Here is a 57671-nt window from a genome sequence, read left to right as displayed (position 1 = left end):
ATCGGCATTGACGTTGTTGCCCAACACCCATATCAACATCTGACTCATGACTATCCGGACAAGTCACTGGTATTTGATTTTATTTCGGTAACGGATTTTATCGGCACACCTTATGGCAAAGAAGGTCAGGAAGGACAATGGGTATCTATTGCGGCGTTGACTGACTATGAGTTTCCTGAAGCGAATCAGCCTATCGTTGAACAACTCATTGATGAATTTACCCGTTGAGTCGAGTTGACGTCAATGTTGTGATATTCGGTCATGAAGCGAGAACAAGCCTAGCCACATGGATTGAATGTTGTTAGTTTAGATAAATAACCAATATATGAAATACGGATGGAATGATTCGATTCGTATCTGAGCAGAATGGAGAAGTTAGCAATGGTTAAAATTGCAATAGCAGGTGCTGCTGGCCGCATGGGGCGTAACCTCGTCAAAGCTACACATCATCATGATTTGGCAACTGTCGGAGTGGGTTCTGAGCGTCCGGAATCATCACTGGTGGGCGTTGATATCGGAGAGCTATGTGGTGAGGGACACTTTGGTGTCACATTGGTTGATAATCTGGAAAGTGCAATTGATCAATTTGAAGTCATTGTTGACTTCACATCACCTGTGAGCACTTTGGCAAATATCGCGTTATGTAAAAAGCACGGTAAAAGTATTGTCATTGGTACAACTGGATTTTCTGATTCTGAAATTGCACAAATTCATCAGGCTGCACAAGAGATTCCGGTTGTCATGGCACCTAACTATAGTGTTGGCGTGAATTTGGTATTCAAACTCCTGGAAAAAGCCGCCAAGGTAATGGGGAGTTACTGTGATATCGAAATCGTTGAAGCTCACCATCGTCACAAAGTCGATGCACCGTCCGGGACTGCTTTAGGGATGGGAGAAGCGATTGCTCATGCCATGGGGAATGAACTGAAAGATGTCGCTGTCTATGCCAGAGAAGGGATTACGGGTGAAAGACGCCGGGAAGAAATTGGCTTCGCGACGATTCGGGCCGGAGATATTGTTGGGGAGCACACGGCGATGTTTGCTGATCTGGGGGAGCGTGTTGAAATTTCACATAAAGCTTCTGACCGGATGACTTTTGCTAATGGTGCGGTGAAAGCTGCGATCTGGTTATCAGATAAACCTGCTGGCTTTTATACGATGACTGATGTCCTTTCACTGAATCAACTTTAAATACATAATTATGCGCTGGATGTCTCCGGCGCATTCGATTTTTCTCAAATTATAAATTTTACTTTGGCCTCTCTATCAGCTGAATGTGTGACTTTTTTATTTTATATAATAAAAGATATGAGGTTTTATTTGTATTAAAGGTAAGAAAAGTTATCTTTTGCTCCTTCCGTTATCGATTGCGTTGGTTTGTTTATTTTTTTGTGAGTTATTTTTCTACATTTCTCCTTTTTTTGACTTATGTCTCCCTTTTGTCGTTTGATTATGCATATTTAATGTGTCTTTTTACTCTGTTCATTTTGTTTTTTTATATAACACGGTAAAAAAACATATTTGATAAATTTTGAATATTGACACAAATCACACATATCTATAAAATGCGTCTAATTTGTCCGAAATACACTATGGTTCTAACCTATAGTGACTAAGGAAGGCAAATTTGCAGTTTAATCTAAATTTTTTGCATTTTTATTCTGGAGGTTGTCTTGAGCAAGTCAGCACTGTTAGTCCTAGAAGATGGGACAGTGTTCCACGGACTGTCCATTGGCGCAGATGGCGTCTCCGTTGGTGAAGTCGTTTTTAATACCTCGATGACGGGGTACCAAGAAATCCTCACTGATCCTTCCTACTCCCAACAAATTGTCACACTGACTTATCCCCACATTGGTAATACTGGTACCAACTCAGAAGATGAAGAATCCTCCGACATTCATGCCCAAGGACTCATCATTCGTGATTTGCCATTGATTGCGTCGAACTTCAGAAGTGAGCAAAGTCTATCTGAGTATTTGAAGAGCCGAAATATCGTCGGTATTGCGGACATCGATACACGAAAATTGACTCGGATCCTACGTGAAAAAGGTGCTCAAAGCGGTTGTATTATGGCCGGTGATAATTTAGATGAGTCACTTGCTTTAGCAAAAGCGAAAGAGTTTCCCGGCCTGAAAGGTATGGATTTGGCGAAAGTCGTGACGACCAAAGAAGCTTATGAGTGGACTCAAGGATCTTGGTCTTTGGCAAGTGGGCTCCCGCAAGCTAAAAATCAAAGTGAGCTTCCTTATCATGTTGTTGCATACGATTTTGGTGCCAAGAGAAATATTCTGCGGATGTTGGTTGACCGCGGATGCCGTCTGACCGTCGTTCCGGCAGAAACACCAGCGGAAAAGGTTTTAGCGATGAATCCTGATGGGATTTTCTTGTCGAATGGGCCGGGGGATCCGGAACCTTGTACATACGCCATTGAAGCGACGCAAACCTTTTTGGAAAAAGAGATTCCTCTCTTTGGTATCTGTTTGGGACATCAAATTCTCGCACTGGCATCCGGTGCAAAAACGATCAAAATGAAGTTTGGTCATCATGGTGCGAACCATCCGGTCAAAGATATTGAGCGGGATGTCGTAATGATTACCTCGCAAAACCACGGCTTTGCTGCGGATGAAACCAGTTTGCCGGCAACGCTGAAAGCGACCCACAAATCATTATTTGACGGTTCTCTTCAGGGCATTCATCGTACTGATAAACCAGCGTTTAGTTTCCAAGGGCATCCTGAAGCGAGCCCCGGGCCACATGATGCAGCGCCTCTATTTGATCACTTTATTGAACTTATCCAACAAAACCGTGCTTAATTCGGAGCGAGTAGACGATGCCAAAACGTAGTGACATACAAAGTATTCTAATCTTAGGTGCGGGCCCGATTGTAATCGGCCAAGCCTGTGAGTTTGACTACTCCGGAGCACAAGCATGTAAGGCTCTGAGAGAAGAAGGTTATCGGGTTATTCTGGTCAACTCGAATCCGGCAACAATTATGACCGATCCTGAGATGGCTGATGCAACCTATATCGAGCCGATTCAGTGGGAAGTTGTCCGTAAAATTATTGAAAAAGAACGTCCTGATGCAGTGCTGCCGACAATGGGTGGTCAGACGGCATTGAACTGTGCGCTTGAGCTGGATCGTCAAGGGGTTCTGGCTGAGTTCGGTGTTGAAATGATCGGCGCTACTGCCGATGCGATTGACAAAGCAGAAGACCGTTCTCGTTTCGATGCTGCGATGAAATCGATTGGTCTGGAATGCCCCCGGGCCGATACGGCAAAGAGCATGGACGAAGCGTATCAAGTTCTCGAGAAAGTCGGCTTTCCATGTATTATCCGTCCTTCGTTTACGATGGGTGGCACCGGTGGCGGTATCGCTTATAACAAAGAAGAGTTCGAAGAAATCTGTCACCGTGGACTCGATCTTTCTCCAACCAATGAGCTCCTGATTGATGAGTCGCTGATTGGCTGGAAAGAGTATGAAATGGAAGTGGTTCGGGATAAGAGCGACAACTGTATCATCGTCTGTTCAATTGAAAACTTTGATCCGATGGGGATTCATACCGGAGATTCAATTACGGTTGCTCCGGCGCAGACACTCACAGATAAAGAATACCAGCTGATGAGAAATGCCTCTTTAGCGGTATTACGTGAAATTGGTGTTGAAACCGGTGGGTCGAATGTGCAATTCGGTATCAATCCTGAAGATGGCCGGATGGTCATCATTGAAATGAACCCACGGGTTTCTCGTTCTTCAGCACTGGCATCGAAAGCGACGGGTTTCCCGATAGCGAAGATTGCTGCGAAGCTTGCGGTTGGTTTCACGCTTGATGAGTTGATGAATGATATTACCGGAGGGGCGACACCTGCATCGTTCGAACCGACGATCGACTATGTTGTCACCAAGATTCCACGCTTTAACTTTGAAAAATTTGCTGGCGCCAATGCGAAGCTTACCACTCAGATGAAATCTGTTGGTGAAGTGATGGCAATCGGGCGTAACCAACAAGAGTCTTTGCAAAAAGCACTGAGAGGGCTTGAAGTCGGTGCCGATGGCTTGGATGAAATGGTTGATCTGGCATCTCCGGAAGCACTGACGAAGATTCGTCATGAACTGAAAGAAGCCGGTGCAGAGCGGATCTGGTATATCGGTGATGCTTTCCGTGCCGGTATGTCTGTTGACGCAATCTTTAACCTGACCGGTATTGACCGCTGGTTCCTGGTGCAGATTGAAGAGTTAATTTTGCTGGAAGCCGAGATTAAAACCAATGGCTTTGCCGGATTGACCCAAGATGTACTCCGCCGTATGAAGCGTAAAGGCTTTGCCGATGCGCGTTTATCGACACTGGTTGGGGTTTCTGAACATGAAATCCGTCGTCTGCGCGATCAGTTCGACATCCATCCGGTTTATAAGCGTGTCGATACGTGTGCCGCGGAATTTGCGTCTTCAACCGCTTATATGTACTCCTCATATGATGAAGAGTGTGAAGCTTATCCAACGGATAACAAGAAAATCATGGTCTTGGGCGGTGGTCCGAACCGTATTGGTCAAGGGATTGAATTCGACTACTGCTGTGTTCATGCCTCCTTGGCATTACGGGAAGACGGATATGAAACCATCATGGTTAACTGTAACCCTGAAACGGTTTCAACCGACTACGACACCTCGGATCGTCTCTACTTTGAGCCGGTGACACTGGAAGATGTCTTAGCGATTGCCCGTGTTGAGAAACCTACGGGTGTCATCGTTCAGTATGGTGGTCAAACACCGCTGAAACTGGCTCGTGCTTTAGAAGCGGCCGGTGTACCGATTATCGGTACCAGTCCTGATGCGATTGACCGTGCTGAAGACCGAGAGCGTTTCCAACATGCTGTTGAGCGTTTAGGTCTCAAGCAACCGGAAAATGCGACGGTTACAGCCCTTGAACAGGCCGTCGATAAAGCGAGAGAAATTGGTTACCCATTGGTTGTTCGTCCATCTTATGTTCTCGGTGGCCGTGCGATGGAAATTGTTTATGATGAAGCAGATTTGCGTCGTTATTTCAATGAAGCGGTCAGTGTGTCCAATGAGTCTCCTGTCTTGCTGGATCATTTCCTTGATGATGCTGTTGAGGTCGATATTGACGCGATCTGCGATGGTGAACGTGTCGTTATCGGTGGCATCATGGAACATATTGAACAGGCTGGGGTTCACTCCGGTGATTCAGCATGTTCACTGCCAGCCTATACACTGAGTCAGGACATCCAGAATGTGATGCGTGAGCAGGTTGAAAAGCTGGCTTTTGAACTGGGTGTACGTGGACTGATGAATACGCAGTTTGCGGTCAAAAACAACGAAGTTTATCTCATCGAGGTAAACCCACGTGCTGCGCGGACAGTACCGTTTGTGTCTAAAGCGACCGGTGCGCCATTGGCAAAAATTGCTGCGCGGGTGATGGCTGGACAGAGTCTGGAACAACAAGGCTTTACCCAAGAAATCATTCCCCCGTATTACTCGGTGAAAGAAGTGGTATTGCCATTTAACAAGTTCCCGGGTGTTGATCCATTACTTGGCCCTGAGATGCGCTCAACCGGAGAAGTGATGGGTGTCGGACGCACATTTGCCGAAGCTTTTGCAAAAGCAGAGTTAGCATGTGGCTGTGTTTACCCTGAAGGTGGACGAGCACTGATTTCTGTGCGCGAAAGTGATAAGCAGCGTGCGGTTGCTTTGGCCGAGAAGTTGATTCAATTAGGTTATCAGTTGGATGCGACACATGGTACTGCAGTGGTTCTTGGTGAAGCCGGGATTAATCCTCGTTTGGTGAACAAGGTTCATGAAGGTCGACCTCATATTCTTGACCGCATCAAGAACAATGAATATACCTACATTATCAATACCGCTTCTGGGCGTCAGGCCATTGAAGATTCAAAAGTTCTCCGCCGCGGTGCGTTGGCTGAGAAAGTGAATTATGCAACAACCCTGAACGCTGCATTTGCGACTGCGATGGGGCATACGGCTGACCCGAAAGCTTCGGTCATTTCTGTACAAGAAATGCATGAGCAGGTCAGACATGCTTAATCCATCACACATCCGTTATTCAGTGTGATTAAAACCCGGGGTTTTGCCCCGGGTTTTTTGATCGCGACATATTTATCTGTGCATCAGACGCAATGATGAATATATGGAATAGGATGCTGTCCGTGTTTTCACTATATCTGTTTATTTTTAAATGGTAATTTTGAACCTTATCTAATCGCTTAAGGAATTATATGGAAATTTCACTCGATATTCTGGCGTTGCTTTTTGTGGCTGCGTCACTGGCTGGATGCATTGATGCGATTGCCGGTGGTGGTGGTTTGATTACACTTCCGGTGTTAATGGCTACGGGGATATCTCCTGCACAAGCGATTGCAACCAATAAACTACAAAGTTCGTTCGGTAGCTTTTCTTCTACATTTTACTTCGTTCGTCATGGTTTGGTTTCGCTCCGACAAATGTGGTTGGCCATCGTTTGTACCTTTACCGGTGCCGCCATTGGTGCTGAATTAGTACAGATTCTTGATGCTGATTTATTGACTAGCCTGATTCCCGGTTTATTGATTGCGATTTCACTGTATTTTTTACTGGCTCCCCAGGCCAAAGCTGAGACGAATAAACAAGCGGTTTTATCCGATGGATTATTTGCTTTGTTGGTCGGAACAAGTATCGGGTTCTATGACGGCTTCTTTGGCCCGGGCACCGGCGCGATCTTTGCCGTTTGTTTTGTTGTGATTGGCCGATTATCGATTATTGAAGCGACAGCACGTGCGAAAGTGCTGAATTTTACATCGAATATTGCAGCGTTGATTTTCTTTCTGGCAGCAGGACTACCGATATGGGAAATTGGATTGGTCATGGCTGTCGGGCAGTTTCTCGGTGCGAGAGTCGGTGCTCGTATCGTCATGAATAAAGGTCAAAAATGGATTCGTCCCTTGGTGATTCTCATGTCTCTATCGATGGCTCTGAAGTTACTTTGGGAACAGCATCAACAATGGCTGCTATCAATGTTCTGATCCGTGGGGCGCGGTAGGTCATCGTTCTCAAGCAGAGATGGATCGGTCGGAATAACGGCTGAAGCTCGTCAAAGCTGAAACAGCAATGGGGAGCTATCGACAGGGCGTGTACGATAGAAAGTGGGATTAAAGCGGGTGCAACCCCCTTTAATGCCAGTTGTGCTGCGGCTGTGTATGAATCCATTTCCATGATGGGGGTAATCGCGAGATGATCCAGCGCAGATGCCTGATAAGTGTTGGCACTATTAGACAGGTCATTGGTGATAATTTGTTGGGGGAGTTGTTGTAACGGTGTCTGATTGACAATAAAAAATGGTTCATTGTAGAGATGAAATGTTTGCAGGCCATGATTACCGGGCAGATAACCGGCACAAAGTCCAAGTGTTGCTTTGCCAGACTGGACATGTTCGACGATTCTGGGGGTGTGGTTCGTGGTGATGGTTATGTTGTGGTCATGACGGAAATATTCTCCCATCACATGACTGAGTAAGCCCGCGACCAGGGTTTCTGAGCAATCAAACCGGATCAGAGTATGGTCTTCCAGCGCCTGTTGTTCAAAGATTAATCCGCTTAATTCGTGAAAACTCGGACCAACGCGTTCAATTAATGCTTGAGCGTCCGCTGTCAGTTTGATATGCCGGCCGTCAGGAACCACCAGTTTTTTCCCCAGCCGATTTTCTAAATTGGCGATGCGCTTGCTGACAGCAGATTGACTGATATACAGCACGCTGCCAGTCCGGCTCATGGTTTTTTCTTTGCTGAGAATTAAGAGCGTTTCAATACCTTCAAGCAACATGGTTTTCAAAAATTTGTCAAAGAGAGCATTCGTTTACTTTAGCGAATGCTCTCTTTGATTGCGATAAGGAATGCCTGATTGGGAAAGATTATGTGTAACAAACAGAAACATAACTGGTGGATTCTAACACTTTCAATTCATTACAAAAATATTATCAATTTATAACAAAAACATTATCGATTAATCGCAAAAACAGGCAGTGATAAATGCCAGCGGATTGCGCCAAGACGAATAATCAGGGTAGAGAGGAATCCGGATAAGAATGCTGTCTTGTGGTCGTAGCCCATTTGCAGTGCTGTGGTATGGAAAATACCGCCGACGATACAGGCGGTCGCATACACTTCGCTGCGCAGCACCATTGGTATTTCCCGAGCAAGAATATCCCGAACGATACCGCCACCACACCCAGTCAATACACCCATAATAATTGCGACCAGCGCCGAGTCATGATAAAGCATGGATTTATCGACACCTATACCCACAAATACCGATAGTCCTATCGCATCACAAACTGGTAGCACCCACCAAGAGAGGCGCTTGGGGCGACGGACGATGAGCATCGTCAGGAAGCTGGTGGCGAGAATGACCCAAAGGTAAGTGGTATCGGTAATCCAGAATACAGGGGTGGCTCCCAAAGCGATATCGCGCATCGTTCCACCGCCAATCGCGGTAACACTGGCAAGGACGACAACACCGAATGGATCCATTTTTAACCGGCCAGCTAACAGCACACCGGAAATGGCAAATACGATTGTTCCGAATAAATCAATCAGATAAAGAAACATACGTTGAGGGGTTCCACAATATTATTTGAGCACAGAGAGAAAATAGGGCGCATTGTACGGGAAAATAGTGTTAACCGATAGTTTTATAACCCGACTGTTTCATCACCTGACTTGTCAATGGCTCAAGTCGGAGGGATTTCTTCTGGCCTCATCGAAGTAATTACAAATCTCTTCAATTGCCCGAATGGTTCTGGGGGTAGGGCGATTGAGCCAGTCTGAATTGAGTGTCCAGACATGATGCAAGCGAACGGCTGGAATACGGGGCCAGTCTGCCCACATATTGAGGTTTTCGACCGCATGACGGGAATTGAAAATAACGTCAGGCTGTGCCAGTAAGACTTGCTCTCGGCTGACTTGCGGGTAGGGCGCCGGACTCTTTTCAAATACATTTTCTCCGCCACAAAACGCAAATACTTCACTGGGCCAGTGATCTTGCGCGATGGTGATTATCGGTTTTTCACTGAGCTGGTAGAAGAAGCGAACTTTATTGACATGTTGATACCGTTGTTTGAGGGCCGCTAGCTTCTGGCGAAATTGCTGCGCATTTTTTCGTCCAATTTGAGGATTATCTGCATATTGGCTGAGCAATTCGATGTTATCTGCAATATCGGCCAGTCGATGAATTTGAGAGGGAAAGGTTCGGATTCCCATCTGTTTTAATTTCTGTATCTCCCGGGGTGGATTGCCATCCGGCCAGATGATCACCAAATCTGGTTTGAGGCTGAGAATTTTCTCAATTTTGATGCCCTTGTAGTTCGCAACTTTTGGTAAGTTTTTCACTTGAGGTGGGTAGTCGCTGTAATCACTCACGGCAATGATTTTGTTACCCAGACCAGCAGCATAGGCGAGTTCGGTGGCATGAGGTGCAAGGGTAATAATGCGCTGAACCGGTGTCGCTGCCGCGGTGACCCCTGAGATTAAAAGCAGCAACGCGAACAAATAAAGTCGGTGAATCAACATGAGGCAACCTTGTGATTGAGAGGATTTACGGATACGTTTTTATGAACAGAGCTATTTATTATTCAGAGCAGTTGTGTCGCAATCAATATCAGCAGACTTTCGACACCGATCCAGATATAAGTGCGTTGATTGAGGAGGCGCTGGACCTGGGACAGATGTAAGACCGAAGGAACAACCCGCCCCCCGAGTTTTGCCCGGACACTCTTTTTTCCCTCATAAATGGCTGGTCCGCCGAGTGAAAGGTTGAGTTTATGCCCGACCGAACATAAGAGCCAGCCAGTCGTTCGGGACGGCCAGATACAACTTTGCTGGCGAGTCTGAGCCCAAGTGGACGACAAACTTTGCCCCATCATGAGTAACAGTGCAAAGATACGGGCCGGGAGCCATTCACACCAAATGTTGAGACGGCTTGCTGCCAGACCAAAAGGATAGTTGGCCGGCACAGATGGTGACCAGACACGGCTCAGTTCAACAATCAGACGATACATGAATGCCCCGATGCCTCCCAGTAAACCATACCAGAACAGAACCGTGATGACCTGACGGGCTTGACCGACAATCAGTAACTCAGCACTTGCTTTGCCTAATCCAACCACTGACAAGGTATCTGTCTGACGATTCAGCCGTTCTGCGAGTAACTGGCGGGCTTGGGGTTTATCCTGTACCGCCAGCGCCTGAAACAGCGGCTTACTCAAGGTCGTTAACCCTCGCCAGTCGAGGGCCAGAATCAATAACAACAGATGATAGAGCTCCGGTTGCCAGACCAATGGTTCCAGTGCGACCAGCACCATCAGAGCCGGAATGAGCATCAAAAATGTGGCTAATGTGCCGGACAGTGTCCGCTGTGCATAGCTGCCCTGTGTATTCACCTTGTCTGCCAGAATTTCTGCAAACTTGTGCCACAGCAGAGCCGGATGAGCGGCTCTTGGTAAAGGCAGGATCAGATGAATCAGCAGCGCTCCCCACATGATGAAGAGCGCGCTTTGTGTTTGCAGTAATTCTTGAATATGGCTCATGAGCGGCGAATACGACTCGATTATGCCTGACGCAGACGTTCTAGCATCTTCAGTACCATTTCTGAAGAACTTGCAGCGGCGAGCGGTAAGAACTCATCAAATGACATTGGTGATTCTTTGTCAGCGACATCAGAGATTGCCCTGACAACCACAAACGGTGTTTTGAACTGATGGCATGTCTGAGCTATCGCAGAAGCTTCCATCTCGACCGCAACTGCTTGTGGGAAGTTTTGGCGGATAAATGCCTGTCTTTCTGGTTGGCAGACAAAGGTATCACCGGTACAAATCAGACCATGGACCGCATGTTTGTCTCCCAATTGTGCGAGTGCATCTTCTGCCAGTTGAATTAATTTTTCATCGGCTTGGAATGCTGCCGGTTGACCAGCCATCTGACCGATTTCATAACCGAAAGCCGTCACATCAGCATCATGGTGTCTGACTTCAGTTGAAATGACGACATCCCCCATGGTCAGTGATGGATCAAAACCACCGGCTGAACCTGTATTGATAACGACATCGGGTTTGTAGAGTTCTAACAACAAAGCGGTGCCGACTGCTGCTGCAACTTTACCGATACCTGACTGGAGCAATACCACATCCAAGTTATTGATTTGACCAGAATAATAGGTACAGCCACCTTTTTTTTCTTCTTGCAGATTCTGGATTGACGATTTGAGAATCGCAACTTCTTGCTCCATTGCGCCAATGATGCCAATTTTCATATCAAGTCTCTTTTCTTTATTCAGATTAGCGCTGAGTTTAGCATGATTTTTTGGGATTCAACTAGTTATCCGAGCCGGAATCCGGCGCAAAAAAATCCCGGTACTGAAGTCAGTGCCGGGATGATTTGAGTGACTCGCTTGTCTGTCGGTGAAATCAGACGTCCAAGTAGTCGAGGATACCATTGGCAGCTTTACGGCCTTCGTCAATGGCCGTTACAACCAGATCGGAACCGCGAACCGCATCGCCACCGGCGAAGATTTTTTCATTGGTGGTCTGATAAGGGTACTGACCATCATCCGGTGCTTTGAGACGACCCCATTGATCAACTTCGACGCCAAAAGGCTCAAGCCAAGGCATGGCATGAGGCTGGAAGCCAAATGCCATAATGACTGCATCGGCAGCGAGTACATGTTCACTGTCAGGAACAGGTTCAGGACGACGACGTCCGGCTTCATCCGGCTCACCCAGCGCTGTTTTGACAACTTTGACACCCGTAACCTGACCACGACTATCGACTTCGATACCGAGCGGTTGCAGGTTAAACATGAATTCGACGCCTTCTTCTCTGGCATTTTTAACTTCCCGGCGTGAGCCCGGCATGTTCTCTTCATCGCGTCGGTAGGCACAGATAACATGGGTTGCCTGTTGACGAATAGAGGTTCGGACACAGTCCATGGCGGTATCGCCGCCACCGAGGACGACCACTTTTTTTCCGGCCATATCAATGAAGGGTTGTGAATCTTCCAACTGCATGACCCGATAGGTATTGGACACCAAGAATGGCAAAGCATCGTACACGCCGCTGGCATCTTCATTGTCCAGTCCGGCCCGCATATTTTTATAGGTGCCGACACCGAGGAACACCGCATCGTATTCATCGATCAACGATTGAAGCTCGACATCTTTACCAACCTCGGTATTCAAACGGAATTCAACACCCATTTCGGTAAAGATACGACGTCGGTTTTGCATCACTTCTTTTTCCAGCTTGAATGAAGGAATTCCGAAAGTGAGCAGCCCGCCGATTTCCGGGTAGCGATCAAAGACAACCGCTTTGACACCGTTTCTGACCAACACATCCGCTGCTGCTAAACCTGCGGGACCGGCACCGATAATCGCTACCTTTTTGTCTGTCCATTCGACTTGGGAAAGGTCAGGTTTCCAGCCCATTTCGAAGGCTTTATCGGTAATGTATTTTTCAACATTACCGATGGTGACAGCACCGAAATCTTCGTTCAGAGTACAAGAACCTTCACACAGACGGTCTTGGGGACAAACGCGGCCACACACTTCCGGCAGGCTATTGGTTTGATGTGAAAGTTCCGCAGCTTCGATAATCCGCCCCTCATTGGCCAGTTTTAGCCACTGAGGGATGTAATTATGGACCGGACATTTCCATTCACAATAGGGGTTACCGCAGTCAAGACAGCGATCTGCCTGAGCGGTTGCCTGTTGGCGGGTAAATGGTTCATAGATTTCAACGAATTCTATTTTGCGGATATTGAGCGGCTTTTTGGCCGGATCGACTCGATTGACATCAATGAACTGATAAACGTTCTGGCTCATTATAATCTGGCTCCTTCCAATTATTGTGCTTGAACGCGAAGTTCTGCAGCACTGCGGCTTTGATGCCCCAGTAGTGTTTGCAGATCAGCCGCTTGTGGTTTAACGAGATAGAACTTCGGAATCCACGCATCGAAATTGGCTAAGATCGATTCAGCGTGAACGGAGCCGGTTTGCTCCAGATGTTCTGCAATTAAACCACGTAAATGTTCCTGATGAATGTAGAGTTCTTGTAGCGAAATCGTTTCAACAGATTCATTATTCACACGGCCTTGGAAGTCTTCGTTCTCATCGAGGACATAGGCAAATCCACCGGTCATCCCTGCACCGAAGTTCACGCCGGTTGCACCCAGTATGGCCACTACGCCGCCAGTCATATATTCACAGGCATTGTCGCCAGCGCCTTCAATCACAGCAATGGTCCCGGAGTTACGAACACCGAAACGTTCGCCAGCTTTACCGGCAGCGAACAGTTTACCGCCAGTCGCACCGTATAAGCAGGTGTTACCGATGATAGTGGCTTCATTACATTTGAAAGCAGTGCCCAAATGCGGCTTGATAGCAATTTTACCGCCAGCCATACCTTTACCGACATAGTCATTCGCATCACCTGTCAGGTAAAGCTCCACGCCGCCGGCATTCCAGACACCGAATGATTGTCCGGCAGTCCCTTGTAAGTAAATCCGGATTGGCGATGCCGCCACACCTTGGTTGCCATAACGTTTGGCGATTTCTCCGGATAACCGGGCACCGACAGAGCGATCGGTGTTGATGATGTCATAGTACAGGTTCAGCGATTGCTGGCTTTCAACTGCACTGAGCGCATCTTCAACGATTTTTTGGTTGAGCGCTGCTTTGTCAAATGGTGTGTTGGGTTCTGTGCAGAAGAGTGGGTGACCCGCAGGAGACACAGGTGCCTCTAAAATGCCGGACAGGTCCAGCTTGGTCTGTTTGGCCGTCAAGCCTTCAATCACTTCTAACAGGTCGGTACGCCCAATCAGGTCGGTTAATTTCTCAACACCTAATTCAGCCAGATAGCCACGAACTTCATTGGCTAGTCCGGTAAAGTAGTTGATTACCATCTCCGGTAATCCTTTGAAATAATCCCGACGCAGTGTTTCATCCTGAGTGGCTACACCCGTCGCACAGTTATTCAGGTGGCAAATTCTCAAGAATTTACATCCCATGGCAATCATGGGTGATGTACCAAATCCAAAGCTTTCTGCCCCCAGAATCGCCCCTTTAATCACATCTAATCCGGTTTTCAGGCCACCATCGACCTGAAGGCGGATTTTATGGCGCAGACCATTAGCCACGAGTGCTTGCTGTGTTTCTGCAAGCCCCAGCTCCCACGGACTACCGGCATATTTAACCGACGTGAGCGGGCTGGCTGCTGTTCCACCGTCATAACCAGAGATCGTAATCAAGTCTGCATAGGCTTTGGCAACACCGGTTGCGATAGTACCGACACCTGGTTCGGAAACCAGTTTGACCGAGACCAGAGCATTCGGATTGACTTGCTTCAGATCGAAGATCAATTGAGCTAAATCTTCAATTGAGTAAATGTCGTGATGCGGTGGTGGTGAAATCAAAGTCACGCCTTGGACTGAGTGGCGCAGACGGGCAATTTCAGCTGTCACTTTATGACCGGGCAACTGACCGCCTTCACCCGGTTTCGCGCCTTGAGCTACTTTGATCTGCAAGACATCGGCATTCGTCAGATAATGCGGGGTTACCCCAAAGCGTCCGGATGCGACTTGCTTGATGCGAGAGTTACGCTCGGTACCGAAACGGCGTGGATCTTCTCCCCCTTCTCCGGAGTTTGAATGACCGCCCAAACGGTTCATGGCCGTTGCCAGCGCTTCATGCGCTTCCGGACTGAGTGCGCCAATTGACATTGCGGCAGAATCGAAGCGCTTAAACAGGTCTGTCGCGGGTTCGATTTTTTCCAGTGCAAGTGGTGTGTCTGATTTTTTCAGTTTCATCAAGTCACGTAACATCGCCACAGGGCGTTGGTTGACTTGTGCGGCAAATTGTTCGTAATCCTGCGTGTCACCGGAGCGAACCGCGGTTTGTAACTGATTCACAACACCGGGGTTATATGCGTGGTATTCACCACCGTGAACAAATTTCAGCAGTCCACCATGTTCAATCGATTTGCGTTTTGCCCAGGCTTTCCGTGACAGGTTAAACAGATCTTGTTGGAAGTCCTCAAAGTTTGCGCCCTGAATCCGACTCGCGACACCGTGGAAGCAGAGATCAACCAGTTCTCTGTGTAGCCCGACCGCTTCGAAAAGCTGGGAACAACGGTAAGAAGCAACCGTTGAGATACCCATTTTCGACATGATTTTATACAGGCCTTTATCGATGCCATAACGATAGTTTTGCATCACTTCCCGATAACTTTTGTCGAGCACCCCTTCATCCAGCATTTTGCTGAGCGCTTCGTAAGCGAGGTAGGGGTAAACTGCTGTTGCACCAAAGCCCAGTAGCACCGCAAATTGGTGTGGATCACGGGCGGTTGCAGTTTCGACGATAATATTGGCATCACAACGTAGTTGTGTATTGACCAGACGGGTCTGAACAGCACCGACAACCATAGCGGCAGGGATCGGCAGTTTATGTTTGGTGAGGGCTCGATCCGATACAATGATCAGGACTGTTCCGTCACGTACTGCTTGTTCGGCAGTGTCACACAGGTCAAGGATCGCTTGTTTGAGATCTTTTTCCTGTGGGTCGTAGTTGATATCTAGAATCGTGTTTTTATAGTGCTTGTCATCCAAACCTAACAACTGCTGCATGTCGGAATAGAGCAGTACCGGTGAGTCAAATGTGACCCGGTGAGCATGACCATCCGTTTCGCAGAAAACATTCATTTCCTGACCGATACTGGTTGCCAGCGACATCACATGTTTTTCACGTAATGGATCGATCGGTGGGTTGGTCACCTGCGCAAATTTTTGCCGGAAATAATCACTGATCAGACGCTCTTTAGAGGAGAGCACAGCCATTGGGGTATCGTCACCCATTGAGCCCACGGCTTCCTGCCCCATATCGCCTAATACCCGCAGTACCTGATCCATCTCTTCATTGGTCATGGCAAACTGTTTCTGATAAACCTTCAGTTGCGCATTATCAAAATCACGTTGACCAATTTGATCGTCACCCAATTCTGCAAATGGTTTAAGGCGGTAGACGTTGTGTGCCATCCACTCTTGATAAGGGTGGCGGCTTTTCAATTCGTTATCGATTTCTGACGATTGCCACAGTTTGCCTGTTTTGGTGTCAATCACCAGTAATTCGCCGGGGCCAACCCGACCTTTGGTCGCGACTTCGTCCGGTGCGTAATCCCAGATACCGACTTCAGATGCCAGCGTAATGAGTTTATCTTTGGTGATCACATAACGGGCTGGTCGCAGTCCATTGCGATCAAGGTTACAGGCTGCATGACGTCCGTCAGACAGAACTATTCCGGCCGGGCCATCCCATGGTTCCATGTGCTTGGAGTTAAAATCGTAGAATGCACGTAACTCCGGATCCATATCTGGATGATTTTGCCATGCTGGCGGCACGAGCATCCGCATGGCCCGGAACAGATCCATGCCACCGGCAAGGAACAGATCTAACATATTATCCAGACTTGATGAGTCAGAGCCGGTTTCGTTGACGAACGGCGCTGCTGACTGTAGGTCTGGCAATAAAGGTGACGCGAATTTATACGCTCTTGCTCTCGCCCACTGACGGTTCCCTTCAATGGTGTTGATTTCACCATTGTGGGCTAAGTAGCGGAAAGGCTGAGCCAGCGGCCAGCGAGGCTGCGTGTTGGTTGAGAAGCGCTGGTGGAACAGACAGATAGCAGATTCCATCCGCAAATCAGCGAGATCCAGATAGAAACGAGGCAAATCTGCGGGCATACACAGCCCTTTATAGACGATAACCTGAGTCGATAGTGAACAGATGTAGAAATCAGTGTCATCGGTTATTTTTTTTTCGATACGGCGTCGGGCGATATACAGGCGTCGTTCAATATCCTGCTGCCGCCAGCCGGCTGGCGCAGAAATGAAGACTTGCTGAATATCCGGTAATGATTGGACTGCGATAGGCCCGAGTACGTCTGGGTTGGTTGGCACTTGACGCCACCCGCTCACCGAGAGTGTTTCTTGCGCGAGTTCTTGGTTGATAATGTCACGGGCTGATTGTGCCTTGACCGGATCCCGGCTCAGGAAAATCATCCCCACAGCATATTGTTTGCTCAGCTTCCAGTTTTGTTCTTGTGCAATGTGTCTGAGATAAGAATCTGGCTTTTGCAGGAGTAAGCCACAGCCATCCCCCGTTTTACCATCGGCAGCGATACCGCCACGGTGTGTCATACGGTCCAGTGCTGAAATTGCCGTACGAACCAGTTTGTGACTCGCCTGACCTTCCATGTGCGCGATCAGGCCAAACCCACAGTTATCTCTCTCAAGACTTGGATCATATAGAGCCATTGCAAGTCTCCCTTTGCGTGCTGTCTTCGACAGTGAATGACTAACTATTCTATGTTGTTGTTATGTTTTTGAATCTTTATGCATTAAATCGGGTTAAAAATACATTCAATTAGGCGCCCGAAACAATGCGAGCCTAAACGCTATCCTTTATAGAACCAAAGATCAAGTGATTCATAGAAAATAGCGGCAATAAATGAAGTCGGTGAATAAGTAACGATTATGAGTGATTGATATATCGAATATTTAAGTGGAAAAAGTGTCTGATAGGGGGGAGATTGAGGTGTCGCTGGTTGAGGCGACCCCTCCGTCAGATTAGAGGAGACAGAGAGGTCGATATAAGATGATTTAGGCCGAACGCATCAGAGAATCCGCTCTGGCTTCGAGATTACTCTCACCCATCAGATAGGCATCAATGGCACGGGCACATTCGCGTCCTTCATTGATACACCGAACAACCAGCGATTGTCCGGTACGCATATCCCCGGCAGCGAACACACCAGTCTGGTTGGTTTGGTAATTCGTTGTCGCCACATTACCACGCTCGTCGAGTTTAATATCCAACTGAGCCAACACGCCATGTGGTTCAGGGTGAAGAAAGCCCATTGCCAGAAATGCCATATCACACGGCATGACCCGTTCACTACCAGCCACTTCTTCATAAGTCGGACGTTCACCGGCCTTGGCGGGTTGCCAGACGATGTCGGCAACTTTCAGGCCCGTCACTTGACCTTGTTCATTACCGATAAATGCTTTGGTCAGGATATTCCAGTGACGCTCACATCCTTCTTCATGAGAGGTTGAAGTCCTCAGGATCATCGGATATTGCGGCCACGGCATATTCGCCGGACGCTTCTCCGGTGGCATCGGCATGATCTCAACCTGAGTTATGCTTGCTGCCCCGTGACGGTTTGAGGTCCCGACACAGTCGGAACCTGTATCGCCCCCACCGATCACGACCACATGTTTCCCTTTGGCGTGGATTGCTTCGCTTTTGAGATCCATGTTGTTGGCGCGGCGATTATTTTGAGCAAGAAACTGCATCGCAAAATAAACACCGTTCAAGTCTCGGCCTGGAATCGGCAGATCGCGAGGGACGGTGGAGCCACCGGTCAGCAGAACGACGTCATATTCCTGACGCAGTTGCTGAGCATTGATGTTGACCCCAATATGAGCATCGACGACGAATTTAATACCAGCCTGACGCATCAACTCGATTTTGCGATCAATAACGTCCATACCCAGCTTAAAGTCAGGGATGCCAAAGCGCAGTAACCCACCGACTTTCTCATCCCGCTCATATACAGTGACTGTGTGACCGGCACTATTGAGCTGTTCGGCAGCTGATAGCCCTGACGGGCCGGAGCCGATAATGGCAATCGTTTTTCCAGTGCGGTTGCGTGGGATTTTCGGTTGAGCATATCCTTCACGATAAGCCGTTTCGACAATCGTTTTCTCGATATTACAAATGGTAATCGGGTCCTGATTGATCCCCAGCACACATGCACTTTCACAGGGGGCCGGACACACGCGACCGGTAAATTCCGGGAAATTGTTGGTTGAACTGAGAATTTGCCATGCTTCTTGCCAGCTGTTGCGGTAAACCGCATCATTAAATTCAGGAATGATATTGCCGATCGGGCAGCCACTGTGACAGAAGGGCACACCACAATCCATACAGCGGGAAGCCTGCGTATTAATTTTGTCACCGAACTCATCATTGAGCACAAACTCTCGGTTGTGTTCGATTCTGACTTCCGGTGCCACTTTTGCGGGCAGTTCCCGGCCATGTTCTAAAAATCCAGTTGGTTTTCCCATTACACGGCCTCCGCTTCTGTTGCTTGTACTTGTTGTGCCGCCTGCTGTTTTTGCAGGACTGCTTTGTAATCTCTTGGCATGACTTTCACCAGAGATTGCAGGTTCTGCTCAACGTTATCCATAAAGCGCTGAGCCACTTCACTCCCGGTGAAACGGATATGGTTGTTGATCATGGTCTTGAGCAGGTTGATATCCTCATTATCCAGTGGATCCAGATCAACCAGTTCAGGGTTGAGTTTGTTATGGAAATCACCATCAGTATCCCAGACATAGGCGACACCACCACTCATGCCGGCTGCGAAATTACGGCCGGTTGACCCCAAAATAACTGCCACACCACCTGTCATATATTCACAACCGTGATCACCAATGCCTTCAACCACGACACGGGCACCGGAGTTTCTGACACAGAAACGCTCACCGGCTTTGCCCCGAATGTAAGACTCACCGGACGTTGCGCCATAGAAACACACATTACCGACCACAATATTTTCTTCGGGAACAAGCGATGTATTGTGGTTTGGATAAAGAATCAGGGTGCCACCGGATAAACCTTTGCCCCAGTAGTCATTTGCATCCCCTTCGACTTCGAATTGCACGCCTTGACTCAGGAATGCACCGAAAGACTGACCGGCAGAGCCGGTAAACTTGACTTGCATGAGCTGAGGTAAGCCTTGATCGCGATATACTTTCGAAATTTCATTCGAGAGCATGGTGCCAGTGCTCCGGTCTGTGTTGCGGATTGGAAATTCAGCCTGAACGGCTTTTCCCTGCGTTAAGGCCGGTTGGGCGACCTGAATCAACTGACGATCTAAGATATTTTCCAGTGCATGATTCTGAGTGGTCTGGCAGAAAATGCCATCACCGCTTCTTGGTGACTCCATATGCAGGAGCGGACTCAGATCAAGATTGTGATACTTCCAATGTTCAATATCACTTCTGACCTTCAGTTTGTTGGCCTGACCGACCATTTCATCAATGGTTCTGAACCCTAGTTCTGCCATGATTTCGCGGAGTCCTTGCGCCATATAGCGGAAGAACGTCACCACATCTTCGACGCGGCCGTCAAATCGTTCACGCAGAGTTTTGTTCTGCGTGGCAATGCCAACCGGACAGGTATTCTTGTGACACTTACGCATCATGATACAGCCTTCGACCACCAGTGCTGCGGTGGCAACACCCCATTCTTCAGCACCGAGTAGGGTCGCAATCGCCAGATCCCGCGGCGTTTTCATCTGTCCGTCCGCCTGAACGACGATTCGGTTGCGTAGCCCGTTTTTCAGCAGAGTCTGGTGTGTTTCTGCCAGTCCCAGCTCCCATGGCAAGCCGGTATGACGAATCGATGAAATCGGGGATGCCCCTGTACCACCGTCATAGCCTGCGATTAATACGACATCGGCTTTGGCTTTGGCTACCCCAGAAGCAATGGTGCCGACACCGGCTTCAGAAACCAGTTTAACGTTGACACGACCGGCACGGTTTGCGTTTTTCAGGTCAAATATGAGCTGAGCCAAATCCTCGATAGAATAAATATCGTGATGCGGTGGTGGGGAAATCAGACCGACTCCCGGAGTCGAGTGACGGGTTGCCCCGATCCAGTCATCGACTTTATCCCCGGGAAGTTGTCCGCCTTCTCCGGGTTTGGCGCCCTGAGCCATTTTGACCTGTAATTCATCCGCATTAGTCAGATAATAGGCGGTTACACCGAAACGGCCTGAAGCAACCTGTTTGATCGCGGAGCGTTCCCAGTCGCCGTTTTCTTTCTTCTCAAAGCGGATCGGATCTTCACCGCCTTCACCGGAGTTGGATTTCGCGCCGAGGCGGTTCATCGCAACGGCTAAGGTGGCGTGCGCTTCGTAGGAGATGGAACCGAATGACATGGCACCGGTGGCAAAGCGTTTGACGATACTTTCAATCGGTTCCACATCATCCAGTGCAATCTGTCCGGCCGGATTTTTCACCATTTCAAGCTGGCTGCGGAGTGTGACGGCCTTGTCACCCTGACGATCAACGGCTTCGGCATATGCTTTGAACTGCGCATAGTCTTGATGACGCGTTGATTGTTGTAACAAGTGAATGGTTTCCGGATTGAACAAATGTTGTTCACCGCGTTGTTTCCACTGATACACCCCGCCGACATCTAAGACTTGTAGCGGAATTTCGCGTAATGGATAGCCGAGGCGGTGACGGATCAGAACTTCTTTGGCGATGTCGTCCAGTGTCAGCCCCTGAATCCGAGTCACTGTACCGGTAAAATATTTATCGACGACGGCTTTGCTTATCCCCAGCGCTTCAAAAATTTGCGCACCGTGATAAGACTGAAGGGTTGAAATTCCCATTTTCGAGAAAATCTTCAGCAGACCACCGTTGACCCCTTTGCGATAGTTATCGAAGAGCGTATTGATATCCGCTTGTGGATCTAATTTATTCTTCTGTTGTAGATCAACGATGGTTTCCGTGACCAAGTATGGGTTGACGGCATTGGCACCATAACCGAGTAGCGTGGCAAAGTGGTGGGTTTCCCGCGCATCGCCTGTTTCGATGACGATACCACATTTGGCCCGTAATCCTTTGCGGATCAGATGATGATGGACAGCACCGACGGCCAGCATTCCCGGAATCGCAGCATGGTTTGAGTTCACTGCACGATCAGTCAGCAAAATAATCGAATAACCATCGATGACGGCATCTTCCGCGTACTGACAAATACGTTTCAGTGCGCGTTCCAGTTTACCCGGTTCACCACTGGCCTGAAAAACGATGTCCAGCGTTTTTGCTTGCAGGTGCTCGTTATCTATCGCTCTGAGTTTTTCGAGTTCAGCATTGGAAATGACCGGTGATTCGAGTTCGACTTTGCGACAGTGTGCCGGTGACTCGCTGAGTAAGTTTTGATCTTTTCCCAGATAGGTGTTCAGTGACATGACCATCCGTTCACGGATCGGATCGATCGGTGGGTTGGTGACCTGAGCAAACAACTGTTTGAAATAGTGAGATAAATGCTGAGACTGGTGAGACAGCACAGCCAGAGGCCAGTCAGCTCCCATCGAACCGAGTGGTTCGTAGCCGGTTTGAGCCAGTGGCAGAATAATTTGATTGACTTCTTCGCTGCTGATGCCAAACGCCTGCTGACGATGTAGCAATCGTTCTGGTTTCGGTTGGCTGTGTCCGGTTTCAGCTTCAGGAAGTGATTTGAGACTGAGTAGATTGTCTTGAACCCACTGCTCGTAAGGCTGTGCGTTCGCAATACTTTCTTTGATCTCTTCGTCGGAAATAATTCGTCCTTCTTCCAGATCTGCGACAAAGATTTTGCCGGGTTGGAGGCGCCCCCGGTATTGAATATTATCCGCTGCGATATCGACGACGCCTGACTCTGAGGCCATGATCAGGAAATCATCTTTCGTGACGGTATAACGGGAAGGACGCAAGCCATTACGATCCAACGTCGCACCGACCATCACGCCGTCACTGAAACAGACTGATGCCGGGCCATCCCACGGTTCCATAACATTGGCGTGATACTGATAAAATGCACGGCGCTTGGCATCCATTGTTTTATTTTCTTGCCATGCTTCCGGAATCATCATCATCAGCGCATGGGGCAGGCTGCGCCCTGAAAGAACGAGCAGTTCCAGCACCATATCGAAGTTTGATGAATCGGAGCTGTCCTCCTGACAAATCGGTAACAGCATGTCGATTTCAGCTTGGGTAAACCGCTCAGATTCAAGAATGGCTTCTCTGGCTTTCATCCAGTTGAGATTACCGCGAACCGTATTGATTTCACCATTATGGGCAATATAACGGAAAGGCTGGGCCAGACGCCATTTCGGGAAGGTATTGGTAGAAAAGCGAGAATGCACCAAGGCCAGCGCAGTGACCATCGTTGGATTTTGTAGATCGAGGAAATACTGCGGGACTTGCTCGGTGGTCAACTGACCTTTGTAGATCAGCGTCTTATACGACATGGAGTTGATGTAAAAGTCATCTCCGATATTGGAGATACTTTCCAGACAGACGCGAACCGTATAGTTGCGCAGTACATAGAGTTTGCGTTCCAATTCTTCCGGGGTGACGCCCGGGCCACCACTGATAAAGACGTGTTCGAATTGTGGTTCGCTACTGAGTGGATCCGCCCCTAACATATGGTTATCGGTCGGAAGAACGCGGTATCCGAGAATTTCTAAATCCAGACGCTTGGCATTTCTTTCTAAAATGTCACGACATTGTCCGCGTTTGTATTCATCCTTCGGAAATAACACCACACCCACACCGTATTGATCGAATGAGGGGAGACGAATCCCGAGTTTGACGGTTTCTTCAAGAAGAAACTCATGAGGCTTCTGTAGGAGAATCCCTGCACCGTCGCCACTACATGGATCACATCCCTGACCACCGCGGTGCTCCATTCGGGCCAGCATATCCAGTGCCTGAGTGACAACCTGATGGGATTTACGGTTTTTTAAATGGGCAACAAAGCCGATACCGCAGGCGTCATGCTCCAGTTCGGGCGTGTATAGCCCTGATGAATTTAACATTGATACATCCTTCCAGTTCAATAAAGACGCACTCGGACCGGAGAGTGTTTTCCCCCGGGTGATGGTGTGTCTGGTCCTTTTTTTATCTTTATTGTCTCAAAGCCGACAGGTGGCGCCGGCCTGAATCCGTTCCGTCTCCCACCGGAAATCGGGTGGGAAAAACAATCCTTGGTGATATGCAGGTCATTCTTTATATGCAGCTAGTGCTTTATTTTGGTGGGTTAGCTTATCACCGAAGTTTCATCCGTTACGTCATCTCCAAATATGACAGATACGAACGAAACTGAAACTATCCTACATTTTTGTGACATAAAATCCAATAGCCAAGCGATGGAATTTTTATGCAAGTTAATCGATTGCAAACGCAGTATTTGTTAACTTTTATTTAACATTGAGTGAGCGTTTATTTATTGATGTGGGTTAGGGCGCTTGTGGATTGATTATTCTAAAATGAGAGAAATTATCAGGATATTGTAATTTTATTTCGTGACAGGTTGTTGTTTCTTCTAAGAAATTGAACGGCTGGAAGTCGGCGTCGTAATACGCTTGCGACCTTTGTCATTGATGTACTTGAATATTTATTCCGAGGCGGATTTGAAACAGTTACACGAGCTGGTTAATACATTAGGACAAGATCTAAAACGTCGTTATGGGGAACGGGTCCATAAGTTAACGTTACATGGCGGATTTAGCTGTCCGAACCGGGATGGCACGATAGGACGGGGTGGATGTACGTTTTGCAATGTGGCGTCATTTGCGGATGAACAGACCCAGCATCAAAGTATTCGTGAGCAATTGGTGGCCAGAGCAGGCGAAGTCTCGCGTGCCAGAAAGTATCTGGCTTATTTCCAAGCATATACCAGTACCTATGCTGAGGTTGAACGACTCAAACAGATGTATCAAGAAGCGCTTTGCGTCGCAGATGTGGTGGGTTTGTGTGTTGGCACGCGTCCGGACTGTGTGGCTCCCGGAGTGTTGGAACTGCTCGCAGATTATCAACAGCAAGGCTATGAAATATGGCTGGAACTGGGATTGCAAACTGCACACCAGCGAACATTGAAGCGGATTAACCGGGGCCATGATTTTACTTGTTATGATCACGTCACAAGACAAGCCCGGGCATTGGGGCTGAAAGTATGCACTCATTTGATTGTTGGACTTCCCGGTGAATCTTCGCGTGATAATCTTGAGACGCTTGAACAGGTTCTGAATACAGGCACGGATGGGATTAAGCTGCATGGGTTACATATTGTTGAAGGCAGTGTGATGGCAAAGTCTTGGCGTGCTGGCCGACTTCAGGCGCCAGAATTGTCTCACTATGTTGAAACCGCCAGTGACATCATCCGCCGAACACCGGCCGATGTGATTTATCATCGGGTCTCCGCATCAGCCCGCAGGCCGACACTGCTTGCACCGTTGTGGTGTGAAAATCGCTGGCTGGCGATGACGGAAATTGAACGTGCTCTCAATCAAAAAGGGGGACAGGGTTGTTTAACCGGCGAAGAATTTGTGTTTACTCCGGTACAGAGCATCAAGTGATAGCATACCCGTGAATCGCAGACCGATTGGCTGTTTTTGCGGTGGTTTGTATTTTTTCAGTGACACAGTTAGATATCTTACTCAAACGTATAGAGTATTTATGAAATAACTTGTTATTCTTATAAGAAGAATTGTTAACAGAAGGTAATAGCGATGTCGCAGTTGACATGGGAGCATTATACTCAGCTGGAAATTGCGCTTGGTATGGGGAGTATCATTGCTATACTCGCCGGAATTGCCTTATGGATGGTATACCGCCGAAAAATTCGCCATTTGCACGATATGTTTGTTGATGTGCCATGTGCGTTGTTAATGGTCTCGCGGAAAAATCATCAAATTTTGTTTGCCAACGCGCTGGCACAACATGCACTTCAACTTCAGACGCATGGGCGTCTTGTTCAGTTCTCTCCTTGGGTGAGTGCCTCTCAGCGCGAGCATTTTTCTGCACTCATCGATAAAAGTTATCAAGAGCATTCCCGCCAGTTCATCGACTGGCCGGTGGGTGAAGCGCATTCAGTACAGATTGAATTTCAGGTCAAAGATACCGTGTTCCAAGGACAAACCGCCTGGATGGTACAAATGCTGATTCATCATGAGCGTGCTGAAGCGACTGAGGAACAGCACACGATTCGAACTGCTGATCTGATGCAACAACTCTGGGATGAGTCTCCGGATGCGATCGCGGTTATACAGGATGATGGTTGTTGCCGTTCCTGTAATTTATCGTTTGCACATTTGTTAGGTCAGGATGAGATGGCACAAGTGACAGGCCAGCGGCTGACTTGGCCGACACAAGAGGCACCCTTTTTTCAGCAGATGTTTGCGTTGACCGAGCAAGATATCGCTGCCAAACAACCCATTCGTTACATCGATCAGTTAGCAAGAGAACCTCGACAATGGTTTGATGTCGTGAAATCTGTTTATCGTTCACCGGTGACCAATCAAGTGCTTGCGCTGTTGATTATCCGTGATATTACTGCGTGGTATTCTGGTGAACCCTCAGAACAACTGCTCAATGCCCACCACATCCACTCTTTTGATCAACTGACGGGTATTGTCAGCCGCAGGCGTTTTGATGAAACGTTGGAAACACTATGGCATATTCATATTCGAGAGAAGCAGCCATTGGCGGTTATCTTGTGTGATGTCGATTGTTTTGAGAGTTACAATCAGCATTATGGTGATGAGCAAGGGGATGAAACGCTATGCACGGTTGCATTGGCGCTGCAACGGGTAATCAGTCGTGCTTCAGATTGTATCGCCCGTTATGATGGTGATCGGTTTGCCTTTATTCTACCCAATACCCATATTGACGGAGCCTGTTGGGTTGCTGAAAAAATTCATTCTGAATTTAAACAGATTCAGTTGCCTCATCCGGTGTCGGATGTCTCGAATCACGTCACTGTGAGTATGGGAATTGTTTCTCTGGTGCCCAAAACCGATGAGTTGTCCGAACAATTTGTTGCCTACGCCGAGCAGGCACTACATCAGGCAAAAATGCAGGGACGTAACCGCACATGTATTTATTATGAATCTTTGGGCAGGCGATAATGGATTGTCTGCTCGCCGTTTGGACGGCCTTGGTCCGAACTTGTTCTTCCTTCCGAATTTAGCGCGATATCGTTGTCTGGAGCGTTTTTAATGAAACCGATGAAAAATCTGGCTCAGTATTATGTAGACCTATTGGTTAAGCTGGGGATTCTCCGTTTTTCAATTCTTTTAGCCTTGGCACTGGTGGCACTGGCAGTGGTTGTTCAGGTCGGGATTACTCTGGCACTGCATGGTTATGTCGATAATATCGATATTATCCGTTCGGTGTTTTTTGGACTGATCATTACGCCTTGGGCGGTTTATTTTCTTTCTGTCGTCGTGGATCAACTCGAAGAGTCGAGGCAGCGCTTATCCAAGCTGGTCGCAAAATTGAAAGATATGCGCTCTCGCGATCAAGAGCTGAATTACCAGTTACAGCAGAATATTGTCAAACTGAATCAGGAAATTGAAGAGCGGATCAAAGCCGAAGAAGCGCGCGAAGAAGCCATGGCTGATCTGGAAAATGAGGTTTATCAGCGGGAAAAGACCCAGCTTGAGCTTGCTGAGAGAACCGCATTATTACGATCATTTATCGATGCTTCGCCTGATTTAATTTATTACCGCAATGCTGAGGGTGTTTTCTCCGGTTGTAACCGAGCCATGGAAGAGTTAACAGGGAAAAAAGAAAGAGAGCTGGTTGGACTGACACCGTGGGATGTTTACAGTGAAGAAATTGCTCAGCCGATTGTGGAAACGGATCAACAATTGTTCTCCCAAAACTGTGCTGTCACCTATGAACAGTGGTTGGAATACCCTGATGGGCGTAAGAACTACTTTGAAATCAGGAAGGTACCCTTTTACAGTAAAGAAGGCCGCCATTTGGGGTTGGTTGGCTTTGGCCGGGACATCACTGAACGTAAGCGTCATGAAGAGTCGTTGGAAAAGGCCAGTCGTGATAAAACCACCTTTATTGCCACGATTAGTCATGAGTTAAGAACACCACTGAATGGGATAGTGGGGTTGAGTCGGATGCTATTGGATACGACCATGACTCAGGAGCAACGGAAGTATCTACAAACCATTCATATCAGTGCGATTACATTGGGCAATATTTTTAACGATATTATCGATATGGATAAGTTTGATCAGCGCAAATTAGAGCTTTTCCCGCAACCGCTGAATCTTGGTGAATTTGTCACCGAAATTGAGAGTCTGGCTGCGTTAATGGCAGAACAGAAAGGGCTGCGCTTTGATCTGGAAAGACTGACCGAACTGTCATATGTGGTAATGGTCGACGGTACTCGGCTACGACAGGTGCTTTGGAACCTGATCAGTAATGCGATGAAATTTACTCGTGAAGGCGGCATCGTGATGACCGTCAGTTCTGAGATCGAGGAAGATAATGCGCATATCATCATGGATATTGAAGATACGGGAATTGGGATTGCCGAAGCAGAATTGGATAAGATTTTTGCCATGTATTATCAGGTGAAGTCGGGCAAAGATAACCTTCATGCCGTCGGAACCGGGATTGGTCTGGCGGTATCTCGCCAGTTGATAAACCTCATGGATGGCGATATCACCGTCAGTAGTGAAGAAGGGTTCGGTAGTACCTTTACTATCTCACTCAATGTCCCTTTAGCTGATGATGCGCTGTTGACGCCAGCTTCTCCTGCGATGCAGAAAACTCTGAATATCTTTATGGTGGAAGATATTGAATTGAATGTGACGGTCGCCAAATCGCTGCTGGAAAGTTTAGGACATTCAATTACGGTTGCCATGAGTGGTGAAGAAGCGAAAAAACTGTTTGTGCCGGATCGTTATGACTTGGTTTTACTGGATATTCAGTTACCGGATATGACCGGCTTTGATGTCGCTCAATTCTATCGGCAACAATACGGGCAAGATTATCAATTGCCGCCACTGGTGGCTTTAACAGCCAATGTATTAAAAGATAAGCGGGAATATCTGGAGAAAGGTATGGATGATGCCATCAGTAAGCCGCTTTCAGTGGTTGCTGTTCAGAATGTGATTCATCGGTATTTCGGTGCTGAGCATGAACCTGAAAGAGAGGATGCACATCGGATTGATCATGTGGTGGAGACGCTTCATCCATACGATGAAACCGACAAGAAAAAGGAACAGTATAGCCGTATTCTGGATTTGGATATGTTGGGCGCTTATGTTGATATTGTTGGCAAACAACCGGTTCTGGACAGTATTGAGATGTTCGAAACGATGATGCCGGACTATCTCGATATTCTGGATTCAAATATGGTCGCTAAAGATCAAAATGGCATTGTTTCCGAAGCTCATAAAATCAAAGGTGCAGCGGGTTCCATCGGCTTGGCCCGAATTCAGGCCGTGGCACAAAAAGCGCAATCCCCACAAGCACCAGCCTGGTGGGAAAATATTACCGACTGGGTTGAAGAAATAAAGACTGAATACGCGCAAGATATTCAATGTCTTCGCCAGTGGCTCAATGAAAAATAACCAATAAAAAAGCCTCCTGAAACGGAGGCTTTTTTTAATCAGTGCACAATCTGAAGTATTATTACTCTTCGATATCACCACAGAAGCGATAGCCTTCACCGTGAATGGTCGCGATGATTTCAGGAGTGCCCGGAATTGATTCAAAATGTTTCCGAATTCTGCGAATCGTGACATCAACGGTCCGGTCATGGGGTTTGAGCTCACGCCCTGTCATTTTTTTCAGCAAGTCGGCACGTGTCTGAATTTTGCCGGGATTCTCACAGAAATGCAGCAGCGCTCTGAACTCAGAACGAGGCAGCTTATAGCTTTCACCATCCGGATTGATCAGCGAACGACTATTGATATCCAATTCCCACCCGTTGAAAACATAATGTTCGACGGAACGCTTTTCTTCAGAGGTGGTATTTGAACTCATGGAACGGCTCAAGAGGTTGCGGGCACGGATCGTGAGTTCTCTCGGGTTAAATGGTTTAGTGATGTAGTCGTCGGCACCGATCTCTAGACCAAGAATTTTATCGACTTCATTATCACGACCGGTTAGGAACATTAGCGCAACGTCGGCTTGTTCTCTTAGCTCTCGAGCGAGGAGTAGTCCATTTTTGCCGGGTAAATTGATGTCCATAATCACCAGATTAACGGATTTGTCTGAGAGAATATGGTTCATCTCTTCGCCATTACTAGCTTCGTATACAGCGTATCCCTCTGCTTCGAAAATACTCTTAAGAGTGTTACGAGTTACTTGCTCGTCTTCTACGATAAGAATCTGCGGGGTTTGCATCGGCGGTACCTAATTTATGAAAAATTTGTACTAAATATAGAACTTATTATTGGTAATATATAACACACCAGTAATGATATGTTGATAAAAAATCAAAGTATTCACATAGAATACAACATGCTCATTGTCCCGCCATCCGTGGATGTGTTCTGCAAGGCGCTCCGTAACCTTGTCTGTTTTTCTGTTTGTTGCGGTGGATTTTATATTGTTAACAGCATGGTAACAACGATAGATTGTTAATACCCAACAGTTTGTTGATTTATGTCAATAGACGTTAATGCCTGAAACATCGGTGTATATAGGGTTGATGGAATGGAAAAATATCAGATTGATGATCGACTGTGGCAAGCTTATGCATCGACTCATTTTCTTTTTTCTCAGCCGTTGCCCGGGCCTGAGTTCTCTATCATCACAGCATGGAACCCGCGAAGTTGTCGATTGTCTTATCAGGACAATAAAGCGAATAATGAGCGATTATGTCAGCAGTTCAACACCTCCCGATGGACCCCTGTTTTAGCCGGTGACGCTGCTTTTGAATGGGTAGAAGAAAGTTTTGCAGTTGCAATTTGTCTTGAATTAGCTTTGAATTTAGGCCGAAAGTTTGAACAGAATGCTATATTTTATGTCCAAAATAAGACGGTTTTCTTGCATTCCTGTATTGATTCCAGATGTGATGAATTAGGAGTATTGTCCGAAAGAATTTATGTGTCCGGATAACGAATATTGACCTTGTCAGTGCGGTTAGGATTGACCGCGACCAAAGATAAAGAGGTCACTCGTAATCCGTCTGTAGCCAAATTTAGAATGAGAAATCATGGAGGAACGATGAGAGATATAACACCAGATCTTTGCGATAAGTATGAGTCACAGGTGACTTTGCTTGACCTGCCTTTACAGAACTTTGGGCAGAGAGATGCCTTTTGGGGCGAAATTGTCACCGTTCGTTGTTATCACGATAACTCGAAAGTGAGAGATGTGCTGAAGCAAAACGGTAAGGGGAAAGTCTTGGTCGTTGATGGACATGGCTCATGTAAGAAAGCGCTTATGGGAGACATGATGGCATACGACGCCGTAAAAAACGGTTGGGAAGGTATCATTATCTATGGCGCAGTCAGAGATGTCGTGGCGTTATCAGAGCTGGACTTAGGTGTAAAAGCTTTAGGAGCCTGCCCGTTTAGAACCGAGAAAAAGGATGCAGGTTATATCAATGTGACACTCTCTATCATGAATCAGATGATTCAACCCGGAGACTACATTTATGCCGATTGGAATGGCATTCTGGTTTCAGAGCAACCATTAGAAGTTAATTAATTCACTGATGGTTTCATTTGGAGACATTCAGGGAAAGTTATAAAGAATCTTATTTTGAGCGTATTTTCTCTTGAATGGGCAAAAAAATATAATTTTTAATTGACTCTCCCCCTCATAATAAGGTACACGTAGGAAAACGTTATCTTATTGAGTCGAAGTTACATGACATTCAGCCACCCTGTAGTAATGATTAGCACCACCACCATTATTATTACCGACACCATTTATGTTGGGGCAGGCTGCTGAGCGAAAAAACTTCAAAAAAAGGCCTGTATCCCCACAAGATACAGGCCTTTTTTTATACTATTTAATCACACTGGAGGAAGGGATGCGTGTATTAAAGTTTGGTGGGTCATCTTTGGCGGATGCCGACCGTTTTCTTAGAGCTGCACAAATTATTGCCAATAATGCCCAACAAGAAGATATCTCTGTAGTGCTTTCAGCACCGGGAAAAACGACCAACAAGTTAGTGGCAGTGATTGAATCTGCACAGACAATTGGGGAAGCGGGATTACAGATCAATGAATTAGAAGCCTCTTTTCACAGTTTGTATCAAGACATCCAGTCTGAATTACCCAACCTCAAAGGGGAAGCATTTGACGAGACGGTCCGTCAGTCAATGTCCCAGTTGAGAAGTTATGTCCATGGGATCGGGTTACTCAGTGCATGTCCGGAACATGTGAATGCGCGGATTATCAGTAAAGGTGAGCGCATTTCCATCCAATTGATGAAGGCAGTTCTCGAAGCAAAAGGCTATGATGTCAGCCTGATTGATCCAGTGAAATACTTGCGAGCCAACGGCAGTTATTTAGAGGCGATGGTGGATGTCGATGCATCTACAGAAAACTTTAAACGCTCACCTTTGCCTCAAAATCATGTGCACATCATGCCCGGTTTTACTGCGGGGAACCCGAAAGGCGAGTTGGTTTGTTTAGGGCGCAATGGTTCGGACTATTCTGCGGCTGTTTTGGCTGCTTGTTTACGAGCGGAATGTTGTGAAATCTGGACCGATGTTGACGGTGTTTATAACTGTGATCCGCGCTTAGTGAATGATGCCCGATTACTCAAGTCTCTGAGTTATCAAGAAGCCATGGAACTTTCTTATTTCGGCGCCTCTGTGTTACATCCCAAAACCATTGCTCCGATTTCTCGCTTCCAGATTCCCTGCCTGATTAAAAATAGCTTTAACCCACAGGGTGCCGGTACACTCATCGGTCAGGATACTGGTGAAGACAAACTACCAATCAAAGGCATTACCACGCTCAATGATTTAACCATGGTCAATGTCTCTGGTCCCGGAATGAAAGGGATGGTTGGTATGGCCAGCCGAGTCTTTGGGGCGATGTCTTCTGCCGGTGTTTCCATTGTCTTGATTACTCAGTCTTCATCCGAATACTCAATCAGTTTTTGTATCGAATCTCAGGATAAAGAGAAGGCCAAAAGAGCGCTGTCTGAATCGTTTGAGTTAGAACTGAAAGATGGTTTGCTGGAACCCGTTGATTTCATGGATGATCTGGCGATTGTGACGTTGGTTGGTGATGGAATGAGAACCGCGCGGGGGATTGCATCGCAATTTTTCTCATCTCTGGCTGAAGTTCATGTCAATATTGTGGCGATTGCTCAAGGATCATCGGAACGTGCGATTTCAGCAGTGATTCCGGAAGATAAGATTTCTGAAGCGATCAAAGCGTGTCATGAGAACTTGTTCAACTCGAAACATTATCTGGATGTCTTTGTTGTTGGTGTCGGCGGTGTCGGTGGTGAGCTGATTGATCAAATCAATCGCCAACAAGAGAAGCTGGCATCGAAAGATATAGTGATCCGGGTGTGTGGTCTCGCCAATAGTAAAGGTTGCTTGTTGGATGCTGAGGGGCTGCCTCTTGATAACTGGCGTCAGCGTTTGCAAGAAGGTGCTTCAGAGTCATTCAGTCTGGCAAGGCTAACCGCTTTAGTGCAACGCAATCATATTATTAACCCCGTTTTGGTTGACTGTACTTCAAGTGAAGTAATTGCCAACCAATATGTTGATTTCCTCAGTGCCGGTTTCCATGTTGTCACACCGAACAAACGGGCGAACACCGCGAGCATGGCGTATTATCAGCAATTGCGTCAAGTATCGAGAAACTCACGTCGAAAACTGATGTATGAGACAACGGTCGGTGCAGGTCTGCCAGTGATTGAAAACCTTCAGAATCTGATTGCTGCCGGAGATGAGCTGGAGCGTTTCAAGGGGATTTTGTCTGGCTCTCTTTCATTTATTTTTGGTAAATTGGATGAAGGGTTGACGTTAAGTCAAGCGACTCAAGTTGCGAAAGATAAAGGATTTACTGAGCCAGATCCTCGGGATGACCTGTCAGGAATGGATGTTGCCCGTAAATTATTGATTCTGGCCCGCGAAGCCGGAATGAAGCTCGAACTGAGTGATATCGAGATTGATCAGGCATTACCACCGGGCTTTGATGCTTCAGGAAGTGTCGATGAGTTTATGGCACGTTTACCTCAAGCTGATGATTATTTTGCATCACTTTATGCAAAAGCGGCCGGTGAAGGGAAAGTTCTACGCTATGTCGGAGAAATTGCAGATGGGCGTTGCCGTGTACGTATTGCACAGGTGAGCGAAGATAATCCAATGTTTAAAATCAAAGATGGCGAGAATGCATTGGCATTTTATAGCCGTTACTATCAACCGATTCCTTTGGTGCTGAGAGGATATGGCGCAGGTACAGAAGTCACGGCTGCTGGTGTCTTTGCGGATGTGATGCGGACACTCGGTTGGAAACTAGGGGTTTAATTTTATGAGCACACAACAAGAAAGTGTGGTGATCTATGCACCGGCTTCTATCGGTAATGTCAGTGTCGGATTTGATGTTCTGGGTGCTGCAGTTTCTCCGATAGACGGTACATTGCTCGGCGATCGAGTGGAAGTGAAAAGCGGTGAATCTGCGTTTTCTCTCAACGCTGTCGGGCGTTTTGTGGATAAATTGCCAGCCAATCCGCAAGACAATATTGTTTATGATTGCTGGGTTGTTTTTGGACGAGAACTGAAAAAGAAAGCAGTTGATTTAAAGCCGCTTGAAATGACACTTGAGAAGAATATGCCCATCGGATCAGGACTCGGCTCGAGCGCTTGTTCGATTGTGGCGGCATTGGATGCCCTGAATCAGTTTCATGGTAACCCTTTAAATGAGATGGAACTCCTTGCGCTGATGGGCGAGATGGAAGGGCAGATCTCCGGTGGCGTTCATTATGATAATGTTGCCCCGTGCTATCTTGGCGGCGTGCAACTGATGATTGAAGAACTGGGAATTATTAGCCAAGAAGTCCCTTGTTTTGATGATTGGTTCTGGGTGATGGCTTATCCGGGAATCAAAGTCTCAACTGCTGAAGCGCGTGCCATTTTACCGGCCCAATATCGGCGTCAGGACATCATCGCACATGGTCGCTATTTGTCTGGATTTATCCATGCTTGTCACTCGAATCAGCCGGAGTTAGCGGCGAAAATGATTAAAGATGTGATTGCCGAACCATATCGTGAGAAACTGCTGCCCGGTTTTGCTGCGGCTCGCCAGTATGCAACTTCAGCTGGTGCGCTAGCCACGGGGATCTCCGGAAGTGGTCCAACGTTGTTTAGTGTTTGCCGGGAGCGTGATGTTGCAGAACGTGTCGCTCAGTGGCTCGAACAGAATTATGTACAGAATGAAAATGGATTCGTCCATATTTGTCGCCTGAATAAGCAAGGCTCGAAACAGACAGGAAGTAAGCTATGAAGCTTTATAATATTAAAGAGAATGATGAGCAGGTTTCTTTTGGTCAGGCTGTCCGTCAGGGGCTTGGCCGTAATCAAGGACTATTTTTCCCATCAGAACTCCCTCGTTTTGATGATATTGATGGATTGTTAGCTGAGGATTTTGTCTCCCGCAGTGCAAAAATCTTGTCGGCGTTGATCGGTGATGAACTGTCTCCTGAAGCAGTGAAGACTTTGGTTGAGAATGCGTTTCAGTTTCCAGCACCGATCCAGAAGGTGAAAGATCAGGTTTATGCATTAGAGCTATTCCACGGCCCGACTTTGGCTTTTAAAGATTTTGGTGGGCGTTTCATGGCCCAGTCTCTGGCCACCGTATCAGATGGCGGAAAAATCACCATTCTGACAGCAACATCCGGTGATACCGGTGCCGCTGTAGCTCATGCTTTCTATGGCATGGAGAATATTCAGGTTGTGATCTTATATCCGCAAGGAAAGATCAGTCCGTTGCAAGAAAAGTTATTCTGCACTCTGGGTAAAAATATCCATACGGTTGCCATTCACAGTGATTTCGATGCATGTCAGTCTTTAGTGAAAAAAGCCTTTGATGATCAGGCATTGCGTGATGAAGTCGGGCTGAATTCTGCCAACTCAATTAACATCAGCCGCTTGATGGCTCAGATTTGTTACTACTTTGAAGCAGCGGCTCAAATGAGCAAAGCAGAGCGCGAAAACCTGGTTGTTTCAGTACCAAGTGGTAATTTTGGTAATTTGACGGCTGGTATGTTAGCCAAAGCATTGGGATTGCCAATTCAGCGTTTTATCGCGTCAACCAATGTAAATGATACTGTACCGCGTTATCTGGAAACCGGTCAGTGGGAACCGAAAGCGACGATTGCGACGACATCCAATGCGATGGATGTGAGCCAGCCAAATAACTGGCCACGCATTGAAGAATTGTGCCGTATTCAGGGATGGGGTTTAGAAACGCTCGGTAAAGGTGTGGTTACGGATGAGCAAAGTGCTGCATCGGTACGTGAGCTTTATGAGTTGGGCTATTTATGTGAGCCGCATGGTGCGATTGCCTATCGAACCTTAGATCAACAACTACAGCCGGGAGAGACTGGATTATTCCTCTGTACTGCTCATCCTGCGAAATTTAAAGAAGTCGTTGATGAGATCCTGGAAACAGACATCCCACTACCGGGACCATTGGCAAAACATGCTCAAATGGTACTGCTTTCAGAAGAACTTGATGATGATTTTGAGGCACTGAAAGCGATCTTACGTCGAGTTCAGTCATAAACATCATGAAAAGAAAACGGCACCTTTTGGTGCCGTTTTTTGATGAGCTATCGAGACATCCAAGTGAGTTATGATGATTGACTCACTTGGTTTATCATCAATTACAGTGATTCAGTAAAAGTACGTGCGATAACGTCACGTTGTTGTTCTGCAGTCAATGAGTTGAAACGCACTGCATAACCAGAGACACGAATCGTTAACTGTGGGTATTTTTCTGGATGTGCAACAGCGTCTTCTAGTGTCTCTCTTTTCAAGACATTGACGTTCAGGTGTTGACCACCTTCAATACGTGGTGCTTTCTCAATCGCGAGTTCACGAGACTCATACTCACCCAGATCGCTGGCAGGAATAACTTGATCATATTGATAACCGGCGGTTGCTGCCATGCAACGTGCTTCGTTTTTTTCTTGATCAAGTAACCAGATTGAATTGACCAGATTGTCATTCGCGGCTTTTGTAATTTGGATACCTTGAAGCATTGCTTTCTCCTCATCCACTGATGTGTGGCGCTGATTGGTGTTAACTTTCAAAATAAGTTGAGCTAAGTATTATATAGCAAATAACCCTTTTTATTGTATTGATATAGGTCAAAAAATAACAGCAAAATCGAAATGGCTTGATACTATTTTATTGATTTTTGTCAATAAGCCATTAAAAAATATAAATTTAAAATTTTTTTAATATTTAAAAATTATTTTAAAGTGCTCTAGTGTTGTAAATTTACAACAAATGATAACGTGAAATGAGCATATCAACTCAATTTATGGATGTGAGGGCATTCAATGCAAGATCAAAAATTTATCGGTGCCCATGTTTCAGCTGCTGGTGGTGTTGAAAATGCGCCACTTCGTGCATCGGAGATTGGTGCGAATAGCTTTGCACTTTTTACGAAGAATCAGCGGCAGTGGCAGGCTAAACCGTTGTTGCAAAGTTCCATTGATGCATTTCGGGCGAACTGTCGGACATATGGATTTGAACCCCAGCATATATTGCCGCATGATTCCTATTTAATTAATTTGGGGACGCCGGATCCGGAAAAGCTGGAAAAATCACGGGCTGCTTTCATTGATGAAATGACACGCTGCCGGTTACTCGGACTACATTTGCTGAATTTTCATCCGGGCAGTCATTTGAACCAGATTAGCGAAGATGCGTGTCTGGAAACCATTGCCGCATCGATTAATCTCGCTCATCAACAGGTCCCTGAGGTGATTGCCGTGATTGAGAATACGGCAGGACAGGGCAGCAATCTTGGCTGGCGGTTTGAACATCTGGCCCGAATTATCGAGTTGGTCGATGACAAGGAACGCGTCGGTGTATGTCTGGATACCTGCCACTTATTTGCCGCTGGGTATGATCTGAGAACGGCAAAAGCTTGTCAGCAGACATTTGCTGAATTTGATCAACATGTTGGAATGCACTACCTCAGAGCAATGCATCTTAATGATTCAAAAATCGATCTGGGGGGACGAGTTGATCGGCATCATTCATTAGGTGAAGGGATGATTGGCTGGGCGTGCTTTGAATATATAGCCAAAGATCCACGGTTTAATAATATCCCATTGATTTTAGAAACAATTAAACCAGAGTTATGGCCGCAAGAGATCCAGACATTACGTGATTATGCTGCAACCGTTCGTGCAGGAATTGTCACCGTATAACTTGGCATATTTTTTTCATGGAATATTGGGTGTTTTATTTTCAGACATTGTGTCTCTGGAGGCTGTTATGTCATGCATGATCCATTCAATATCCCGTCCGTCATCTCCTTTACCGGTGCCGAACCGTCACGTATCTGGGCCGGGGGGACGTCATCGCAGTGTCGTGCCACCACGAGGCCGATAAAACGAATTCACATCTTTGCAGGTGCAACTCGATTCTTTTTATGAGTAGAATAGAGCCATTCTCGACATTACTTTAGGATGGTTCATGACAAACTCACTGACGTGGCACGATGTAATCGGTGCGGAAAAACAGCAGCCTTATTTTCAAGAAACGCTGACCTATGTAGAAAAAGAGCGTCAGCGAGGAAAAGTTATTTATCCGCCAGCGAAAGATGTGTTTAATGCATTTCGTTATACTGAATTCAGTGACGTCAAAGTTGTCATCCTCGGACAAGACCCGTATCACGGGCCGAATCAGGCTCATGGACTCTGTTTTTCTGTCTTGCCGGGGGTGAAAACACCGCCTTCCTTAGTCAATATGTATAAAGAACTTGCTCAAGATATCCCCGGCTTTTCGATACCGGAACATGGTTATCTGAAAAGTTGGGCAGAGCAAGGGGTATTTCTGCTCAATACGGTTTTAACTGTCGAACAAGGTCAAGCTCATTCTCATGCTGGCACTGGCTGGGAAACGTTTACGGACAAAGTCATTGCAGAAATTAACCAGCATCGTCAAGACGTTGTCTTTCTCCTATGGGGAGCTCATGCACAGAAAAAGGGACATTTTATTGACCGTCAAAAACATTGTGTTTTGACCGCACCGCATCCTTCTCCTTTATCGGCACATCGCGGCTTTTTTGGCTGTAAACATTTTTCTAAAGCAAATCAGTATCTTCAAGAACATGGTGAGACCCCGATCAACTGGCAGCCAATTCTGGACTAGGGTACCGTAGCGAAAAATTGTATTTTTTACGACCAGAATCAAATCAGCCCCCGGATAAGTTATATACAATTTGTTTATCACATTATGAACCGGAGAGGCGACATGATGATAGAACGGATTCGTCGGGAACATGGTTACATGACCCGTTTATTAGCCATCCTCAAGCGGAAGTTGCAAAGACTGAAGAATGAACAGGCAGTCAATTATTCCCTGATTAAAGAGATTGTCGATTATTTGTGTTCACATTCAGAAGCTGCCCACCATCCAAAAGAGGATTTAATCTACCAGTACTATATGGAAAAGTACGGGGAAAGGGAGTATATCGCTGATCTGGAAGCTGACCATCGTAATTTATCGGAGAAAACGCATCAGTTTCTTGATGTGATCGATATGATTTTGCAGGATGTGATTGTACCTCAGGATGTATTCATTAATCAGTTATCTGATTTTATTGTGGAACAGAAACGTCACTTGGATTTGGAAGAAAAAGAAATTTTGCCGCTGATTAAGCAGACCTTTACTGTGGAAGATTGGCAGCACGTTGAAGGACAATGGACGCAAAACGAAGATGACCCCGTTTTCGGCGAGACCATTGCAGATCGATATAAACAGCTTGCTCAGCTCGTTAGAGAAGAGATGCTGGAAAGCAAATAAGACGAAAAAAGGTTCCCATTCGGGAACCTTTTTACTTGTTTAGATATCGATATCATCAAGTTCAAGACTGATATCCATCTCCATTAATTCTTTCTGTAATCGGCGTTTATCGCGTATTGCTTCTATTTCTCTCCACATTCGCTTGGTTGGTTTAGAGCGGGTTACACGGATTTTACTAATCTCTTTTTCAAGTATATCTTCAAAGTGCAAATCATCCATAATTAGCCTCTTCTATTATGTATGCTCTATGACGAAATCTGCTCTGTATGAGTCTTAAATATCACAATCGCAGTAAGTATATCTATGATATGTTTCTCATTTGTTTCGATTTGATGACTTATTTCTGAACAAAGATCCCTATTTTTATGCTGAGGAAAATAAAATTGTACGTTTTTTGTTCTGTTGAGCGTCGCGAGTATACTGCAAATTTTTCTGAGATTGTTAACAAACTTGAGTGATCGACAACTGAATGTGTCAATGTTGAGGTGATGTTTCAAGCGGATCTGGTGACTTGTCTCCGGTAACGTCTTAGGTAACTGTCAACATTGGTGAAACGCTTGAATCATGCAATGCCTCTGTCGCTCTAAAATTCGCTTTTTTTAACGGGTTTGTAAAGCATTATTTTAAATGAATGTTATTTTTTTGTTTTTCATTTGTTTTATTTTGTTGTGAATATGATGATAGAAATAGCCTGTGCGAACAGTGTTGTGTATTGATTTTTTATTTGTTCGATAGCATTATCTTCCGCGCTGAGTGAATGTGTTTGCGATTTATTCGGATATATATGCGAGGGACAACAGGGACTGTTGCTAAATTAAATTATTATAAGATAGGGACATATCAAGTGATGGTGTAGAGCAATCTTATGCTCTGAACTCTTAAAGAGGTTCTTGTGACAGACTTAATCAATTTATTAAATGACCTGCTTTGGGGGTCAATCCTTGTTTATCTATTGGTGGGCGTCGGGATTTACTTTACTATCCGACTTGAATTTATTCAAATTCGTCATTTCCGCCATATGTTCAGTGTGCTGAAAAATAGCCGTAAATCAGATAAGGCAGGCATTTCTTCTTTTCAGGCATTATGTACCAGTCTTGCTGCCAGAGTCGGAACCGGAAACATGGCAGGCGTTGCCGTGGCACTGACTGCCGGTGGGCCGGGCGCCATTTTCTGGATGTGGATGACTGCGATGGTCGGGATGGCAACATCCTTTGCCGAAAGTGCATTGGCGCAATTGTATAAGACTAAAGATCGGGATGGTAATTATCGAGGTGGTCCCGCCTATTACATGGAAAAAGGCTTGGGCATGCGTTGGATGGGGGTTCTGTTCTCCATTTTCCTGATGATTGCATTCGGTCTGGTGTTCAACGCCGTGCAAGCCAACTCGATTACCAATGCTATGAATACCGCGTTTGGCTATGAACCTATGTATATCGGCGTTGGTATTGTGATTTTAGCCGCGTTTGTGATTTTCGGTGGTATCCGGAAAATTGCCCGCACGGCTGAATTAATTGTTCCGGTAATGGCTCTGGCCTATTTGGCGATTGCGGTTTTCATTCTGCTGACGAATCTTGATAAGCTTCCGGCAGTCTTTGGTCTGATTTTTAAAAGTGCTTTTGGTTTTCAGGAAGCTGCTGCCGGTGGTCTGGGTTATATGATTGCTCAAGCCATGATCAATGGTGTCAAACGTGGCCTGTTTTCAAATGAGGCAGGGATGGGGTCTGCCCCGAATGCGGCTGCAACGGCTACACCGTATCCACCGCACCCGGCTTCTCAGGGCTATGTTCAGATGCTAGGCGTGTTTATTGATACCATCGTGATCTGCTCTGCTACAGTTGCGATTATCTTGATGTCAGGTGAGTACGTGCCACATGGTGAAATCACCGGGATTGAATTAACGCAGCGTGCGCTGGATTCTCAGGTCGGTGGATGGGGCAGTATTTTTGTTGCCTTTGCCATTTTCTTTTTTGCTTTCACGTCCATTATTGCCAACTATTCCTATGCTGAAACTAACTTAGTGTTTCTGGAACACAACAATAAAAGAGGCTTAGCCATTTTCCGGGTGGTTTTCCTGGCGATGGTGATGTTTGGTTCTTTAGCTACACTGCCGACTGTTTGGTCAATGGCGGATGTTTCCATGGGACTGATGGCAATTGTGAACCTGATTGCGATTCTGTTGCTATCCGGTATCGTGGTGAAATTGGCAAAAGACTATAACCGCCAGTTGAAAGCCGGAAAAGTACCGACCTTTAATGTGAAGGACTACCCTGAATTGCAATCTCAGTTAGAAGAAGGCATTTGGGAAAACCCGAAAGATTAATTATCGGTAAAACCAATAGTAAGGATTGAAAAAGCCATGCAGACAACGCATGGCTTTTTTTGTACGCTATGCAATAGAACGTGTCAGATTCACCGTGATCCGGTTCGTTATGACCGTCATACATATAACATCAATATAATGATCAGCAGAGAAAGGAATAGAGTATGTTAATCGTCGTTTCCCCCGCTAAAACCTTGGATTATGAGTCGCCTTTAAAGACCGATAAACATACGCTCCCTGAATTGCTCGAACATTCAGAAGTTTTAATCGATGTCTGCCGTCAGCTCACCCCGGCTGATATTGCTTCACTGATGAAAGTGAGTGATAAGATTGCCGGTCTCAATGTCGCCCGATTTGCTGAGTGGGAGAAAACATTCTCTTTTGAAAACGCTCGTCAAGCGATGCTGGCATTCAAAGGGGATGTTTATACGGGCCTTGAGGCGGAGACCCTTTCTGATGATGATCTGGATTATGCGCAGATGCATTTGCGGATGTTGTCTGGTCTTTATGGTTTACTGAAGCCTCTTGATTTAATGCAGCCTTATCGGTTGGAAATGGGGACCAAACTGAGCAATCCTCGTGGTAATAATCTCTATCAGTTTTGGGGGAATGTGATTACGGAAAAGCTCAATGAGGCGATTCAGGCGCAGGGTGATGACATTTTGGTCAATCTGGCTTCCAACGAGTATTTTAAATCGGTTCATGTCAAATCTCTGGATGCTCAAGTGATCACGCCAGTGTTTAAAGATTGCAAAAATGGTCAATATAAAGTGATTAGCTTCTATGCGAAAAAAGCAAGAGGCATGATGGCTCGTTATATCATTGAGAATCGGATTTCCTCTGTCGAGAAATTGTTGGACTTTGATGTTGCCGGATATCGCTATGATGCCGGAGAGTCCACGGCAACAGAGTTAGTCTTCAAACGGGAAGAACAATAATTGTTCGGAGGATAGGCTGATGTGGCGTTGGTTAAAACGTTGTCTGGCGCGTTACGATAATTGGTGTCTGCGTATGGGCTTAACACCGGCACAAAAACGAAGTTGCGTGCCTTATCGAAGTGAAACGACCGATGCAAAGCAAGAGCATGACCAAGATCGTTAAGCCTCGATGGTCTGATACACCTCGGTTGTTTGACACACATTGTCACTTTGATTTTGAGCCATTTCAGTCTGAAAGCTCGTTACACTGGCAGCAGGCATCTGATGCCGGTGTTTCTCGTATCCTGATTCCTTCGGTAGGGATCAGTAACTGGGATGCGGTACAAGAACTGACTACCACCGCACCGCAGCAATTATTCTATGCCCTTGGTTTCCATCCTTATTTTTTAAATACCGATAGCGCTGAAATGAGCTGCGCTGAACGCATAAGTTTTCTGGAAGCTCGTCTGGCTGTTTCTGATGAAAATTGTGTGGCAATCGGAGAGTGTGGATTGGATGCTGTTGTCGATGTTCCGATGGCGCTTCAGGAAGCTATCCTTATTGCTCAACTGAGTATCGCCCAGCATGCCGGATTACCGGTGATTCTCCATAGTCGTAAGACCCAGTCACGCTTATTACAGTTGATCAAACAACATCAATTTACCCGTGGTGGTGTATTACATGCCTTTTCAGGGAGTGAACAGCAAGCACAGGCATTTATTCAACTGGGATTTAAAATTGGCATTGGTGGTGTGATTACTTATACAAGGGCTGCCAAGACACGCCGCACTGTTGCCCAGCTTCCGATAGAAGCTTTGGTACTAGAGACGGATGCCCCGGATATGCCATTGTGTGGATTACAAGGGCAGTCAAATCATCCCAAATATTTACCACTGGTGTTGCAGGCTTTGGCACAACTGAGGGAGTGTGCAGTGACAGATATTGCTGAGCACTTATGGCAAAATAGCCATCAGGTCTTTGGCCTTGACACAGATTGAACAAAATTCAACCACGAAAGATCAACAGCCCCTAGAAACTGAGCGATAAGTCCCTTCATTTTTCACCTTTATGTTTCCATATCCCTCTATTGAAATCCGATTCTTGGTCTACCCTTAATATCAACATATTCACTGAATGCATTTATAAATACATCGATAGGTAGACGGTCAGTCTATCGATGGCGTTAATAAAAGAATGGCTTTTTAATATAGATCACATTTTTATTGACGTTTAATGTGGTATTTAATTGTTCGTGTTCATTTTTTGTTAAAATCAGCATGTTTTATAGTAAAGGATGTGGTTTTTTTGAGACTCACATCATTTATTTTTTGTAATTTGATTGGTTTTGTTTCATTCTGGTGCAATTTCAAGGATAAGAAAAATCAACCTCAAATAGTTGATATTTCTATATAATATAATATTTGATATGCCACAAAATTCTCAAGTGGTTTATCTGATATAGTTATTTTTACTGACTGATTCTATTTTTTGGTGCAATCGTTGGATATCTGCAAATTGTCGTGTTGTATGTTGATCGCATACAACCTCACTTGTGTGATGTTGATTTTTTGTTAACTGATGATGTTGAATGGTTTTTAGTCGGGCAGTTTTTGTGATTAGCATCAATAATTGTGGTGAATGATTTTTCTTTTGTGGATAAATGTGTGACCCGTAATTGCTTTTGATTTGGGGCACCGTATAATCCGCAACCGAAATGTCTTCCTCCTCTCAAACGAATAATTCACGTATAAGGATTCATAAACTATGGGCTTGTTTATGAGCTTAGTGGGAATGGTTGTTCTACTTGGAATTGCCTTCCTGCTTTCAGATAATCGTAAAGCGATCAATTTTAGAACGGTTGGTGGCGCTTTTGCCATCCAATTTTTAGTAGGTGGTTTTGTTCTTTATAACCCTTGGGGACGCGATCTTCTGGCGGGGTTAACCGCTGGTGTGCAGAACGTCATTAATTACGGCAAGGACGGTACCGGGTTCTTGTTCGGCAGCTTAGTCAACTTCTCGGTTGATGGATTGGGCTTCATCTTCGCGTTTCAAGTGCTTCCTGCTGTTGTATTCTTCTGCTCTTTAATTGCTGTACTGTATTACATTGGTATTATGCCGGTTGCCATTAAAATCATTGGTGGCGCGTTGCAGAAAGCATTGGGGACATCTCGTGCTGAATCCATGTCTGCTGCTGCAAACATCTTCGTCGGGCAAACCGAGGCGCCATTAGTCGTGCGTCCTTACGTACCAAAAATGACACAGTCTGAGCTATTCGCCATCATGTGTGGTGGTCTCGCTTCGATTGCGGGCAGCGTACTTGCCGGATATGCTGCGATGGGTGTTCGTTTGGAGTTTCTGGTCGCCGCGTCTTTTATGGCCGCACCGGGTGGTTTATTGTTCGCGAAAATTATGAAACCCGAAACTGAAACGCCACATGCTCAAGAACTGAAAGATTTTGATGAAGGGAATGACAAACCATCGAATTTGATTGATGCCGCAGCAAGTGGTGCATCGACAGGGATGCAGCTGGCGTTGAATATCGGTGCCATGTTACTAGCGTTTATCGGCTTGATTGCTTTAGTGAATGGTATGCTTGGCGGTATCGGTGGCTGGTTTGGGATGCCTGAACTCTCTTTGAACTTACTTCTTGGCTGGTTGTTCTCACCATTGGCCTTTATCATTGGTGTTCCTTGGTCTGAAGCCACAACGGCCGGTTCATTTATTGGGCAGAAAATTGTTTTGAATGAGTTTGTCGCTTATTCCAACTTTGTGCCTTACATGGGTGATCATGCTCAGCTTGTTGCTGCGACAGGGCAAGTGATGTCAGAGAAAACAACTGCAATTATCTCTTTCGCCTTATGTGGTTTTGCGAATTTATCTTCAATTGCCATTTTGCTTGGCGGTTTGGGGGGCATCGCACCAAACCGGAGACATGATATTGCCCGGATGGGTGTGAAAGCGGTCGTTGCCGGCACATTATCGAATCTAATGGCTGCAACGATTGCAGGATTCTTCCTCTCTTTTTAGTAAAAGAGTCGGGTGAATACTGATGATTCAGTGCCTCAGGGTCGAGACCTTGAGGCCTTTTTTATTTGTGACGATTTTAATCGCCAATAACATAATGAGATACAAACCGATTGCGTGATCGGTAGCGGGGTTATTCTCCTATATCCCTGACTTGTTGGTGAGATAAAATGGTTGGATGTCGATTTGAGATGGTTTATTAAAACGGAGTGGTGTATGAACGAATTACAGTCTGCGGCTCAACGGGCGTTAACCTTAATGGATTTAACTACGTTGAATGACGATGATACTGAAGAAAAAGTGATTTCATTGTGTCAAAGTGCGAAGACGCCTTTTGGTACAACCGCTGCTATTTGTATTTATCCTCGCTTTATTCCTATCGCTAAAAAAACGCTCCGGGAGCAAGGCACACCGGATATCAGGATCGCAACAGTTACCAACTTTCCTCACGGACGGGATGATATTGAATCTGCGCTTGCTGAAACCCGGGCTGCGGTTGCTTATGGTGCGGATGAGGTCGATGTTGTTTTTCCTTACCGTGCTCTGATGAACGGGGATGAGCAGGTTGGTTTCGACTTAGTCAAACAATGTAAAGCGGCTTGTGGTGATCATGTACTGCTAAAAGTGATTATTGAAACGGGTGAATTAAAAACAGAAGCACTGATTAAACAAGCTTCTGAAATCGCGATTCGCGCGGGGGCGGACTTTATTAAAACATCAACCGGGAAAGTGGCAGAAAATGCAACACCTGAGTATGCCAAGATGATGTTGGAAGTCATTCGCGATCTGGATGTCGCTGATAAAGTTGGTTTTAAACCAGCCGGTGGTGTTAGAACGACACAAGAAGCTGAACTTTATCTGTCGATGGCTGATGAGATCATGGGTGAATCATGGGCTGACAGTCGCCACTATCGTTTTGGTGCATCCAGTTTGTTAAATGCCTTATTGGCAACATTGGAAGGCACAGAAGTTTCTCAAAATTCTGATTCATATTAATCAGTGTGATCTGATAGTTAGTTAAGGAGAAAAAATGGCTACGCCACATATTAATGCTGAAATGGGAGATTTTGCCGATGTCGTCTTGATGCCGGGAGATCCACTGAGAGCAAAATATATTGCTGAAACCTTTTTAGATGATGTCGTACAAGTTTGCGACGTGAGAAATATGTTCGGTTATACCGGAACGTATAAAGGGCGGAAGATCTCTGTGATGGGACATGGTATGGGGATTCCATCTTGTTCTATTTATGTCACAGAGCTGATTAAAGATTTTGGTGTCAAAAAAGTGATCCGGGTTGGCAGCTGTGGGGCGGTTCGTTCAGATGTTCATGTCCGTGATGTGGTGATCGGAATGGGTGCTTGCACCGATTCAAAAGTCAATCGTATCCGCTTCAAGAATCATGATTTTTCGGCTATCGCCGATTATCAGATGGTGAAAGCGGCTGAAGAAGCGGCCAATGCACGCGGTGTTGATGTGAAAGTCGGTAACCTGTTTTCTGCCGAGCTATTTTATACACCGGATCCAGACATGTTTGATGTGATGGATAAATACGGCATTATCGGTGTAGAGATGGAAGCTGCCGGTATTTATGGTGTGGCTGCCGAATATGGTGCGAAAGCACTCACAATTTGTACCGTATCCGATCATATCAAGACTGGTGAACAAACCACCTCTCAAGAACGTCAAACGACATTCAACGACATGATTGAGATTGCGCTTGAATCCGTGTTGATCGGTGATGCGCAGTAAGACTTGACTCTATAGAGTGATTAAACGTGCAGGGTGACAGTCGTCATCCTGCATTTTTTAACAGTAAATTCTCGCCTTGACGGGTGCGTCTTTTCTGACGACGGAGTAATAAGGTCAGTAGAATACCGCTGGTAAAGCTTGCCAAGATCATTAAATACATATAACGATCACTTTTTCGGTAATGGTGATCAGAGATAGCTGTCACTTTCCCCGTTTCAAAAGTAATACGAATGAAACCGATCACGTTATTGTCGTGTAACACCGGTTCAACCAATTGTTGTCTGCCAATACTCGCCGTTTTCAGCGGAGTATCCAGACCTAAAACATCCCTGACGCTGAGCGCTGAATCGCTGGCGGCAACTTGCACACCTTCTGCATCATAAATTGTTGCGTCAAACACTAATCGATCTCGCGCCAGTTGATTGGTCAGCGATTTCAGTTTTTCTTCATCCTGCTCTGCTAAAAAGCTACTGGCCGTAAGTGAAGCCTGTGAGATCAGTAGTTTGGTCAGGGTTTCCAACTGATTAGTCTGAATTTTTTCATTACCTTTACTTATCATCACGCTGTTTTCTGCCGTAAAGACAAACATCATGACAACACTGAGGACAGCAATGATGCGTAGAACTACGCGTAGCGAAAACAGGGAACCACTCATTGTACCTTAACCACAAGAATTTTTATCAGAAGTCATATTGATACTTGCGTTTTTAAATTGCAATAGGTTAACGTCGGGTTACTTTCATTACAGAGAAATTTCATGAACTCGCAAAAGACATTGTTAATCACGCAAAAGACGGCACTCGCAGAACAGTTACAGCAACGGATACAAAATGTTCAGGCGAACTGGATTTTATACAGTGCCTCCCTGTCTCCTGATTTTTTTACTCAGTTTGATGAATTAACCGGCATGTTCAATCCGATCAATCGGATTTGGCGAGTCGGCCACTATGATGTTGCTTTAATGGCAGGTGATTTAACGGTCTCTCATGAAAACATCCTTCAACAGTTGCAGGTTGATTATGCCCGTGTTGACGCGCTCCCCGATTTAAGCCAACCGGGTTTGTTACTCATGGATATGGACTCGACAGCCATTCAGATTGAATGTATTGATGAAATCGCCAAACTGGCTGGGGTTGGTGCTGAAGTCTCAGCCGTTACAGAGCGCGCGATGCAGGGTGAGCTCGATTTCGAGCAGAGTCTCCGTCAGCGAGTTGCTCAGTTGACCGGTGCGGATGCAAATATTCTTGCACAGGTTCGGGCGGTGCTGCCTTTGATGCCGGAGTTGCGTGAGTTGATCTCAGCGTTAAAAGATTTTGGTTGGCGAACCGCAATCGCATCCGGTGGCTTCACTTATTTTTCTGATTATCTGCAAGAGATGCTCGCGCTGGATTTCGCGCAGTCGAATGTACTAGAAATTGTCGATGGTCAACTGACGGGTAAGGTATTAGGTGAGGTTGTTTCTGCGCAGACCAAAGCTGATATTTTACGTAACCTGACAAGGCAATATGATCTGCAGTCGGTCAACACCGTTGCAGTTGGTGATGGGGCGAATGATTTGGTGATGATGGATGCTGCCGGATTGGGAATTGCGTTCCATGCGAAACCGAAAGTTGAAGCTCAGGCCCAGTCTGCGATTCGCTATGCGCAGTTGGGCGGTATTCTCTGTATTTTATCGGCAAGCCTGGTATTACGGTCTTAATCAATCGGGTTACCCTCTTCATGAGCGGCAAGATACCAATGGTATTCGTATCTTGCCGCCTTCCGATGCTGAACTAATTGACTTCCAAACGAAGTAGTACCTCTTCGGTAATATCAAAAAACTCACCATAACCGACAATCGAAGCAATTGATTTTTCGATATTTTTGGCATAGTGCATATTAATCAGTGATAATTCATCCAGATCGGAACGTAGCAATTTTGCCACTGGGTGGAAAACCGCAATTGCACAATATCTGAGAACATAAATATCCCCCATAACTAACGATTCCTGAATAAAAGAGATTCGTTCCTGGATGGTTGTAAAATCAGATAATAAGCGCGTTTCAATCGATTGGACCCGGTTACCGAATTTCCTGACGGAGAAATAGATATCAAAATGGTGAGGTTGTGCGCCATTAACATGTTTCATCGGTTGCGCGATCAGGGTATTACTATGTCCTTTAAAAATCGGATCCAGCGACATATAGCCTTCCCCGTGTCCAAGTTTTGCCAGCAACACCTGATAGGGTTCGAGTGGACTACTGACCCCAATGGCGGTGGTTTTGAGATAAGCGCCCTGTCGCTCGACAAAGATTGGTGAGCAGACAATCTTATCCAAGAGAATATGATGCAGCCCCTCAAGTAGTTCTAAGGAGGGGCGTACTTCGTCATTTTCGATCAATTTATCTCGATTACTCTCAATTAATCGATTGAAAAAACGAATGATTTTTATCGTTTTACTATCTTCCTGAATAGCAAGCTGGATTCGCTGACCATTTGGCGTGATGCGGGCGACTTGATAGGGGACCTGATCCAGCGGTAATTTCTTGTTATAGAGTTTGAGTTCAATAAAATCGACCTTGATCGGATCACCGACCTTCAGAACAATGGGCGTTTCAAGAGTGATGTACACGCCCCGTTTGGACAGGTCAATGGTTTTGCCGCTGATGAGGTCACCTTGAGCGGTTTCGATCGAGACCGGTGAGTTCAGCCGATAGCGGGGCTCTTTGCGCTGAGAGCGGGCATCAAAGAAGATTGAAATAGGATAACCATTTACTTTTCTTGGATGGCGGAAAATATTTAATTCACTGCTGGGCATTTTCGGTTTATCGACCAGCTGGTAATCTGCAGCGGTTTCTGGATTACTGACTTCTTGTAAGATCCCACAGTGAGTCAGCGAAGAAAGATGCTTGGTCAGCTCCGGTGATTCGGTGGCAAGACTTTCCCGTTCCTGAGCGCTGAGCTCAAACATTGAGACTCGGAAAGCTCGCCAAGACTCCTTTTTGGCACCGATATGCCAAAATAATTTGCGTAATTCGGGTGTTGTTTCTGACTTCATCATGGAAAAAAATAAACATTTTTCTTGATAGTCATGTTTAAAGGTATAGAGGGTATTACTACTTTCGCTCACACCTTGTTTCGCAAGAAGCGACATCCGTTGCTGGTTAAATAGATTACCCAGCGACTGCTGATTTCGCTCATCATGCCAATACTGCCAGATATTGTGGTTGCTTTCGGTCAAAAGGACAACTTTGAGCTTATCTCCCTCAAAGAATACCGGAAGCTGACAAGCATGTTTCAGAAATGTGTGTTCGTAAGCTCGGGTTCTGGCCCGCATGATCTTGTCTTGATTATCGTGACGCGCTTTTTGCGTTTCATTGAACAGGTGTTCCTGAATGACTTGCTCAATCACCTGTGTGTCGGTCAGTTTGATCAATCGAAGAAATTTTACCGCATCATTTTCAAGAGATTCATCGATACCGAGTATACGGTACTCAACTGGAGATTGGAGGGCTTCAAGGTGCGGGTGTTTTTGTTCTAGTTCCGAGAAATAAAGTTGGATGCTTTCTCCCAGTTTATAATCAAATGCCGCTGGCACTTTAATTTTTGCGCCAGAAGGAGAAAAATCGAGTGTGACCGCAACAACCTTCTGTCCATTTGATAAGGTTATATCAACCTGTGAAGCAAGCTTCATCCGGTTTTCTCGGCGCTTCAGATCGTAGCCTAATTGAATCGTCTCCACTTCAAAAGGACTATCTGAATCGGTAAGACTGGGCTGGTTGTCGGTATTTCTCTCTTTCATTACCCGAAAATTATTACGGGTATTATAAAGAGCTTCCCACACGCCTTCGGTATAACCACCAAATTTTTTGATATATTTGTAATAGTCATTAAAAGCGACATCATCGAGCCAGTGACGTAGGCCATTCAGGAGATATTCTCGACATTCACCCTGAACACGGCCACGGAGATCAACGATCTTGGTGCAAGGCCCCATGACTCGATTCAACTCCATTTTGACAAGTAATTTGACAGAGGGCTGTTCACCTTCTGTCATCTGTGACAGAATTTTTTCAAAATCCTCTGACTTATAAGCTGGAATTAATTTTTCCGCGATAGATCTAATTTCTGTTTTTTGCATAATTATTTATGATGTCCACGCTCTGAAATAATTATCGGCTTTTTTGGTCAATAATTTAATGAGTTATTTGTTATTTTCGGGTTTACTCGAATTAAACTGTATACTGAATCACATTCCATAGTCGAGTTGAGGGGATATGGCGAAGACAAAAAGAGCATACGTTTGTAATGATTGTGGTGCGGATTTTCCTCGCTGGCAAGGGCAATGTAATGCATGTGGTGCATGGAATACCATTACAGAAGTCAGGCTGGCGGCCTCTCCTCAGGTTTCTCGGAATGAGCGATTGAGTGGTTATGCAGGTGGCGTGACAGAAACGAAGGTTCAAACACTGGCTGATATTGACCTACAAGAATTGCCTCGTTTTACCAGTGGGTTCAAAGAGTTAGACCGTGTTTTGGGTGGCGGTGTTGTCCCCGGTGCCGCTATTTTGATCGGTGGTAATCCTGGGGCCGGGAAATCCACGTTATTGTTACAGGTCATGTGTTATCTCGCCAGTGGGGTTCCGACGTTGTATGTCACAGGTGAAGAATCGCTCCAGCAGGTTGCAATGCGCGCGTCTCGTTTGGGATTGCCGAAAGATCGGCTCCGCATGTTATCAGAAACCAGTGTTGACCGAATTTGCCAGATTGCAGCACAAGAACAGCCGAAGATTATGGTGATTGACTCGATTCAAGTCATGCATATGGCTGATGTTCAGTCATCGCCGGGCAGTGTGTCTCAAGTCCGGGAGTCTGCTACAGCATTAACTCGCTATGCGAAACAAAATCATGTAGCACTATTTATTGTCGGTCACGTAACAAAAGATGGGACGCTAGCCGGCCCGAAAGTGCTTGAACATATTATTGATTGCTCAGTGTTATTGGATGGCGGGACCGACAGTCGTTTTAGGACGCTCAGAAGTCATAAAAACCGCTTCGGGGCGGTGAACGAGCTGGGCGTTTTTGCGATGACCGGACAGGGGATGAGAGAAGTCAGTAATCCCTCTGCTATATTTTTATCCAGAGGTGAAGAAGAAACATCCGGTAGTTCAGTCATGGTTGTCTGGGAAGGCACGAGGCCACTCTTAGTTGAGATTCAAGCATTGGTGGATTACTCGCAACTTGCGAACCCACGCCGGGTGGCTGTCGGCCTTGAACAAAACCGTCTTTCTTTACTTCTGGCGGTGTTACATAAGCACGGTGGTCTGATGATGGCTGATCAAGATGTGTTTGTGAATGTGGTCGGTGGTGTGAAAGTCACTGAAACTAGTGCGGATCTGGCACTGGTGATGGCATTACTATCGAGTTTTCGGGATCGGGCTTTACCCAAAGATGTGGTCATTTTTGGGGAAGTTGGTCTTGCGGGAGAGATTCGCCCTGTACCGAGTGGTCAGGAGCGGTTAAATGAAGCTTTTAAACATGGATTTAAAAAAGCCATTATTCCTCATGCAAATATGCCGAAAGGTGGTATTGAAGGGATGCAAATCCATGCGGTGAAAAAATTGGCCGATGCGATTCAGGCATTTGATGAGCTTTAATAGCACAGATTGAGAAATTTAGCTTGTTTCTCAAATGAATAACCAGCGAAAATGTTGAAAACCGCCTCGAAATAAGGCGGTGGAAAATATTTTTCACCAAACCGCGAGCGGGGCTATCAGTCTTGATGGATTATGATATACTCTGCGCGCACTTTATACCTTATTAACAGAGTAAGACAATGGCAGATTTATCGAAATACAGAAACATTGGTATTTTCGCGCACGTTGACGCGGGTAAAACCACTACCACTGAGCGTATTCTTAAGCTTACTGGTAAAATCCATAGAACTGGTGAGGTTCACGATGGTGAATCTACTACGGACTTCATGGAGCAGGAAGCAGAGCGCGGTATTACTATCCAATCAGCTGCGGTAACTTGTGAGTGGAAAAACCACCGTCTAAACGTTATCGATACTCCTGGACACGTTGACTTTACAGTAGAAGTATACCGTTCACTGAAAGTTCTTGATGGCGGTATCGGTGTATTCTGTGGTTCTGGTGGTGTTGAACCACAATCAGAGACCAACTGGCGTTACGCGAACGAATCAGAAGTATCTCGTCTGATCTTCGTAAATAAACTGGACCGCATGGGTGCAGACTTCTTCAACGTTGTTGAACAAGTGAAGAACGTACTGGCAGCAACTCCATTGGTAATGACTTTACCTATCGGTCGTGAAGACGAATTCGTCGGCGTTGTTGACGTATTGTCTCGTCAAGCCTACGTATGGGATGACACAGGTCTACCAGAAAACTACGAAATCAAAGATGTTCCAGCAGATATGGTTGATCAGGTAGACGAATACCGTGAGTACCTGATTGAAACTGCTGTTGAGCAAGACGACGACTTAATGATGGCTTATATGGACGGCGAAGAGCCTTCTATCGAAGACATCAAACGTTGTATCCGTAAAGGGACACGTGATCTAGCATTTTTCCCAACTTACTGTGGTTCTGCATTTAAGAACAAAGGTGTTCAGCTGGTTCTGGACGCAGTTGTTGATTATCTGCCAAACCCAACAGAAGTTGATCCACAAGAACTGACTGATCCACAAACTGGTGAACCAACTGGTGAAGTGGCGAAAGTAGACGCAGCAGAACCACTGAAAGCGTTGGCATTCAAAATCATGGATGACCGCTTTGGTGCTCTGACCTTCATCCGTATCTACTCAGGTGTGATGAAGAAAGGCGACACAATTCTTAACTCAGCAACGGGTAAAACTGAACGTATCGGCCGTATGGTTGAGATGCAGGCAGATGACCGTACTGAAATCACTTCAGCACAAGCTGGTGATATCATCGCAGTTGTTGGTATGAAGAACGTTCAAACTGGTCACACGCTGTGTGATCCAAAACACGAATGTACTCTTGAGCCAATGATCTTCCCAGAACCAGTAATCTCTATCGCGGTTTCTCCGAAAGATAAAGGTTCTACTGAGAAAATGGGTATCGCGATCGGTAAGATGGTTGCAGAAGATCCATCATTCCAAGTTGAGACTGATGAAGATTCAGGCGAAACCATCCTGAAAGGTATGGGCGAACTTCACCTGGATATCAAAGTAGACATCCTGAAACGGACTTACGGCGTTGAGCTGGAAGTTGGTGCGCCTCAGGTTGCTTACCGTGAAACGATTACCAAAGAAATCGAAGATAGCTACACACATAAGAAACAGTCTGGTGGTTCTGGTCAGTTCGGTAAGATCGACTACCGTATCAAACCAGGTGAGCCAAACTCTGGCTTTACTTTCAAATCAACTGTTGTTGGTGGTAACGTTCCTAAAGAATTCTGGCCTGCAATCGAGAAAGGCTTCGAAGGTATGATGCAGCACGGTGTTCTGGCTGGCTTCCCGACTCTGGACGTTGAAGTTGAACTGTTTGACGGTGGCTTCCACGCAGTGGATTCATCTGCAATCGCATTTGAAATCGCAGCGAAAGGCGCATTCCGTCAGTCAATGCCAAAAGCAGGCGCACAGCTTCTTGAGCCAATCATGAAAGTTGACGTGTTCTCACCAGAAGATAACGTTGGTGACGTCATCGGTGACCTGAACCGTCGTCGTGGTATGATCAAAGACCAACAAGCTGGTGCAACTGGCGTACGTATTAAAGCAGACGTTCCTCTATCAGAAATGTTCGGCTACATCGGTACACTGCGTACGATGACTTCAGGTCGTGGTCAGTTCTCTATGGAGTTCGAAAGATACTCGGCATGTCCAGCAAACGTTGCTGAGAAAGTGATTGCTGAAGTTAAAGAACGTAACGCGAAGAAGTAATTCTTTGAGTTAACCTTTTTTAACGACAAAGCCCCGCTAGCGAAAGCTGACGGGGCTTTTTGTTGTCAGTTCTAAACCGATGGTGATGTTTTTCACTCCGCGAATTTGCGCTGAAGCTTTTTATCATCTACATCTTACGTACATTGCTTTAGGTTCGTTCGATAATGGTCTGTTCAATAATATCAAGCTCGTTTAAGCCGGAAAGGGTGAACGTTGCGATTTGTTCTTGGATCCAGGCAATGAAGACTTTGACCTTTTTTCTTTGCAGGTAACTTTCTGGGGCACAGATATAGTAACTGTAACGAGACCGAATTGCCTGATGCCCTATGCGAATAAGTTTTCCTTCCTGAATATAGCGATGGGCCAGCGTGTGTTTCATCAGGGCAACACCTTGTACGGCTAACGCGCCTTCCAATACAAACAGCGATCCCTCATATTGAAGGGTTGGACGTCCGGTTGGGGCACCGATCGAGTTTAACCATAACTCCCAGCTCATATCAGGAATCATATCTTCAATTAAATCAACGCGATATAAATCATTCACTGATTCGATGCGATGCTGTTTTTGATAGAGCGGATGACAAACGGGATAGAGTACTTCATCCATCAGCTTAATACTGGTCAGGTTTTCATAGTTTCCTTGCCCATAACGAATACAGAGATCTACGGACTCATCCTGAAATGTGACCAATGCATCTTTCGGATCGATCAACAGTATAATATCTGGATGTTTTTGTCTGAATTCTTGAAGTTTGGGGACAAGCCAGTGTTGGGCGAAAGCCGGATGAGTCGAAATTGATAGCTGATTCGGTGACGGATCCTGCGTTAAATATTGTATTCCTGCATAGAGTTCAGAGAACCCTTTTTGCGCATATTTATATAGGATCTGTCCTTCGGTTGTCAGATGGACACGCCGATGCTGACGAATGAACAATTCACATTTCAACCACTCTTCTAGTTGACGAATCTGTTGGCTGATTGCAGCTGCACTGACAAAAAGCTGCTCAGATGCGATTTTGAAGCTGCCTGCTTGCGCTGCCATGTAAAAATAATAGACAGATTGTAAAGGAGGTAGACGACTTTTCACTTAAGTTTTCCTTAATTGAGTGTCAGTTTTTATCGTTTGTGCCACGAGCTATTTTCGATAATGATTTAACCACGAAAACACTATATATCAAGGATAAACTATGAACGTTATTGTCAATAAAATTCAACCACCTTTGATTGATACTTATCGTTTTTGGGTTAAGAATATCTACTCTTTGATAAAACATTGGCAGCGAAATTATCAGACACGCCGACAATTATCAGAATTGCCGGAACATCTGTTGGAAGATATTGGTTTGAGCCGGGAAGAAGCCCACAAAGAATGTCAAAAATCTTTCTGGGATTAATCAACTGTGATCCCGGCATTCGTTTTTCGCACCAAGTATCCGAAAGTCATTCATGAACTTAGCCGTATGGATGATTTTCGGAGATATCATTTTCCCATACCACCAGTTTATCTTTTGGCCAGTGTAATCCCAGTTGGTGATATTGTTGTTCCAGTAAGTGCCTTTTGATTTTGAGTGTTGGCGTTAGAATACCATTCTCAACACTCCAGACTTCTTTAACCATTAACACCCCTCTAATTTGCTCATGGGATTGCAATTCTTGATTGAGTGTTTCGACGATACGTTTGGCTGACCGTTCATATCGTGTTTTATTGAAGTTGGGGATATCATGCGGAACAACTAACAAGATTGGTCCGGGCAGACCTAAACCAATGAGACAGAGCATTTCAACACGGCTGGCCTGATAGAGTTTTTTCTCAATGGCAACCGGGGAGACAAATTTCCCTTTCGCTGTTTTGAAAGTATCGTTCTTTCTCCCCTGAAGCGACAGATAACCTTCCGAATCAATTTTGCCAATATCACCCGTTTTCAGCCAGCCATCATCGGTTAAGACTTCTCGGGTTGCCTGCTCATTTTTGTAGTAACCGGTAAATAACCCTTTACTCTGAACCAGAACTTCACCTTCTTCTGCTATCTTGAGAGTGACACCCGGACCGGCAAGGCCGACCGTACCGACTTTGGATTTTTGATAAGGATA

43 protein-coding genes and 1 other annotated feature (2 of these 44 only partly in view) are annotated in these 57671 nt (G+C 45.9%); of the genes, 27 read left to right on the top strand and 16 right to left on the bottom strand.

Annotated features, from left to right (window positions below):
• The 5 genes from mutT to BSQ33_RS05225 all read left to right on the top strand — a co-directional run.
• Window positions 1–228 carry the 3' portion of an 8-oxo-dGTP diphosphatase MutT gene (mutT, locus tag BSQ33_RS05245; RefSeq protein WP_088133538.1) on the top strand. Its footprint begins 174 nt before the window's first position, so only the last 228 of its 402 coding nucleotides appear in the window; its start codon lies beyond the left edge, outside the window; its stop codon occupies window positions 226–228.
• 153 nt (window positions 229–381) lie between these two features.
• Window positions 382–1191 (top strand): 4-hydroxy-tetrahydrodipicolinate reductase, encoded by an 810-nt coding sequence (dapB, locus tag BSQ33_RS05240; RefSeq protein ID WP_088133537.1) that lies wholly within the window; start codon window positions 382–384, stop codon window positions 1189–1191.
• A 482-nt stretch (window positions 1192–1673) separates the two neighbouring features.
• Window positions 1674–2813, top strand: coding sequence for a glutamine-hydrolyzing carbamoyl-phosphate synthase small subunit (gene carA / locus BSQ33_RS05235; RefSeq protein ID WP_088133536.1), 1140 nt, complete (start codon window positions 1674–1676; stop codon window positions 2811–2813).
• 17 nt (window positions 2814–2830) lie between these two features.
• Entirely contained in the window at window positions 2831–6055 is a 3225-nt protein-coding gene (gene carB, locus BSQ33_RS05230; protein WP_088133535.1) for a carbamoyl-phosphate synthase large subunit, read from the top strand.
• Window positions 6056–6246: 191 nt separating this feature from the next.
• Window positions 6247–7029: a TSUP family transporter gene (locus BSQ33_RS05225; protein WP_088133534.1), complete on the top strand. Its 783-nt coding sequence runs from the start codon at window positions 6247–6249 to the stop codon at window positions 7027–7029.
• On the opposite strand, the gene BSQ33_RS05220 is transcribed toward BSQ33_RS05225, so the two are convergent.
• The 9 genes from BSQ33_RS05220 to gltB (BSQ33_RS05180) all read right to left on the bottom strand — a co-directional run bounded on the left by BSQ33_RS05220 (window position 6959) and on the right by gltB (BSQ33_RS05180) (window position 23706).
• Window positions 6959–7825, bottom strand: a complete 867-nt coding sequence (locus BSQ33_RS05220) for a LysR family transcriptional regulator (RefSeq protein ID WP_088133533.1) — start codon at window positions 7823–7825, stop codon at window positions 6959–6961. The genes BSQ33_RS05225 and BSQ33_RS05220 overlap by 71 nt on opposite strands.
• Before the next feature lie 173 nt (window positions 7826–7998).
• A complete protein-coding gene (locus BSQ33_RS05215; RefSeq protein ID WP_088133532.1) occupies window positions 7999–8610 on the bottom strand; it encodes a TRIC cation channel family protein in 612 nt (203 codons plus the stop codon).
• A 114-nt stretch (window positions 8611–8724) separates the two neighbouring features.
• On the bottom strand, window positions 8725–9570 hold the full coding sequence (btuF, locus tag BSQ33_RS05210; RefSeq protein ID WP_088133531.1) for a vitamin B12 ABC transporter substrate-binding protein BtuF: 846 nt from the start codon (window positions 9568–9570) through the stop codon (window positions 8725–8727).
• Between the two features lie 62 nt (window positions 9571–9632).
• Window positions 9633–10586, bottom strand: coding sequence for a cobalamin biosynthesis family protein (locus BSQ33_RS05205; protein ID WP_088133530.1), 954 nt, complete (start codon window positions 10584–10586; stop codon window positions 9633–9635).
• A gap of 20 nt (window positions 10587–10606) precedes the next feature.
• The gene (mtnN, locus tag BSQ33_RS05200; protein WP_088133529.1) at window positions 10607–11308 is read right to left on the bottom strand and encodes a 5'-methylthioadenosine/S-adenosylhomocysteine nucleosidase; all 702 of its coding nucleotides are present in this window, start codon (window positions 11306–11308) and stop codon (window positions 10607–10609) included.
• A gap of 154 nt (window positions 11309–11462) precedes the next feature.
• Window positions 11463–12875 carry an FAD-dependent oxidoreductase gene (locus tag BSQ33_RS05195; protein ID WP_088133528.1) on the bottom strand — a complete coding sequence of 471 codons (1413 nt, stop codon included), beginning with the start codon at window positions 12873–12875 and terminating at the stop codon, window positions 11463–11465.
• 20 nt (window positions 12876–12895) lie between these two features.
• The gene (gene gltB, locus BSQ33_RS05190) at window positions 12896–17359 is read right to left on the bottom strand and encodes a glutamate synthase large subunit (RefSeq protein ID WP_088133527.1); all 4464 of its coding nucleotides are present in this window, start codon (window positions 17357–17359) and stop codon (window positions 12896–12898) included.
• Between the two features lie 345 nt (window positions 17360–17704).
• Window positions 17705–19174 carry a glutamate synthase subunit beta gene (locus tag BSQ33_RS05185; protein ID WP_088133526.1) on the bottom strand — a complete coding sequence of 490 codons (1470 nt, stop codon included), beginning with the start codon at window positions 19172–19174 and terminating at the stop codon, window positions 17705–17707.
• Window positions 19174–23706, bottom strand: a complete 4533-nt coding sequence (gltB, locus tag BSQ33_RS05180) for a glutamate synthase large subunit (protein ID WP_088133525.1) — start codon at window positions 23704–23706, stop codon at window positions 19174–19176. The genes BSQ33_RS05185 and gltB (BSQ33_RS05180) overlap by 1 nt, the downstream gene beginning before the upstream one ends.
• Before the next feature lie 594 nt (window positions 23707–24300).
• Here gltB (BSQ33_RS05180) and BSQ33_RS05175 point away from each other — a divergent pair.
• From BSQ33_RS05175 to arcB, 3 genes are all read left to right on the top strand, one after another.
• The gene (locus BSQ33_RS05175) at window positions 24301–25245 is read left to right on the top strand and encodes a TIGR01212 family radical SAM protein (protein ID WP_232471952.1); all 945 of its coding nucleotides are present in this window, start codon (window positions 24301–24303) and stop codon (window positions 25243–25245) included.
• Between the two features lie 153 nt (window positions 25246–25398).
• Window positions 25399–26796 (top strand): diguanylate cyclase, encoded by a 1398-nt coding sequence (locus tag BSQ33_RS05170; protein WP_088133524.1) that lies wholly within the window; start codon window positions 25399–25401, stop codon window positions 26794–26796.
• Between the two features lie 90 nt (window positions 26797–26886).
• Window positions 26887–29268 (top strand): aerobic respiration two-component sensor histidine kinase ArcB, encoded by a 2382-nt coding sequence (arcB, locus tag BSQ33_RS05165; protein ID WP_088133523.1) that lies wholly within the window; start codon window positions 26887–26889, stop codon window positions 29266–29268.
• Window positions 29269–29329: 61 nt separating this feature from the next.
• Here arcB and arcA read toward each other — a convergent pair whose 3' ends face one another.
• Window positions 29330–30046, bottom strand: a complete 717-nt coding sequence (gene arcA / locus BSQ33_RS05160) for a two-component system response regulator ArcA (protein ID WP_072956062.1) — start codon at window positions 30044–30046, stop codon at window positions 29330–29332.
• 312 nt (window positions 30047–30358) lie between these two features.
• On the opposite strand from arcA, the gene BSQ33_RS05155 reads away from it, so the two are divergent.
• The 5 genes from BSQ33_RS05155 to thrC all read left to right on the top strand — a co-directional run bounded on the left by BSQ33_RS05155 (window position 30359) and on the right by thrC (window position 36404).
• On the top strand, window positions 30359–30763 hold the full coding sequence (locus BSQ33_RS05155; RefSeq protein ID WP_088133522.1) for a DUF3293 domain-containing protein: 405 nt from the start codon (window positions 30359–30361) through the stop codon (window positions 30761–30763).
• A gap of 108 nt (window positions 30764–30871) precedes the next feature.
• Window positions 30872–31357 carry a putative 4-hydroxy-4-methyl-2-oxoglutarate aldolase gene (locus BSQ33_RS05150; RefSeq protein ID WP_072956065.1) on the top strand — a complete coding sequence of 162 codons (486 nt, stop codon included), beginning with the start codon at window positions 30872–30874 and terminating at the stop codon, window positions 31355–31357.
• 184 nt (window positions 31358–31541) lie between these two features.
• Window positions 31542–31658, top strand: a sequence feature (Thr leader region).
• A 27-nt stretch (window positions 31659–31685) separates the two neighbouring features.
• On the top strand, window positions 31686–34148 hold the full coding sequence (gene thrA / locus BSQ33_RS05145; protein WP_088133521.1) for a bifunctional aspartate kinase/homoserine dehydrogenase I: 2463 nt from the start codon (window positions 31686–31688) through the stop codon (window positions 34146–34148).
• 4 nt (window positions 34149–34152) lie between these two features.
• Window positions 34153–35124 (top strand): homoserine kinase, encoded by a 972-nt coding sequence (gene thrB / locus BSQ33_RS05140; RefSeq protein ID WP_088133520.1) that lies wholly within the window; start codon window positions 34153–34155, stop codon window positions 35122–35124.
• A complete protein-coding gene (gene thrC, locus BSQ33_RS05135) occupies window positions 35121–36404 on the top strand; it encodes a threonine synthase (RefSeq protein WP_088133519.1) in 1284 nt (427 codons plus the stop codon). Before thrB ends, thrC begins: the two co-directional genes overlap by 4 nt.
• Before the next feature lie 101 nt (window positions 36405–36505).
• Here thrC and grcA read toward each other — a convergent pair whose 3' ends face one another.
• Window positions 36506–36883 (bottom strand): autonomous glycyl radical cofactor GrcA, encoded by a 378-nt coding sequence (gene grcA, locus BSQ33_RS05130; protein WP_088133518.1) that lies wholly within the window; start codon window positions 36881–36883, stop codon window positions 36506–36508.
• 303 nt (window positions 36884–37186) lie between these two features.
• Between grcA and nfo the strand changes: the two genes are divergently transcribed.
• From nfo to BSQ33_RS05115, 3 genes are all read left to right on the top strand, one after another.
• Entirely contained in the window at window positions 37187–38065 is an 879-nt protein-coding gene (gene nfo / locus BSQ33_RS05125; protein WP_088133517.1) for a deoxyribonuclease IV, read from the top strand.
• Window positions 38066–38333: 268 nt separating this feature from the next.
• On the top strand, window positions 38334–39011 hold the full coding sequence (gene ung, locus BSQ33_RS05120; RefSeq protein WP_088133516.1) for a uracil-DNA glycosylase: 678 nt from the start codon (window positions 38334–38336) through the stop codon (window positions 39009–39011).
• A 102-nt stretch (window positions 39012–39113) separates the two neighbouring features.
• Window positions 39114–39665, top strand: coding sequence for a hemerythrin domain-containing protein (locus tag BSQ33_RS05115; protein WP_088133515.1), 552 nt, complete (start codon window positions 39114–39116; stop codon window positions 39663–39665).
• Window positions 39666–39704: 39 nt separating this feature from the next.
• Here the strand turns inward: BSQ33_RS05115 and BSQ33_RS05110 are convergent, their stop codons facing one another.
• Complete coding sequence (locus BSQ33_RS05110; protein ID WP_072956086.1) at window positions 39705–39884, bottom strand: DUF3545 family protein; 180 nt, start codon at window positions 39882–39884, stop codon at window positions 39705–39707.
• Window positions 39885–40557: 673 nt separating this feature from the next.
• On the opposite strand from BSQ33_RS05110, the gene BSQ33_RS05105 reads away from it, so the two are divergent.
• The 7 genes from BSQ33_RS05105 to deoD all read left to right on the top strand — a co-directional run bounded on the left by BSQ33_RS05105 (window position 40558) and on the right by deoD (window position 47676).
• On the top strand, window positions 40558–41985 hold the full coding sequence (locus BSQ33_RS05105) for an alanine/glycine:cation symporter family protein (RefSeq protein WP_088133514.1): 1428 nt from the start codon (window positions 40558–40560) through the stop codon (window positions 41983–41985).
• A 164-nt stretch (window positions 41986–42149) separates the two neighbouring features.
• Window positions 42150–42923, top strand: a complete 774-nt coding sequence (yaaA, locus tag BSQ33_RS05100) for a peroxide stress protein YaaA (RefSeq protein ID WP_088133513.1) — start codon at window positions 42150–42152, stop codon at window positions 42921–42923.
• Between the two features lie 19 nt (window positions 42924–42942).
• Entirely contained in the window at window positions 42943–43086 is a 144-nt protein-coding gene (locus BSQ33_RS21800) for a DUF5363 family protein (RefSeq protein WP_198298153.1), read from the top strand.
• Window positions 43070–43900 (top strand): TatD family hydrolase, encoded by an 831-nt coding sequence (locus BSQ33_RS05095; RefSeq protein ID WP_088133512.1) that lies wholly within the window; start codon window positions 43070–43072, stop codon window positions 43898–43900. The genes BSQ33_RS21800 and BSQ33_RS05095 overlap by 17 nt, the downstream gene beginning before the upstream one ends.
• A gap of 766 nt (window positions 43901–44666) precedes the next feature.
• On the top strand, window positions 44667–45929 hold the full coding sequence (locus tag BSQ33_RS05090; protein WP_088133511.1) for a NupC/NupG family nucleoside CNT transporter: 1263 nt from the start codon (window positions 44667–44669) through the stop codon (window positions 45927–45929).
• Between the two features lie 213 nt (window positions 45930–46142).
• Window positions 46143–46922, top strand: coding sequence for a deoxyribose-phosphate aldolase (deoC, locus tag BSQ33_RS05085; RefSeq protein WP_088133510.1), 780 nt, complete (start codon window positions 46143–46145; stop codon window positions 46920–46922).
• 34 nt (window positions 46923–46956) lie between these two features.
• Window positions 46957–47676 (top strand): purine-nucleoside phosphorylase, encoded by a 720-nt coding sequence (deoD, locus tag BSQ33_RS05080; protein WP_088133509.1) that lies wholly within the window; start codon window positions 46957–46959, stop codon window positions 47674–47676.
• A gap of 43 nt (window positions 47677–47719) precedes the next feature.
• Here the strand turns inward: deoD and BSQ33_RS05075 are convergent, their stop codons facing one another.
• The gene (locus BSQ33_RS05075; protein ID WP_088133508.1) at window positions 47720–48331 is read right to left on the bottom strand and encodes a YtjB family periplasmic protein; all 612 of its coding nucleotides are present in this window, start codon (window positions 48329–48331) and stop codon (window positions 47720–47722) included.
• Between the two features lie 102 nt (window positions 48332–48433).
• On the opposite strand from BSQ33_RS05075, the gene serB reads away from it, so the two are divergent.
• Window positions 48434–49375: a phosphoserine phosphatase gene (gene serB, locus BSQ33_RS05070; protein WP_088133507.1), complete on the top strand. Its 942-nt coding sequence runs from the start codon at window positions 48434–48436 to the stop codon at window positions 49373–49375.
• Window positions 49376–49448: 73 nt separating this feature from the next.
• Here the strand turns inward: serB and BSQ33_RS05065 are convergent, their stop codons facing one another.
• Window positions 49449–51797 carry a PilZ domain-containing protein gene (locus BSQ33_RS05065; RefSeq protein ID WP_088133506.1) on the bottom strand — a complete coding sequence of 783 codons (2349 nt, stop codon included), beginning with the start codon at window positions 51795–51797 and terminating at the stop codon, window positions 49449–49451.
• A 136-nt stretch (window positions 51798–51933) separates the two neighbouring features.
• Here BSQ33_RS05065 and radA point away from each other — a divergent pair, with 136 nt between their 5' ends.
• Both radA and fusA read left to right on the top strand, forming a co-directional pair.
• Entirely contained in the window at window positions 51934–53313 is a 1380-nt protein-coding gene (gene radA, locus BSQ33_RS05060) for a DNA repair protein RadA (protein WP_088133505.1), read from the top strand.
• A 179-nt stretch (window positions 53314–53492) separates the two neighbouring features.
• Window positions 53493–55580, top strand: coding sequence for an elongation factor G (gene fusA / locus BSQ33_RS05055; protein ID WP_088133504.1), 2088 nt, complete (start codon window positions 53493–53495; stop codon window positions 55578–55580).
• Between the two features lie 148 nt (window positions 55581–55728).
• Here the strand turns inward: fusA and BSQ33_RS05050 are convergent, their stop codons facing one another.
• Complete coding sequence (locus BSQ33_RS05050; protein ID WP_088133503.1) at window positions 55729–56667, bottom strand: LysR substrate-binding domain-containing protein; 939 nt, start codon at window positions 56665–56667, stop codon at window positions 55729–55731.
• Between the two features lie 100 nt (window positions 56668–56767).
• Between BSQ33_RS05050 and BSQ33_RS05045 the strand changes: the two genes are divergently transcribed.
• Window positions 56768–56974: a DUF1127 domain-containing protein gene (locus BSQ33_RS05045; protein WP_088133502.1), complete on the top strand. Its 207-nt coding sequence runs from the start codon at window positions 56768–56770 to the stop codon at window positions 56972–56974.
• A 58-nt stretch (window positions 56975–57032) separates the two neighbouring features.
• Here BSQ33_RS05045 and BSQ33_RS05040 read toward each other — a convergent pair whose 3' ends face one another.
• Window positions 57033–57671: the end of an AMP-binding protein gene (locus tag BSQ33_RS05040; RefSeq protein ID WP_088133501.1), read on the bottom strand. The gene runs 1077 nt beyond the window's last position; only the last 639 of its 1716 coding nucleotides appear in the window; the start codon falls outside the window, past its right edge; the stop codon is at window positions 57033–57035.

Origin of the sequence: Vibrio gazogenes (assembly GCF_002196515.1) — a bacterium.
Lineage (GTDB): Bacteria > Pseudomonadota > Gammaproteobacteria > Enterobacterales > Vibrionaceae > Vibrio > Vibrio gazogenes_A.
Note: the sequence above shows the minus strand (reverse complement) of the source record. Positions and strands in the feature narration are given on the sequence as shown.

Coding starts and splice junctions, on each gene's coding strand:
- dapB (WP_088133537.1), top strand. CDS start 382: ATGGTTAAAATTGCAATAGCAGGTGCTGCTGGCCGCATGGGGCGTAAC.
- carB (WP_088133535.1), top strand. CDS start 2,831: ATGCCAAAACGTAGTGACATACAAAGTATTCTAATCTTAGGTGCGGGC.
- BSQ33_RS05225 (WP_088133534.1), top strand. CDS start 6,247: ATGGAAATTTCACTCGATATTCTGGCGTTGCTTTTTGTGGCTGCGTCA.
- BSQ33_RS05220 (WP_088133533.1), bottom strand. CDS start 7,825: ATGTTGCTTGAAGGTATTGAAACGCTCTTAATTCTCAGCAAAGAAAAA.
- BSQ33_RS05215 (WP_088133532.1), bottom strand. CDS start 8,610: ATGTTTCTTTATCTGATTGATTTATTCGGAACAATCGTATTTGCCATT.
- btuF (WP_088133531.1), bottom strand. CDS start 9,570: ATGTTGATTCACCGACTTTATTTGTTCGCGTTGCTGCTTTTAATCTCA.
- BSQ33_RS05205 (WP_088133530.1), bottom strand. CDS start 10,586: ATGAGCCATATTCAAGAATTACTGCAAACACAAAGCGCGCTCTTCATC.
- mtnN (WP_088133529.1), bottom strand. CDS start 11,308: ATGAAAATTGGCATCATTGGCGCAATGGAGCAAGAAGTTGCGATTCTC.
- BSQ33_RS05195 (WP_088133528.1), bottom strand. CDS start 12,875: ATGAGCCAGAACGTTTATCAGTTCATTGATGTCAATCGAGTCGATCCG.
- gltB (WP_088133527.1), bottom strand. CDS start 17,359: ATGGCTCTATATGATCCAAGTCTTGAGAGAGATAACTGTGGGTTTGGC.
- BSQ33_RS05185 (WP_088133526.1), bottom strand. CDS start 19,174: ATGGGAAAACCAACTGGATTTTTAGAACATGGCCGGGAACTGCCCGCA.
- gltB (WP_088133525.1), bottom strand. CDS start 23,706: ATGTTAAATTCATCAGGGCTATACACGCCCGAACTGGAGCATGACGCC.
- BSQ33_RS05170 (WP_088133524.1), top strand. CDS start 25,399: ATGTCGCAGTTGACATGGGAGCATTATACTCAGCTGGAAATTGCGCTT.
- arcB (WP_088133523.1), top strand. CDS start 26,887: ATGAAACCGATGAAAAATCTGGCTCAGTATTATGTAGACCTATTGGTT.
- arcA (WP_072956062.1), bottom strand. CDS start 30,046: ATGCAAACCCCGCAGATTCTTATCGTAGAAGACGAGCAAGTAACTCGT.
- BSQ33_RS05155 (WP_088133522.1), top strand. CDS start 30,359: ATGGAAAAATATCAGATTGATGATCGACTGTGGCAAGCTTATGCATCG.
- BSQ33_RS05150 (WP_072956065.1), top strand. CDS start 30,872: ATGAGAGATATAACACCAGATCTTTGCGATAAGTATGAGTCACAGGTG.
- thrA (WP_088133521.1), top strand. CDS start 31,686: ATGCGTGTATTAAAGTTTGGTGGGTCATCTTTGGCGGATGCCGACCGT.
- thrB (WP_088133520.1), top strand. CDS start 34,153: ATGAGCACACAACAAGAAAGTGTGGTGATCTATGCACCGGCTTCTATC.
- thrC (WP_088133519.1), top strand. CDS start 35,121: ATGAAGCTTTATAATATTAAAGAGAATGATGAGCAGGTTTCTTTTGGT.
- grcA (WP_088133518.1), bottom strand. CDS start 36,883: ATGCTTCAAGGTATCCAAATTACAAAAGCCGCGAATGACAATCTGGTC.
- nfo (WP_088133517.1), top strand. CDS start 37,187: ATGCAAGATCAAAAATTTATCGGTGCCCATGTTTCAGCTGCTGGTGGT.
- ung (WP_088133516.1), top strand. CDS start 38,334: ATGACAAACTCACTGACGTGGCACGATGTAATCGGTGCGGAAAAACAG.
- BSQ33_RS05115 (WP_088133515.1), top strand. CDS start 39,114: ATGATGATAGAACGGATTCGTCGGGAACATGGTTACATGACCCGTTTA.
- BSQ33_RS05110 (WP_072956086.1), bottom strand. CDS start 39,884: ATGGATGATTTGCACTTTGAAGATATACTTGAAAAAGAGATTAGTAAA.
- yaaA (WP_088133513.1), top strand. CDS start 42,150: ATGTTAATCGTCGTTTCCCCCGCTAAAACCTTGGATTATGAGTCGCCT.
- BSQ33_RS21800 (WP_198298153.1), top strand. CDS start 42,943: ATGTGGCGTTGGTTAAAACGTTGTCTGGCGCGTTACGATAATTGGTGT.
- BSQ33_RS05095 (WP_088133512.1), top strand. CDS start 43,070: ATGACCAAGATCGTTAAGCCTCGATGGTCTGATACACCTCGGTTGTTT.
- BSQ33_RS05090 (WP_088133511.1), top strand. CDS start 44,667: ATGGGCTTGTTTATGAGCTTAGTGGGAATGGTTGTTCTACTTGGAATT.
- deoC (WP_088133510.1), top strand. CDS start 46,143: ATGAACGAATTACAGTCTGCGGCTCAACGGGCGTTAACCTTAATGGAT.
- deoD (WP_088133509.1), top strand. CDS start 46,957: ATGGCTACGCCACATATTAATGCTGAAATGGGAGATTTTGCCGATGTC.
- BSQ33_RS05075 (WP_088133508.1), bottom strand. CDS start 48,331: ATGAGTGGTTCCCTGTTTTCGCTACGCGTAGTTCTACGCATCATTGCT.
- serB (WP_088133507.1), top strand. CDS start 48,434: ATGAACTCGCAAAAGACATTGTTAATCACGCAAAAGACGGCACTCGCA.
- BSQ33_RS05065 (WP_088133506.1), bottom strand. CDS start 51,797: ATGCAAAAAACAGAAATTAGATCTATCGCGGAAAAATTAATTCCAGCT.
- radA (WP_088133505.1), top strand. CDS start 51,934: ATGGCGAAGACAAAAAGAGCATACGTTTGTAATGATTGTGGTGCGGAT.
- fusA (WP_088133504.1), top strand. CDS start 53,493: ATGGCAGATTTATCGAAATACAGAAACATTGGTATTTTCGCGCACGTT.
- BSQ33_RS05045 (WP_088133502.1), top strand. CDS start 56,768: ATGAACGTTATTGTCAATAAAATTCAACCACCTTTGATTGATACTTAT.